This window comes from Streptomyces sp. NPDC054770 (assembly GCF_053611985.1).
The window spans coordinates 1-55,211 of sequence record NZ_JBSHBL010000013.1; the positions used below are offsets into that span (position 1 = coordinate 1).

A 55,211-nucleotide genomic window follows, 5' to 3' on the forward strand; every position below is an offset into this window, starting at 1 on the left:
GCTGGGGTGGGGTGACTTCCCGGGGGGGGGGGGCCGGCGGCGACGCCGCCCCCGCAGCCCGGTCGCTCCGAGGCCGGTCCGGCACTCGGTCGCGGTTCAGGTGCCCTGGGGGACGGGAGCCAGCTTCCGGCTCGGGTCGAAGCCCACGATCCCGGCGAGCGTGCCGCCCAGGATCGCCGCGCGGTCCGTGTCGGGGACGTCCACGAAGTTCTCGGCGACACAGTCGGCGCTGCTGCGGAAGGTGCCCTCCGCGTGCGGGTAGTCGTTGCCCCACATGATCGTCGACAGGCCGGTGATGTGGCGGGCCTTGACCGCTGTGGGGTCGTCGGCGAACTGCACATGGATCTGGCGCCGGACGTACTCACTGGGCTTGAGCGGGTGCGGCCAGCGGCTGTTCACGGCGAACAGCCGTCCCATCGCGGGCTGTTCCTTCGGCGAGCGCGAGTCGTCCCAGAAGCCGAGCCACCAGTCGGGGTCCTGGCCGGTGCCGGTCTTCCAGAGTTTGTCCATGAACCCCATGTAGGAGACCAGCCAGCCGGCGCTGTACTCGATGAGGTTGAAGTGCAGGTCGGGGAAGCGTTCGCAGGCGCCGCCGGCCACCAGGTCGGCGATGATCCCCTGCGGACCGGCCGCACCGCTGCCCCCGGCGCTCATGGTGCGGCTCGCCACCATGGCGTCGGTCAGCTGGCCCTTGCCCATGTTCATGGAGGTCATCAGGCCCCGGACCGTGACCGCGGTATCCGAGACGTTCTCCCTGACCTTGACCCCGCCGGTGGCGACATGGAAGAAGACCGGCATGCCGTTGGCCTGGGCAGCGGCCCACACCGGGTCGTACTCCGGCGACCAGTAGGGCACCGGCGGGATGTCGGGCAGCAGGATCGCGCCGATCCCCAGCCGGGCGCACCGCTCGATCTCGGCGACCGCGTCGGGGATGCGGGTGAGGGGGATCGCCGCCGTGGGGCGCAGGCGGTCCCGGTGCGGGAGGTAGCGCTCGGCGAGGTAGTCGTTCCACACGCGCGCATGGGCCATCGACAGTTCGTGGTCATCCGTGAACAGGACGAACAGCGAGAGGTTGGGGAACATGACCGACGCGTCGACGCCGTCGAGGTCCATGTCGCGGATGATGTGCTCCGGCTCCCCGTCCGGGGTCTCCCCGCCGTGCTGGCGGTACTTGGAGATGGTCCAGCCGTCGAAGCCGATGGTGTGGAGCTTCTTGAACTCCGTGTGGCCGCCCGGAACGATCGGCTCGTCCAGGGTGAACTCCTCTTCCCACAGGGCCCGTTCACGGAGGCGCTTGGGCAACCGGGTCTTGAAGAGATCGACCGGCTCGATGATGTGCGAGTCACCGGACACGACAAATTCCTTGAACACAGGCAGTACCCCTTTTCGAACCGCGTCGTTCGCTGCAGGACTCACCCGGGCTTGCCTACGAAGTTAACTGTACCGATCGGTCGAGTCAATAATTGAGGGTACGGAATGTCGCGTCGGCATCGCGTCAGCGGGTGACGCGCGGCCGCAGCGCGCCGGTGGAGCGGCCCCTCAGGGCCGAGAGCCACACGCCGGCCCCGTAGGCGAGGTCGTCGAGACGGCGGGCGACGGCGTAGCGGAGGGGGTCGAGGGGAACCTTTTCGTGCCGGTACTCGAGTGCCACGTCGGCCAGCGCGGCGACCACCACGGCCCTGCGCACCCGGCGGGAAACCGTGCACCCGGCAGCCGTGAGCGGCCACCAGTGGCGGGTCAGCAGCGCGGAGGCCTGCGACAAGGTGCCGAGGGCACCGTTGGCGGTGAGCCGCGCGGCCAGCCGGTACGGATGCCGGGTGCCGTCCAGCTTGCGGGCGATGCGCACGGTGGCCACCCCGAGGACGGCCCCCGCGGCCGGCACCGACCAACGGCGCTGGGCGAGCAGCGCGGTGACGAACACCAGGCTCCACGGGGCGAACACGGCGGGCGCGATGAAGTCCGGGTGCCGCTCGGCGAGGGGCTGGGCCCCGGTCCCGTACACGGCCTTGCGCAGCAGCCAGTCCCCCACGCGCACCCGGTGCTCGTGGGCGGCCCGGACCACCGGCTCGTAGCGGACCCGCAGGCCCGCATCGACCAGCCGCCAGCACAGGTCGACGTCCTCCCCGACCCGCATGCCGTCGTCGAAGCCCTCCCCCAGCATGTCGACCCGCGCCACCACGCAGGCCGAGGACGCCCAGGACACGGGCGTGCCGGGGCGGACCGGCGCCGGATGTGCGCCGAGGTCGAGGGAGGACCGGCCGTTCTCGTACCGTTCGATCCAGGTCGTGGCGGTGTTGGGCAGGCCGGTGATGCGTGGTATGGCCATGGCGACCCGGGGATCGGCGAAGTGCCGGAGCAGGGTCGGGACCGTGTCGGCGTCGAGCACGATGTCGGAGTCGGCGAAGACCACATACGGGGTGGTGACGAGACGGAGCCCGGCGTTGCGGGCGCCGGCGGGTCCGACGTTCGTGGTCAGGGCGACCAGTCGGGCGCCGTGCCGGGCGGCGACGGCGGCCACGGCCGCCGGGCGACGTGAGGCGTCGTCCACCACGATCACCGGATGGTCCGTGCCGATGCTCCGCAGCAGCCGGTCCAGTTGGCGCGGGCGGTCCCGCACCGGGATCACGACCGTGCAGCGGGGATCCGGGGGTACGGGCAGCGCTGCGGCGACGGGGTGGGCCATGCCACACGCCAGCAGCCGGTCCGCGAGGAACGCGCTCGCCGTGTCCCGTACGGGAATCGTCCGGTCCACGAGGAGCCGCCGGGCCCGCGGTGTCAGCCGCAGCAGCCGGGTCGGGAACCCGCCGAGGAGAGCCCTGCCCCCGTCGACGACCCGGGTGTGCCGGTCCAGTTGGACCACGAAACCGATGGGAAGTGTCATGGACCTGCGGCCTCCGGGCGGGTCGGATCGCCGAGACGGCCCTGCTCGTCGCAGGTCCACGCGCTGATCCGGGCGACGGTTGCGGACACCATCGCTGCCATCGCCCGACGGCCCTCCTCGGCCGAGGCGCCGGCGGGATCGCCGAGCACACCGGAGGAGGAGACCGCACGGACGCCCCGGGCCATCAGCTCCGGCAGGAGGACGGAGAGCGGCCGGGTGTCACCGGCGACGGCCTCGTCGAGGCGTACCCGGTCGGGTGTCAGGTGCAGCAGCAGTGCGGTCTCCGCCCGGCCGGCGTGCGCGTCGCCGCCCAGTACCTCGCAGCAGGTCCAGGCCGCGTCGTGGCCCTCGGCACGCAGCAGACCGACGGCCCTGCCGAGGGCGGCCGTGTTGCCGCCGTGGCCGTTGACGAACACGACGCGGCCCGCCCACAGGAACAGCGAGCGCGCCAGCTCCACGATCACCGCGTGCAGCGCCTCGTGCCCGATCGAGACGGTGCCCGGGAAGTCCGCGTGTTCGCCGCTGGCGCCGTACGCGAGCGGCGGTGCCACCAGCGGTGGGCCGTACGGTCCTGTGGCGAGGGCGTCGGCCGTCCGCCGGGCGACCGCGTGGGCGACCACGGTGTCGGTGTCCAGCGGCAGGTGCGGGCCGTGCTGTTCGGTGGACCCGACCGGAACCAGGACGAGCGCACCGGACGGGACGGCCGGCCAGACGGCGTCCGAGAGGTCTCGCAGGCCGGTGTCCTCCGGCATGCTCAGGTGACCGGTGATTCGAGGTGGGCCAAGACGGCCTCGGCGGGCACCGGGAGGTCCCCGCCGCCCAGGGTCAGCGGGAAGCCCGGCGGTATCACCAGATCCCCGGGCCCCAACTCGTCGACGCGGGAGTGCCCGAGGCCCAGCACGGCCGAGTCGAGCCCGCCGCGCAGGATGTCCAGCACGTTCTCGACGCCGGCCTGTCCGTTGGCCGCGAGGCCCCAGAGGCAGGCGCGGCCGATCAGCACGGCACGGGCGCCGAGGGCGAGTGCCTTCGCCACGTCCCCGCCGCGCCGTACGCCGCCGTCGAGGAGGACCTCCACCTGGTGGCCGACCGCCGCCGCGACGGAGGGCAGGACCCGGATGACGGCCGGGGTGGTGTCCAGGTTGTTCCCGCCGTGGTTGGACACCGACAGTCCCGAAACGCCTGCGTCGACGGCCCGTTTGGCGTCGTCCAGCCGGGTCACGCCCTTCAGGAGGAAGGGCCCGCCCCACTCCTCCCGCAGCCACCTGACGTCCTCCCAGGTCGGCGGCGTGGTCTGCATCCATTCGCCGTAGGCGCCGAAGAACGTGGGGGCGTCGCCGCCGGGTGGCCGCAGGTTGGGCACCGTGAGGTCGGGGACCCGGCCGGACCTCGCGTACCGCCACAGCCAGCCCGGGCGGGGCAGGACGTCGGGGGCGAAGCGCAGCGCGGTTCTCCAGTCGATGCGGTCCGGGATGGCCGGACTCCCCCAGTCCCGTCCGTGCGAGAAGGACCAGTCGAGAGTGACGATCAGCGCCTTGGCGCCCGCCGCCCTGGCCCGGTCCATGCGCTGCACCATCGTGTCCCGGGTACCGCTCCAGTACAGCTGGAAGAAGGTGTTCGGATTGGCGGCGGTGACCTCTTCCACCGGTCTGCTCGCGAACGAGCTCAGGCCCATGATGACGCCCCGTCCGGCCGCTGCGTGGGCCACGGCCACCTCCCCTTCCGGGTCCACCGCCTGGACGCCGGTCGGTGAGATGAGCACGGGAAGGGCCGTCGGTACGCCCAGCACGGTCGTGGACAGATCGCGCTCGGCGTGGTGGCCCACGAGCCGCGGGGCGAAGCCCAGTTCGGCGAAGGCCGCGATGTTGGCGTCGATCGTCCGCCCGCGCTCCGAGCCCGCGACGAGCGCGCCGTAGACCGTGCTCGGCAGTCTCCTCTCGGCCCGTCGCTGTGCCTCGGCGACCGATTCGAACCAGGGGTTCCGGCGTCGCATCTGCCACTCCTCGGAGATTCGGAGATCGGGTCCTCAGGTCAGTCGGAGCCCGGCCAGCGGGTCCTGGGCGCAGTCGCTCACCGGAGGCCGGGCCGGGTCCTCGCGGCGGGTGAGGACGAGGTCCACCGGCCGCGGGCGCCGGGAATGGTCCGCGGACGGGCGTGGCCGGCCGTCCCGGCCCCCCGCGAGCCGCTGCTCGCCGTGTCCCTGCACGCACTCGGGATCCGGGCCGTCCAGCGGAAGGCCGGTGAAGAACTTCGCTGCCATGCATCCGCCCTTGCAGGTGTCGTAGAACGCGCAGGAGGCGCAGGCTCCGCCGTGCTGCGGGGCACGCAGTCGCCGGAACAGCTCGGAGTCCCGCCACACTGCGGCGAAGCCGCCCGTCTCGCGGACGTTGCCGGCGAGGAACTCCTCGTGGATGGCGAACGGGCAGGCGTACACGTCGCCGACCGGGTCGATCAGGCAGACGACCCGCCCGGCACCGCACAGGTTCAGGCCGGGGAGCGCCTGACCGTAGGCGGAGAGGTGGAAGAAGGAGTCCCCGGTCAGCACGTTGTCGCCGTGGGCGAGCAGCCAGTCGTACAGCTCGCGTTGCTGCGCGGCCGTCGGGTGCAGGTCGTCCCAGACGTCCGCGCCGCGTCCGGAGGGGCGCAGCCGGGTCAGGCGCAGTTGGGCTCCGAAGCGGTCGGCAAGTGCCTTGAAGTCGTCTAGCTGGGTGATGTTGTGCCGAGTGCAGACCACGGAGATCTTGAAGTTGCGCATTCCGGCGGAGGCGAGGTGCTCCAGCGCCCGCAGCGCCGTGGCGTACGAACCGGGGCCGCGTACCGCGTCGTTGACGTCGGCGGTCGCGCCGTCGAGCGAGATCTGGACGTCCACGTAGTCGTTGCGGGCGAGCCGCGCGGCGGTTTCGGGAGTGATCCGGACGCCGTTGGTGGAGAACTTCACCCCCACGTGGTGTGCCGTGGCGTAGTCCAGGAGCTCCCAGAAGTCGGGGCGGACGGTGGGTTCGCCGCCACCGATGTTGACGTAGAAGACCTGCATGGCCTCCAGTTCGTCGATGACCGCCTCGGCCTCCGCCGTGCTCAGCTCCCTCGGGTCGCGTCGGCCGGAGCTGGACAGACAGTGGGCGCAGGCCAGGTTGCAGGCGTAGGTCAGCTCCCAGGTGAGGCAGATCGGGGCGTCGAGTCCGTGCTCGAACAGGTCGACCAGCCGTGGTGTCCGGGGCGTGGGCCCGACGGTCGTGGGTGCGGTGGTCATGTGGTCCTTCCGACGAGCATCGACGCGTCGGCGAGTGCGGCCAGGGCCCTGCCGTACCGGGCCAGTTCGCCTTCGGCGACGCCTGCGGCCAGACAGGCGGCCCGGGCCGTCCGGGCGTGGGCGAGGTGCTGTACGACCGCGAGCAGCCGGCGGTCCTTGAGGAAGGTCAGCCTTCGGGTGCCGAAGTGGTAGAGCAGCGCACCGAAGGGTTCGGGACGCACCGAGACCTGCGGATGCAGGTCCCAGGCGCGGTCGAGGTCCAGCCGTGTCATCCGGCGACGCCTAGTAGACGCCGCACATGCCGTCGATGGAGATCTCCTCCAGGAGGTCCTCGGCCTCGATCAGTGGCGGCAGGGCACCGTCCTGGTCGTGCTCGGCGTCGAAGGCCGCCTCTTCGGGCACGGTGGAGCGGAGTTCGTTCATGCGACTCTCCCTCGGATGCGGGGAACCCAATGGCACTCGATGCCAGAACCAGGGCGGTCCGCGCCGCCGACTCGTCTGGCGCACCTGACGCTAGGTCACCGCTACGCCGAGCACCCGAGGCTGTCCCGGTCAGCGGGACAGGTCACCGCGCGCAGGGGTCGGTGCGTCTTCAATCACGTGTCCATGAGGCGGACGGAGCACCGGGCCGACCGGGCAAGCGGCGCGGACGTCATCGTGGTGGGTGCCGGCGGCAGCGGTGCCGCACTCGCGGCACGACTGAGCGAGGACGCCGGCCGCACCGTGCTGGTGCTGGAGGCGGGCCCGGTGCCGCGCAGTTCGTCGGTGTTCGCACCCGAGTTGCTGGACGCACGGCTCGTGCCCGGCGCCCAGCCCGGGCACCCGGCCGTCCTGCCGTACGACGTACACCTCACCCCGACGCGTCCATACACCGTCGTCCGGGGGCGCTGGCTCGGCGGCTCGACCACCGTCAACGGCGGGTACTTCGTCCGCGCCCGCCGGGCCGACTTCGCACGCTGGGCGGACGCGGGCGGCGCGGTCTGGTCGTACGACCGGGTGCTTCCGTTTCTCCGCGCTCTGGAGACCGACCTCGACCACGGTGCCGGCGCACTGCACGGCGGCCACGGGCCGGTACGCGTCCGCCGCACGGAACTCCGCCATCCCGCCGCCGTCGCGTTCCGGGCGGCCGCGCATCGGCTGGGCTTTCCCGAGGAGCCGGACAAGAACGCCCAGGATCCGCCGGGGTTCGGCCCGGTGCCGTCCAACGCCGTGGACGGGGTACGCGTCAACACCGGCATCAGCTACCTGCTCGGCGCCCTGGACCGCCCCAACCTCCGGGTGGAAGGAGACAGTACGGTCCGCAGGGTCGTCGTCGAGCGGAACCACGCCACCGGTGTGGAGGTCGAGCGCCATGGGCGCCGCCGAGTGCTCCGCGGTGGCGAAGTCGTGCTCTGCGCGGGGGCGTTCGGCTCTCCCCAGCTGCTCCACCTGTCGGGCATCGGGCCGCGCCGTGACCTGGAGGCCCTCGGGATCGCCGTCGTCAGGGACGCTCCGGCCGTCGGAGCCCGGTTCGGCGACCATCCCCAGGTGGTCCTGGAGTGGGTGCCCCGGCGCCCACTGGAAATGCCCTCCGGCTCATGGCTCGGCGGGGTCCTGCACCTGAGCTCTTCGGACGGGAGCCATCCGGGCGACCTGGAGGTCCTGCAGTCCCTGGTCCCCATGGCCGGGCTGACCCGCGGGAAGGTGTCCGTCCCCGGCGCGCCTCTGGCGTTCCTCGTCTCCGTCCAGACACCGCGGCTGAGCGGCCGGCTGCGCACCCGTTCCGCAGATCCCGCGACACCTCCGGGCCTCGCCTACGGCTATCTGGCGACCGCGGCGGACCGGCGGCGCCTGCGCGAAGCGGTCCGTGTCACCGCCGAGTTGACCGGCACGAGTGACTTCAGGGAGGTCTGCGGGGGTCTCACGGAGCCGACGGCGGCGGTGCTGGCGGACGACCTCCTGCTCGACCAGTGGATCCTCGGGCATCTCGGTACAGCGCATCACACCTGTGGGACGGTCCCCCTGGGCCCCGCGGACGATCCCCGGGCGGCGGTCGACCCCTACGGAAGGGTGCACGGCGTCGACGGTCTGCGGGTAGCGGACACCTCGATCCTGCCGACGCCCCCGTTGCGGGGACCGGCGGCCACCGCCGTCCTCGTCGGCGAGGTGGTCGCCGACGCCATGCGGCGCGGTATGTCCTGAACGAGGCACGACCCAGACAGGCCAAAAATCCGCAGCAGTGGCCGGCAGGCGTGTCCGGGGCGCTGCTGCGAGTTTTCGCGGTGGCCGGAGTGCAGGTGGCTAAGCTTGCTCTTCAACCTCCAGCGTGAGCTGCTTAGGTTGCCCTCACTCGTGGGGTGAACGGCTCATTCGGCTGTGCGAAAGGTTGTTACGCTGCCGCGGTGACCCTGCCGACGGTCCAAGAGACGCGTGCACTGCACGAGAAGTACGCACCGACGCGTGAGGCTCTCGACCTCGTGTACACGCACTGCGAGATCATCTGCCGCATCGCAGAGCAACTCATGGCTCGCACTGTCCTCCAGCTTGATACTGCCCTTGTGCGTGCAGGCGCACTGCTCCACGACATCGGTGTCTACCGGCTCTACGACCATGCCGGACGTCTCGATCACAGCAACTACATCCGCCACGGAATCGTCGGCCACGAGATCCTCCGCCAGGAGGGCTTCCCAGAGCGCCTCCGCCGCTTCTGCTCCTGCCACACAGGAGTCGGTCTCACCGGGCACGACATCCGTGAACAGCGGCTGGATCTGCCGGTAGCCGACTACTTGGCCGTGACCATGGAAGAGCAAATGGTGATGTACGCGGACAAATTTCACAGCAAGACCACACCCCCGAAATTTCTCACTGCCAGCTCCTACACCGCGTACCTGCAGAGATTTGGAAGCGCCAAAGTCCGCACATTCCACCGACTGCAGGTCCAGTTCGGCGAACCCGACCTCACGGCCATCAGAGATGAGTTCGGTCACCGCCAAGCCTGAGGTCGAGTCGAACGATGCCCCGAACATGATCGTTCGTACGGGGATTCCGGGGGCGTGGAACACGGCCTCCGTCTGATCCTGTGCTCCGACCAAAGAGGCACTTGACCAGTACGAAGGCCGTGGAGGAATGAGCCTGCTGCATCACGATGTCCGGCGTGAAGCGTTCGCGGTGGCATCACACTTCCGGGACGACTTCTTCGACTGCCTGACCGTGCGCGGGGACACGCCGTTCGAGCTGACCGACGCGTTGCTGTGCGCGGACAGGCCCGTGACCACACCGGTGGACCTCACACTGACGGCTGAGCACCGGCGCGGGCACGGCGCGATGTACGACGCACTGAACAGCGGGAATGTCGATGTGTCCCAACCGCGGCAGGTGCTGGCCGGGCTGCCGCAGCCCAAGGCCGCCGACGAACGCCTGGTCCTGGCGGTGGACGTCACCCACTGGCTCCGGCCGGACGCGCCGACCAGTCCGGACCGCTTGTTCTGTCATGTCTACGGCCGCAGCTGACGCTCGTCGGACCAGTTCGTGCCCGGCTGGTCCTACTCGTTCGTCGCCGCGCTCGAATCGGGCCGGACCTCGTGGTGCCAGATCCTGGACGCGCTGCGGCTGGGTGAGGCGCAGGCGCCAGAACACGTCGCGGGCGGCGTCGCGGTCCTGGGCGTCGGCGGGTGTCACCGTGATCATCACCGGCAGACCGGGCGTGTCCACGGTGATATGTCGTTTGCGGCCGTCGATTTTCTTCGCGGCGTCGTAGCCGCGGCTGTTGCGGCCGACGGTGGAGGCACCCTTGACCCGACTGGGAGTCGACGATCAGCGTGACCGGGTGGGGGCAGCGGCCCTTGCTGGTACGGATCCGGCACCGAAGCTGGTCACGGATGTAGGTGACGACCCCGGCCCGGTTCCACCGCCAGATAAACCCGTAGACCGTCTCCCACGGGGTTCTGTGGAATCAGCTTTGTCAGGCAGCGGTCATCATCCGGTGACTGTCATCGTCTGCTGCATTGCCGCTGCTCGGACAGCGGCTTCTTCAATTTGGCGTCGGCCAGTCTGGCTTCGGCTCCAGATGAATGCGCGCCAACGACGCGGTGTCTCGCTGCTCCAGTTCCGGAACTCCTCGACCGCGACATTGTCGGACAGGCGCCACCGGATGGTGGGCCCTGAGGCCTCGGGGACGTCGGTGAGACCGACGAGTTGCTCGGCGAGTGCGGAGCTGTCCACCTCGGCTGTGATGCGGTCCCAGGTCGAGACCGTGTCGGTGAGGGCATGGGATTCGATGAGCGCCGGGAGAGACGGGGCGATTTCGAGGAACGTGCCGCCTCCGTCGTCCACTCCGACTCGTCCGTCCGTGTGCACCAGGTAGCGCACTGGAGAGGAGACACGTTCTCCGAACCAATCGAAGTACCAGCCGTGGGTAGAGCCGGTCGCCATACGCTGGCCCAGGTCGTAGTGCCACTCGCGGAGCGTGTCGTGGCGTTCGCCCTGGATGGTGTAACTGCTCCGCACCTGGTAGCGGAGTCCGCCGTATCTCTGCTCGAATCCTTCCCGGCGGATGACGAGCATCATGGGTGTGGGAATCAACTGGCCAACGCGGTCCCGGAGCCGCAGGAACTCTGTGGAGAGTCGGGGTTCCTGCTGATGATCGCGCCGACCGGTTCGTTCGAGCAGACTCTGGGCACGGGTGGAAAGACCGGCGGGGTCATCCAGGATGTGCATCCTGCACTTCTTTTTCCATGTCAGGGTGTGGATTCGTAGGCCCTCACGGTATCGGGTCGAGTCGCTTCGATCCCCCAGAAGTCTGCACGGTGATGGCGCGGGTCCAGGTGATCGGGGTCAGGTTCTCCGCAGCGACGACGTCGCGGACGTGCCGGATGCCGCGGCCGACCTGCGAGCGGGTCAGGCGGGTGGCGGCCATGAGCTGGTAGGTGTGCAGGCCCGCGGGGCATGCTTCCATCAAGGCGACGCGGACCAGGTCGCCGTAGTGCCCGGCCAGGGGCCGGGCCTCCCGGCGCCGCGGCACGGCTACTCCTCGCCTTTGAGAAGCTGCACGAGCTGCTCGTCCAGGGTGAACTCGCCGTTTTCGAGGGCGCGTTCGAGCCAGTCCGCCGCGGCGCGGACCCGGCCGATCTGCCGGCGCACCGTCTCGCGCTCGTCCTCGGTGAACTCCTGCCCGCGCAGCTGCGGGATCAGGCGGCCGAGCGTGGCCACGAAGCCGTGGCAGGAGCCGACCGAGTCGAGGTACTCGATGGTGTGCTCGATCGCACGGACAGCCGGGGTGCGCTCCCGGATCCGCTCGCGCGTCCCGTTCGAGTTGTCGAACTGCGCACGGTTGACGAGCATCCGGGTGGTGTCGTCCCGCATCCCCGTCGGGCCTGGCTGGTCGCGCAGTTGCCCCGGGCCCCTTCTGGGGCGCTGCCGAACCGCAGCGGAATTCGCCGGACCCGCCTAGCGGGCCGCAGCGAGTTCGGCGAGTACTTCGACGGCGCGGTCGATCTCGGCCTCGGTGTTGTAGTAGTGCGGCGAAAGCCGTACCAGCGGGTGGACGTCCCGGTCCTCGGTGTCGAACTGGGTCTGCACCGGGTCGGTGGTGCTGACGTTGATGCCGTGCCCGGTGAGGGCGGCCGCGACATCGGCCGTGGCCATGTTGTCGACCTTGCAGGTGACGATCGCGCACCGCTGCCGCCCGAGGTCGTAGGTGGTGATGCCGGGCACGGCGTCCAGCCGGTCGCGCAGACGGGCGCCGAGGGCGAGGGTGCGTCGGCCGATCTCGTCCATGCCGAGGTCCAGGGCCTGCTGGACGGCGGCGCTCAGACCCAGGACGTTGGCGTAGGCGACCTCCCATGTCTCGAAACGCTGCGCACCGTCGTGCCAGGTGAAACCGCGCTTGCCGTCCCAGGTGGCCGCGGCGATCTCGGTCACGTGCGGCTCCAGATATGCCAGTGCCTCGGGGCGCACCCACAGGAAGCCCGTGCCGCGCGGGCCGCGCAGGAACTTGCGGCCGGTGGCGGTGAGCATGTCGCAGCCGAGCTCGGTGACGTCCACGGGGAACTGGCCGACGGACTGGGTGGCGTCGAGGAGGAAGGGAACGCCGGCGGCACGGGTGATGCGTCCGATCTCGGCGGCCGGGTTGACCAAACCGCCGCTGGTGGGGACGTGGGCGATGCCCACCAGCTTGGTGCGGTCGTCGATCAGGTTCGCGAGGGCGGCGGTGTCGAGCCGGCCGGACTCGTCGTTGGGGACGACGACGACCTCGGCTCCGGTGCGCTGGGCTGTCTGCAGGTAGGCCAGAACGCTGCTGCCGTACTCGGCCCGGCCGGTGAGGATGCGGTCGCCCGGCTTGAACGTCATGGAGTAGAACGCGGCATTCCAGGCGTGGGTGGAGTTGTCGAACAGCGCGATCTCCTCCGCCTGCCCGCCCACCAGTCGGGCGATGCGCCCGTAGACGGCATCAATGCGGTCCCGTTCCTGGCCCGCGGCCTCGTAGCCGCCGATCGCGGCCTCCAGTTCCAGATGGGACGTCATGGCCCCGAGTGTCTGACGCGACAGCAGGCCTGCGCCCGCGTTGTTGAGGTGAATCCGGTTCGCGGTGCCCGGGGTGTCCTGGCGGAGCGCCTCGATGTCCATGCCCTTTATTTCCCATCCGTACGGTGCTGCTCTGCCTTCACGGTCCCAAAGCACCTCTCTTGAGTAAAGTGAATGTTTCTGGAGTAGACAGGTAAAAGAATCTGATGAATGAGGTGAGGGGCGTGTACAACATGCGTCGCCTGGCGGTGCTGCGGGAGCTGAAGTACCGCGGCACGCTGGCTGCTGTCGCCTCGGCCATGTCCTACAGTCCCTCGGCTGTCTCCCAGCAACTGACGCTGCTGGAGTCCGAAGTCGGCGCTCCGCTGCTGGAGCGGGAAGGCCGGGGGGTCCGGCTGACACCGCAGGCGGAGATCCTCGTCGCCCGCACGGAGAAGGCGCTGCGGGAGCTGGAGCGCGCCGAGGCGGAGATCGCGGCCTCGTTGCGGGAGGTGTCCGGGACGATCAGGGTGGCGGCCTTCCAGACCGCGATGCTCGCACTGATGCCCGTCGCATTGACCTGGCTGCGGGAGAACCATCCCCGGACAAGGGTGGAGGCCACCCAGGCCGAGCCCCACACCTCGCTGCCCGGTCTGCTTGCCCGGGACTTCGACCTCGTGATCGACGAGACGTTTCCCGGGCACGCGCCACCGGCTCGCGCCTCCGAGTTCGAGCACCACCTGCTGTGCGAGGACGCCATGCGGCTGGCAACCCCGGCACCCGTGGTGTCGCTCGCTGATCTGGCCGAGCACCCCTGGGTGATGGAACCCGCCGGCACGCCCGCCCGGGCCTGGGCGGCGGCCGTCTGTCACGCCGCCGGGTTCGAGCCCGACGTCGCTTACGTGTCCGCGGACATGCTGGTCCACGCACGGCTGGTCGAGCAGGGACACGCGGCGGCCTTCCTGCCCGACATGCTGTGGTTCGACCGCACCCCCGGCGTCATCCTCGACGGCTCCGCCGGCCACACGCGCACCGTACTCGCGACCGTACGCGCCGGAGCCGGGGAGCACCCCCTGATCCAGGCCTTCCTCACCGCGATCCGCTACGCGATCGGCGAACCGCCCGCCCGCACCGGCCTTACGCCCGAAGGGCCGACTCCGCGTATCCGGCGGCGAGTTGGCGGATGGCCAGATCCAGCAGACGGCACAGGTCGGCGTCCTCGTCCGTGAGCCACTGCTCGTAGGCGGCGACACACGCGGCCAGGACGGTACTGCCGATCAGCCGGGGCAGCAGGTCGGACACGGGCCGGTTCAGGCGCCGTGCGGCGAACTCGGTGACGAGCGCTCGCCATGACGCGTAGCGCACGGCCGAGTCCGCCTGCAGTGTCGGCACCCGCAGGATGAGCGTCATGCGCTGCCGGTGCCAGGGCACGACCGCCGGGTCGAACCGGTTGAACTCGACGACCGCCTTGCGCAACGCGTCCATCATCGGCACCTCCGGATCAGCGGCCGCGAGCGGGGCCTCAAGCCTGGCCAGTTGCTTTTCGAAGTCGCCCCACACGAGGTCGTTCTTGGAGGCGAAGTAGCGGAAGAAGGTGCGGCGGCCGATACCCGCCGTGTCGGCGATGTCGTCGACCGTCGTGCCGTCGAACCCCTGCCGCGCGAACAGTTCGAAGCCCAGTCGTTCGAGTACGGCGCGCGACGTCGCGCGAGGCCGGCCCGTCCGGATCGTCGCCGTACCGGCCGCCGCGTCGTTCCCGAGCGACTTCATCCGCGGTCCTCTCTTTCGACGCCGGCACCAGCACCGCACACGGTGCACGCGCCGGCGGGCGGCCTGCCGTGCACGCGTTCGCCGGGCGGTTCGACCGGTCGACACAGACAAGCGCCGGTCCTCGTCGGCCTCGGTGGAGCCGGCTACACCCCCGGTCGGGGAGCCCACGTCCTCGTTCGGATCGACGGGCGACGGGATCGTGGAAACCAGCCGCTCATCGCGGTTCACCATGCTCCGCCCGGAAGGAAACCGCCATGACCCCGACGCTCTCGTCGAAGCCGGTGACGGCACGGACAGCGTCGTTCGTGCCGGTGTCGGTGCCGCGCCGGACTCCGGACGCCCCTGGACCGCTGGCTTCGTTCGTCCGGTTCGTGGCGTGTGGCGGAGGTGTCGGTCTCGCCTCCGGCCCAGCCGTGACGCTGCTCGCCCTCTCGATGCCCTGGGCGGTGGCGAACGCGCTGGTGACGGTCGCGACGACCCTCCTGTGCACGGAGCTGCACGCCCGCTTCACCTTCGGGACCGGGCGGCGTGCCGGGTGGCGGCAGCACTGGCAGTCGGCCGGGTCGGCCACCGCCGCCTACGCCCTGACCTCGGCCGCGGTGCTCGTCCTGCACACCGTGCGGCCGTCCAGCGGGGTGATGTGGGAGCAGGTCGTCTACCTCGGCGCTTCCGGGCTCGCGGGCATCGGGCGCTTCGTCGTGCTGCGCCTGTGGGTCTTCGCCGAGCGGAAACGCACCGGCGCGGTGTCGCGGCATCACGAACGCCCGGCGGGGCTGGAGCCACAGCTCCGCAATCCCCGCGCCATCGCGTTGCCCGTCCCCTCCTGACAGGCGCCCGCCCTGCCGTGCGGCCGATCCGGACGAGTGGTGGGCCGGCCGCACAGCCGTCGTACGGGCGGGGCTACTTGAAGGTCGTGACCCGCCTGCGGAACTTCCATACGTCACCCACGCGGACCAGGGTGTCCTCGTAGGTCCCGACGAGTTGGACGGCCCAGCCCTCCTCGCCTCGGACGAAGAACACCAGGTTGCTGCTGGCGGTGACCTCGTCTCCGGGAGGGGAGGTCAGGAGGGTGTTGCCGACGAGGTGCAGCTGCGGAGCCTGCGGTGTGAACGCCGCGTAGGCCTTGCCGATGGCCTCCCGGCCCTCGAAGGTGCCCTGACCGGTGATCTCGGCGACGCCGTCCTCGGTGAACAGGTCGGGGATGGCCTCGGTGCGGCCCGCGTCGATGGCGTGGGCGTAGGCGGCGATGGCGGTCTGTACACCGGCCAGGACTGCTTCGGCGGAAATGGTCATCTGTCTTCTTCTCTCCCAGGGTGAATTCGACGGGCGGGCGGAGTGGGTGGAGGCGGGCAGCTAGGCCTGGTAGGTGGTCCTGCGACGGTGCAACAGCCATGTGCCGTCGATGCGGCGGAAGGTGTCGTCGTAGCGGCCCACGAGCTGCGGGGCCCAGCCCGGCTCCGCGCGCAGGAAGAAGACCACGTCGCTCACCGCCGTGGCCTCGTCCCCGGCGGCGGAGGTGACGACGGTATTGGTCACGACATGCAGCTGCGGCCGTGTCGGGGCCCAGCCCTTGAAGGCCTCCCGGATCCCGTCGTGACCCTCGACGGGATCCATGCCCGGTACTTCGAGAACGCCGTCGGGCGTGTACAACGCGACGACCTCATCGGTACGGCCGGCGTCCTGCGCCTGGGCGTGGGCCCCGATCACGGCCCGCACACCCTCCGCGACCCACGCCTGTGTGGCTTCGCTCATTCTCTCTCCAAGGTCGGACGGGCCTGCGCTCGGCAGCAGCACCCCACCACTTCTTTCGACCACTCAGTCTATTGCTGCGGGAGAGGGAAAAGGGAGAGGTCATTCGCATTAAACTCAACTCATTGACCGATCGGTACAATCTGAATAGCATGCCCACGGCTGTCACCGGGACTGTCGCCGAAGGAGGCGTAATCGTGACGAAGCGTTGGAAGCAGCGTCCGCCGGGCTCGACGTGGGGCGACTGGGGTGACGACGACGAGCTGGGCCGCATCAACCTGCTGACCCCCGAGAAGGTCCTCCAGGGCGTGCGTGAGGTCGAGCACGGAATCAGCTTCAGCCTGAGCCTGCCGCTCGACTATCCCGGCGGCTCGGCCATGAACCAGCGACGCTACCCGCCGATTCTGAGGCCCACCGAGGACCTGGCGCACAAGCAGGACGTCTTCTACAACGTCGTCGCACGCGAACAGATCTCACCCGAGCTCATCGACGTGTGGTCCGACGACGTGGTCACCCTCTGGCTGCAGTACTCGACCCAGTGGGACTCCCTCGCCCACCAGGGTGCCGAGTTCGACACCGACGGCGACGGGGTGGCCGAGCCCGTCTACTACAACGGATACCGCGCGGGCACCGACATCGTCGGACCGCAGGAGGACGTCAAGGGCGACGGCAGCGGGAGCCTCAGCCACGCCCGCCACCTGGGCCTGGAACACATGGCGGAGCACGGCGTGCAGGGCCGGGGGGTCCTGGTCGACCTGGCACACCATCTGGGCACGGGCTACCAGGCGGTGAACTTCAAGACGCTTCAGGACATCATGGCCGCGGACGACGTCGTCGTCGAACCCGGCGACATGCTGCTGCTGCACACCGGTTTCGCCACCCAGATCCTCGCCTGGGGCAAGAACCCCGACCCCGTGGCGATCCATCAGACCGCCGCCTACCTGGACGCCGACGACCCCGCGCTGCTCGACTGGATCACCGAGTCGCAGATCTCGGCGCTGGTGGCGGACAACTACGCCGTCGAAGGCGTGGCCGTCACACAGGCCCAGGGCCCGCACACGCTGCTGCCGATCCACCACCTGTGCCTGTTCAAGCTGGGCGTTCCCCTCGGCGAACTGTGGTACCTGCACGAGCTGGCCGGCTGGCTGCGCGAGCACGGCCGCAGCAGGTTCCTGTTGACGGCTCCCCCGCTGAACCTGCCCGGCACCCAGGGCAGTCCGCTGACACCGGTCGCGACCGTCTGAACCACGGACTCGACCGGGGTCCGCCGTGGGCCCGACCAGTCCTGCCCGAGCGGCCGGGCCCACGGCGGACGCACCAGGGGCGGCCCGGATCCCGGCGGCGGATCTTCCACCCCGTCGACACATGCGGGAAACCGGGGAACTTCGTCGCCCTGTACGGTTCGTGGAGTTCGGACACCCGGTCCTCGAACCGTCGGATGCGTCACCTGCGGCGGTACATTGACGCCAGGTCGTCCACGCGTCCGGAGCCGATGCCGGCGCACTGGAGCGCCGGACCCGTGGGCCCGGCGCGTCGTCGCCATGCCCCGGCAGACGGTGCGGGCTTGAGACGACGGGTTTCCATGGTTTAATGTACCGATTGGTCCAGTAAAAGCAAGCGGCGCCCCGTGATCCGCTTCCCCCGGATATACCGAAAGGCATCCGACGTGGGCGCGGGAGTCGATTCCCATCGACATGTCGCCACATCACGCGGGGAGTGAATCCATGCCACGACCGCCAGGCCATGGACCGGGCTTCGAGGTCAGACGCCAGAAGATCATTGACATCGCGGCGTCCCTGTTCGCTCAGCAAGGATACGCCGCGACCTCCATCAACGACCTGGGGCGCGCGGTCGGGCTGGCCAAGGGAGCCCTGTACTACTACATCGGCTCGAAAGAGAACCTGCTGGTCGAAATCCAGTCGCGGGTCATGGGGCCGTTGCTGTCCCGCGCGCGGCAGATCGCGGACCTCGACATGGACCCGCTGCTGCGCCTGCGTCTGCTGTCGGAGTCGCTTCTGACGATCATCTTTCGCAGGCTCGACCACATCTGGGTCTACGAACACGACTATCGCAGTCTCAGCGGCGACGAGCTCAAGACCCTGCTCGCCCAGCGTTCCGACTTCGAGCAGTTGATCTCCGACCTGCTCTCGCAGGCCATGGAACAGGGCGTGTTCCGCTCCATGTCGCCCCGGTTGGCCACCCTCCAGTTCCTCAACCTGCACAACCACACGTACCAATGGGTGAAGCCGGACGGGCAGTGGGACGCTCAGTTCCTGTCCCACGAGTACTGCGCGACCCTGTTCCGCGGCTTCGGCGCGCCTGATCACGCCCTGCCCAAGGTCGAGAAACAGGCACAGGCGTTCAAGCGCGACCGGCCCGAACTGCCGCTCGACCCCGAGGCCGAGTGGGAGGGCACCGCCGGCCGATGACAGGCGCGGCGCGGCCGACATTCCGAAGTGTCTGTGCCGAGAGTGCCGGTGCGGGACGGCCGGTGCGGACGCGTCGTCCCGCACCGGCCGCAGAGCGCGCCTCCCGCGGCGTCAGTCCTCCCGCAGCGAGGCACACAGGCCGCCGTCGACGACGATGTCGACGCCGTTCACGAAGCTCGCCTCGTCCGACAGCAGAAAGGCCGCGACGGCGGCGACCTCCTCGTACCGGCCGACGCGGCCCAGTGGCGTGCGCTCGATGAGCTCTCGGATCGACGCGTACCGGGCCGCCTCCAGCCGTGTCTCCGGGGTGTCGATCGCGCCCGGCGACAGCGAGCACACGCGGGCGCCCACGGAGCCGAACCGTACGGCCTCCGCGCGGGTCAGGCGGTGCACGCCGTACGTGGCCCACGGGTACGCCCAGGCCGGATCCTCGACCGCGGGACCGGCCACCTCCCGGAAACGGTCGAGGAAGTCCTCCTGCAACGGATCGTCCAGGACGGCCGCCACCGCCGGGGCGGGCTCGAGGTGTGCGATCAGCGGGGACACGGAGGCCAGGTACACGAATGCCGTACCGGCCGTGGCCAGTGGCCGGAGCGTCTCGGTGAGCAGCGCCGCCGCGACGAAGTCGGCCTCGATGATCCGGCGCCAGTCGGTTTCCTCGGGCGGGATGCCGTAGGCGTGCGCGACGGCCCGGAGCGTGCCGGTCTCCCTGACCCGGTCGGCGAGCCGGGCGAGGTCCGCCCGGTCGGTGACATCGACCGCGAACGGCTCGACGAGGGCCCGCTTGCCGTGGCCCGACAGGTCCTTCGCGACCGCGGCCACCGCCGCCTCGTTCCCGTCGGCGAGCAACAGCACATCCACCACGTCGGCGAGGCGCCTGGCGCATGCCTCTCCCGTCCCGCTGGCGGCGCCGGTGGCGATACCTACCGTGGTCATGCGTCACTCCTCATCGAAGACACTTGTCCCTGGGGACGAGTGTCTCGCAGGCGACCGGGTCCGGGGCACCGGTTCACGACGTGCAGACGTCCTTCAGTCGGTCGGCCGCCGCGTCGATCTTGCTGCTGTCCGGGGCGGTGTCGCCGTTCAGAATGGCCTTGTTGTAGTCCGCGACGGCCTTGTTCAGGTCGTCGACCGCATCGCCGACCTTGTTGTCGTCCGTCTTGTCGTCCGTCTTGTCGTTGATCTTGTCGTTGATCTTGTCGAGGTTCTTCTCGATGGTGTCGACGGACTTCTGGGTCCGCGTGGGATCCTCGATCGCGTCCGCGCCCGCTCTGTGGATGGCGGTGACACTGTCGGCGATGGTGTCGGCGCTGGAGACGCAGTCCCGTTGGTCGTCGAACTGGCAGCCGGCGGCGAGCGTCGCGGTCAGCGCGACAGCGGCTGCGGCGGTGGCGACGGCGGTGATGCGATGGTGGCGGCGTGCGGTCATGGGTGGATTCCTTTCACGGCTCCGCCCCCCGGGGGGCAGAGCCGGTGGTCGGATGGACGTGGGTGGCGGTTCGCAGTGCCAGGACCGGGCTCCGGTCCCTAGCTGCCGGTGACGCGGCTCAGCGGGCGCCGACGGGCTCCGCGGAGGGCGACTCGTCGGCCGGCTCTGCGGTCGGGACGGGCACCTTTCGGCTCAGCTTCTCGCCCTCGACGTCGATGTTCGGCAGCAGCCGGGCCAGCCATTTCGGCAGGTACCAGGCCCGGTGGCCGAGCAGGGCGAGGATGGCCGGGACGATCGCCATACGGACGACGAACGCGTCGAAGAGGACCGCGACGGCCAGCCCGAAACCGATCATCTTGATCATCGACTCGTCGGCGCCGATGAAGCCGGAGAACACCGCGATCATGATCAGCGCCGCGGCCACGACCACGCGGGCGCTGTGCCGGAAGCCCGAGACGATCGCGTCCTTGGGCGCCTCGCCGTGCACGTACGCCTCACGCATCCGCGAGACCAGGAAGACCTCGTAGTCCATCGCCAGGCCGAAGACGATGCCCACCAGGAAGATCGGCATCATGCTCATGATCGGGCCGGTGGACTCCACGCCCAGCAGGTCCGCGCCATGGCCCTGCTGGAAGACCGCGACGACCGCGCCGAGGGCCGCGAGGACGGAGAGCAGGAACCCGAAGGCCGCTTTCAGAGGCACCAGCAGGGAGCGGAAGACCAGCAGCAGGAGCACGACGGCGAGCGAGACCACCACCGCGAGATAGGGCACCAGCGAGGCCTGCACCTTCTCGGCGACGTCGATGTCGAGGGCGGTCTTGCCGGTGACCTCGAAGGACACGCCCGCATCCTTCTCGATGCCGGAGCGCTCGTCCCGGATCGTCTTGACGAGGTCCTTGGTCTTCTGGTCGGTCGGGCTGGTGGCGGGCGTGGCGGCGAACACCGCGGTGTCACCGGCCTGGTTGAAGCGGGCGGCCGAGACGGAGACGACGCCCCTGGTGGCGGCGATGTCCTTCGTGATCGTGGCCACGTCCGCCTTCGGGTCGTCGGATCCCTTGGCGTCGACGACGATCGTCAGGGGGCCGTTGAAGCCGGGTCCGAAACCCTCGGCGAGCGCGTCGTAGGCGCGGCGCTCGGTGGTGGAGGTCGGCTTGGCCTCGTCGCCCGGCATGCCGAGCTGAAGGTCCATCACCGGTGCGGCGACCGCGCCCAGGCCCACGACGCCCAGCAGGAGCACCGGTAGGGGCAGGCGGACGACGGCCCTGGCCCAGCGCGAGCCGCCGTTGTCGGTCTTGCGCTGCTTCCTGCGGTACCGCCTGGAGTTCCTGCGAGCGCCGCGCGAGAGCACGGCGTTCGGCCAGCAGCCCAGGACCGCCGGGACCAGGGTCAGGCAGATCAGCACGGCGACGAGGACCGCGCCGGCGGCGGCCAGCCCCATCTTGGTGAGCATCGGGATACCGACGACCCAGAGCCCGGCCAGCGCGATGACGACGGTGAGCCCGGCGAAGACGACCGCGGAGCCGGCCGTGCCGACGGCGAGGCCCGCCGCCTCCCGGGGTGCGTGGCCCTTGGCGCGTTCCTCGCGGTAGCGGGAGACGACGAACAGGGCGTAGTCGATGCCGCAGGCCAGGCCCAGCATGGTGGCGAGGGTGCCGGTGTTCTCCGACAGTCCGAAGGTCTGGGACAGGGCCATGATCCCGGTCATGCCGACGGCCACGCCGATGATCGCGGCCAGCAGCGGCAGACCGGCGGCGGCCAGGGACCCGAACGTGATCAGCAGGACGACGGCGGCTACGGCGATACCGACCACCTCGGCCGGTCCGCCGGCCGCGGGCTGGGTCGCCAGCGCGTCGCCGCCGACCTCCACCCGCAGACCGGCCTGCCGAGCCACGTCGATGGCTGACTCCAGGTGCTTCTTGCTCGCGTCGGTGAGGTCGTCGGCCGTCGCCTTGAAGGAGACGGTCGCGTACGCCGTCGTACCGTCCTTGCTGACGGCCTTGGCCTGGAAGGGGTCGACGGCGGCGGCGACCTGGGAGCCGTCGGCGGCCTCGTCGACGAGCTTCTCGATCGCGGCCCGGTTGCCGGCCGCGGTCACCTTCTCCCCGCTCGGGGCGATGAACACGATGCGCGCGCTCGCCCCGTCGGCCGTGGTCCCCGGGAACCGCTGCTCCATCAGGTCGAACGCCTTCTGGGACTCGATCCCGGGCATCGTGAAGCCTTCGTCGGCGGCTGCGGGCGCCTTGGACGCGGCGAATCCGACGGCGCCGAGCACGGCGACCCACAGGACGACGACGAACCATCGCCAGCGAAAGGCCGCACGGCCCAGGTGATACAGGACAGTTGCCATGACGAGGGAAGCCTCCACATCAGCGGTTCCGGGAATGCGCACGGAGCCGGAACCGCCTCGGCATGGGAAAGTCCGCCCTGTTCACGGTGGGTTCAGGGTGGCGTCCGTCTCCACACCTCACCCTTCCGCGAGGCGCGCGGAGCCACGAGGGAGCGCCCTCCCGTATCCGTGGTGTAGCCCGCTACACCACGGCGCGGTCCTCGCTCCCTGTCGGTATGTCCTGGTCGGCGACGAGTCGGCGTCCAGGGCATTGCCGTATCCACCTCCTCTCCCATACGGTTCAATCAGCTAGCTAATTTCACCAATCTGAATACGTAACCCGATGACGAGAGAAGGGTGTGGCGAGTGCAGGCAGCAGAAAGTCCGTCCCGGTGAGCGGGACGGACGGAGAATCCCCCGTGAAACCCACGACAGCGGCCGAGTTGCGCGGACTCGGTCTGCGAACGATGTCCTCGGTCGTCAACACCCCCCTCGCCGAGGACGCCGACCTGCGTGACGACGGCGTGGGTGCTGACCTCGTGGAGATCGGCCTGGTCAGCGTCTGGGCCGAGCTCTGGGCGCGCGAGGGTCTGGCTCGACGGGACCGGAGCCTGGTCACGCTGGGGATCCTGATCGCGCTGGGCGCCGAGGACGAACTCGGCAGCCACGTCCGGATAGGGCTGAACAACGGGCTGACCGAGGACGAGATCGCCGAAGTCCTGTACCACTCCGCCGGATACGCGGGCTTCCCCCGGGCCGTGGCCGCGCGGAAGGCCGCCCGGAAGGCACTGGGTCAGGCGCCCGGCGCGGCGAGGGGTGACATCCCCGCGGAACCGAAGCAGTAGCACCTACCTGGAGTCCTGAATGACGTCTCTGAACGGAAGAAACGCGGTCGTCACCGGTGGCGGCCGAGGTATCGGACGGGCGATCGCCCTGGTGCTCGCCGCCCAGGGCGCGACGGTCGCCGTGTGGGACCTGGACGGTGCGGGGGCGCACGAGACGGCCGACGCGATCGGCGAGGCGGGCGGCAAGGCGGTGGCGGTCGTCGGTGACGCGGCCGACGCCACGGCCGTCGCCGCCGCTGCGGAGCAGACGCACGCGGCACTCGGTCCGGTCACGATCCTGGTCAACAACGCCGGTATCACCAACTACGTGCCGTTCCCGGACCTCACCGAGGAGACCTGGGACCGGATGATCCGGATCAACCTCAAAGGCCCCTTCCTGGTCACGCGTGCCCTCGTGCCGGACATGCTGACGGCGGGGCACGGACGTATCGTCAACATCTCGTCCTCGTCCGCCCAGACCGGCGGTCCCGCGGTGTCCCACTACGCGGCGTCCAAGGGCGGGGTGATCGGTCTGACCAAGGCGCTCGCCCTCGAGTTCGCCGACACCGGCATCACGGTCAACAACGTGGCGCCGAGCCTCATCGACACGCCCCTGCTCCGCGAGGGATTCGACCCCGACGCACTGGGCGCGACCATGCCGATGAAACGGGCCGGACGCCCCGACGAGATCGCCTACGCGGTCGCCTACCTCGCGTCCGACGAGGCCGGATACGTGACGGGACAGACCCTCAGCGTCAACGGCGGCCGCTACTTCGTCTGAGCGGCCATGACCAAGGCCACGAACAAGGCCCCGAACAACGCCACAGGCAAGGGACGACCATGACAGAGACCGTGACGGACACCGGGCCGACGGAGGAGCTGCCGGACTTCCCGGCGCCCAGGTCGGGCACCTGCCCCTTCGCTCCCCCGCCCGACCTGCTGGGGCTCCGTGCCGCCGGCCGGCCGGTGATGCGCGTGCGCAGCTGGGACGGCACCACCCCGTGGCTGGTCCTCACCCACGCCGCCCAGCGCGCGTCGCATTCCCACGCTGCGGCTGGCGGCCGGTCCGGAGGACCTGGCGTTCAAGGAGGACTCGCAGGCCTACGGCATCCACGAACTGCCCGTCGCCTGGTGACCGCCGGCCCCGCACGGCTCGTACGACAGACCTGAGAGAGGGAGGACCGCCATGACCGACGGCGGCTTTCGTGTGACCCGGCTGTACCACCCCAGCCACCATGTGACCGATCTCCGGGAGGCGGAGGCGTGGTTCGAGCGCGTCTTCGGGCGCCCAAGCCGGCCTATGGCCGAGATGATGCGCAACGCCCCCGTCAGTGAGGGCTATCCGACCGACTACTCGACGTTCACGCCGATCAACGACGTCCTGTTCGACACGATCGACCCGAAGCGCTACGTCCTCCAGGGCGTCCAGCGCTACGCCTCGGTCGACAAGCCGCACCTGAAGGGGTTCGGCTGGTACGTCGACGGCATCGCCGACGCCTACCGCGCGCTCAAGGGGCTCGGCATCGGCATGGTCGGTCAGCTCGACGAGGCCGCCGAGGGCGACGATCCCCCGACCGCGCCCAACTCCCCGATGCCGATCTTCTTCACGGTGCCCGAGGACGCGGGCCTGCGCTACGAGTTCCTGCCGCAGATCCCGTTCCCGCTGGACCACCGGCTGGCCCCGGACTGGGAGTTGCCGCCGGTGTCCGAGGACGATCCGCTCGGCATCGAGCGCTGCTCGCACCACACCGTGCTGACCGATCGCGTCGACCGGGCCCTGCGCGTGGTGGTCGACGGACTGGGCGGGACGGTCATCCACACGGGACGCAACGAGGTGCTGGGCGCGCAGAGCACCTACGTCCACCTGGCCGACGCGGTCTTCGAGTACGCGGTCCCCGACGACGGCACCCCGGCACAGGCCGACTGGGCCACCGGGGCGCCGAACGACACGTACCACTCGATCACCTGGAAGGTAGCCGACCTCGACCGCGTCGCACGCCATCTGGACGCGCAGGGCGTGGGGGTGCGCACCCGCACGAGCGACACGCTCGTCACCGACGCCTCGACCGGACTCGGCATTCCCTGGGGCTTCACCACCAGGCTGACGGCCGGCGATCCGCGCAGGGGGTGAGCGACGTGGCAGTCCCCGCAGGCAACGGGAGCCCAAGCGCCGTCGACACCGATGTCGACCTGCTGGTCATCGGTGCCGGTGTCACCGGGATCCATCAGCTGAAGCGGGCCCTCGACGCGGGACTCTCCGCCCGGCTGCTGGAGGCCGGCCAGGGGGTCGGCGGGGTGTGGCACTGGAACCAGTATCCGGGAGCCCGCCTCGACTCGGAGAGCTACACCTACGGCTATCTGTTCTCGAAGGAGCTGTTCGAGGGCTGGGAGTGGCGCGAGCGGTTCGCCGGGCAGCCGGAGAACGAGCGGTACTTCAACTACGCCGTGGACCGGTTGGGCCTGCGCGGTCACATCCGGTTCGGGGCTCGGGTCAACTCCGCGCTGTTCGACGAGACTTCGGCGACCTGGCTGGTGCGGGCGACCGACGGTACCGAGGTGCGGGCGCGGTTCGTGGTCGCGGCCACCGGCGTGCTGTCGGTGCCGGTCTTTCCCGAGGTGCCCGGTCGGGAGAACTTCGCGGGCGTGGCCCACCACACCGGCCTGTGGCCCGACACCCCCGTCGGCTTCGCGGGCAAACGGGTCGCGGTGGTCGGCACCGGCTCCAGCGGCGTCCAGGTGATCCCCGCCATCCTGGCGGACGTCGCCTCCCTGACGGTCTATCAGCGGTCGCCCAACTGGTGCACCCCGCTGAACAACGAGCCGATCACGGCTGAGCAGCAAGCTCAACTGAACGACGGTTTCGAGCAGTTGCGGGAGACCCTCAACACCTCCGCGAGCGGGTTCCTGCACCAGCCGCGGGACCGTACGGCGTTCGAGGACTCACGCGACGAACGGTGGGAGTTCCACGAACGGATGTGGCAGAGCCCTGGCTTCGCCAAGGTGATCAGCCACTACTCCGACATGCTCACGGACAAGGCCGCCAACGACGACTGGTGCGCCTTCATGGCCGAGAAGGTCCGCAGCATCGTCAAGGACCCGGCGACGGCCGAGCGGCTCATCCCCGACGACCACGGCTGGGCCGGGAAACGCCCGCCCTTCGTCACCGGCTACTTCGAGGCCTACAACGATCCGAAGGTGAGCCTCGTCGACCTGCGGGACAACCCGTTCGTCCGGGTCACGGAGACCGGCATCGAAACGACCGACGGGCTGCGGGAGTTCGACGTCGTCGTCTGGGCGTCGGGGTTCGACTTCGGCACCGGCGCACTGAACCGGATGGGGGTGCGCGGTCGCGGTGGGCTGGCCCTTGAGGACTACTGGTCCGACGGGCCGCGCACGTTCCTGGGACTCATGAGCCACGGCTTCCCGAACTTCTTCTTCCCGGGCGGCCCGCACGGTGCGGCCGGCAACAACCCGAGGTATGCCGAGGACCAGGTGAACTTCATCGCCGACGCGATCGAGTACCTGCGCGAGCACGGCCACCGGGTGATCGAGGTTCCCGCCGACACGGAGGAGAGCTGGAACGCCATGGTCGCGGAACTGGCCGTGTATTCCCCGTTCGGTGAGCGCAGCTATTTCTTCGGTTCCAACATCGCCGGGAAGCCCCGGAGTTTCCTGCTCAATCCCGGTGGGCGCCCGAAGCTGCGCGAGTTCATGGACGAGGTCCTCCAGACGAAATACTCCCGCTTCCTTTCCTGAACCGGAGGACATGGTCATGCGGCAACATCTGTTCGACGATCGCGTCGCGGTGGTCACCGGCGCCGGACGCGGGATCGGGCGGGCCTACGCCCTGCTCCTCGGTGAACTGGGCGCGAAGGTCGTCGTGAACGACCTGGGCGGCTCGATGGAGGGCTTCGGTTCCGACGCCGGTCCCGCCGAGGCCGTCGCCGCGGAGATCAACGACGCCGGCGGTACGGCGATCGCCGACACCAGTGACATCTCCACCGCCGACGGCGGACGGCGGCCCGTCGAAGCCGCCGTCGAGGCCTTCGGGCGGATCGACATCGTCGTCAACAACGCCGGCAACGTACGGTTCGCCGGGCTGCCGGACATCGACGCGGCGAACGTCGAAAGCCACCTGGCGGTACACGTCCTCGGCGCCTTCCACACCACCCGCGCCGCCTGGCCCTACATGCTGGAGCGGAACTACGGCCGGGTCGTGCTCACCGGCTCGATCGGGATGTTCGGGCTCCCGGACAACCTCGGTTACGCCACCGCCAAGGCGGCGATGATCGGGATGGCCCGCAGCATGGCGGTCTCGGCCCGCGGCCACGACATCAAGGTCAACGTGATCGCCCCCAACGCCATGACGCGGATGGGCGGCGGCCCCTCCGAGGGCATGGACGCGTTGCGGGAGCAGGGCCGCTCCGGTGGCACCGCGATGGACCCGGTACTGGTGGCGCCCATGGTGGCGTATCTCGCCCACGAGGTGTGCGCCGTGAGCGGTGAGGTGTTCCTCGCCGGAGGCGGACGGTTCGCGCATCTCTTCGTCGGCGTCACCGAGGGCTGGCTGCCCGCCGACCCGCTCAAGGTCACGGTCGAGGACATCGCCGGGAACCTTGACCGGATCAAGGACCACTCCGGATTCCACGTTCCGGGCGACCTCATGGAATGCGTCAGCCGTTACATGGCCCATCGGCAAGGAGAAGAGGGAGAAGCGTGAGCGCAGAGAAGGTCTGGCCTCATCACGAACTCGGCAAGAAGCTCAACAACTGGGGTCGTTGGGGAGACGACGACGAGATCGGCACCCTGAACTTCGTGACCCCGCAGAAGCGCATCGAGGCCGCGCAACTCGTCCGCACGGGCAAGGCGTTCGACCTGGGCATGGCGTTCGACGGCAACGGGCCCTTCAAGTCCGGGGGTTTCCGCAACAACCCGATCCATGTCATGACGCTGCTGCCGTCCGACACCGGGTTCGCCCAGGACGGTCTGATCTCCGCCGACGACATGATCGTCACCGGTCTGCAGGCCGCCACCCAGTGGGACGGTCTTGCGCACGCGGGCTACGGCGGCACCTTCTACAACAACGTGCCGGCCGCCGCGGTCAACAACTTCCAGGGCGCCAGCCGCAACTCGTTCCACAAGGCCGTCGACCGGCTGATCTCCCGCGGAGTCCTGCTGGACATCGCGCGGCTGAAGGGCGTGGACCGGCTGGCGGACTCGTACGAGATCACCGAGGCCGACCTGCTGGCCGCCGAGGAACGCCAGGGCGTGCGCGTCGGGTCCGGCGACATCGTGCTGCTGCGCACCGGCTCCTACCAGTGGTTCCTGGAGGGGGACCGCGAGCACTTCCTCGGCAACGCTCCCGGGCCCTGCCTCGACACCTGCAACTGGCTGTACGAGCGCGAGGTCGCGGCGCTCGCGATGGACAACCACTCCGGCGAGGTGTGGCCCAGTCCCGTCAAGGGCGCGACCATCCCGTTCCACCAGGTGGTGATCCGGGACATGGGCCTCACGCTCGGCGAGATGTTCAACTTCGAGGAGCTGGCCGCGGACTGCGAGGAGGACGGCGTGTGGGACATGCTGTTCTGCGCCCCGGGGCTGAAGGTGACGGGCTCCGTCGGCTCGCCCATCACGCCGATCGCCATCAAGTAGGCACGGCCGTGCCGGAATTCGCCGAGGTGAGCGCGGGCGTGCGAGCGACGGTCGCCGCGCACGCCCAGGCCCAGGACGAGGGCCGTACCGAGGACATGGTCGCGCTGTACCTGCCGGACGGCGTGGTCGAGATACCCGGCTTCGAGCCCCTGGTGGGTGCCGACGCCATCCGTGAGGCGTTCTCCCGTCCGGGGTGGCGGCCGGATCCGGACCGGCCGCAGTGCCACCTCGTCGGCAACACGCTCCTCACGGAGTGGGACGAGCGCACGGCGAAGGCGACCAGCGACGTGGTGATGCTCGTCCGCGCCGGTTCCGCCTGGTCCGTCGCCGTCGTGGCGCGCTATCACGACACGTTCGAGGAGTCGGCGGGACGCTGGCTGCTGCGCCGCCGGGTGGACGAGTACGTCGGCGACGCGCCCTGACCCCGGTGGCTGGCAAAGGCCGGCGCGACCGCGTTCCCAGCGGCCGCGCCGGCCCCGTCTCCTCGGTGCGCACCGCGACCGTGGTTTGATCCTGGGCGACACGAGTGCCATCCTGTGAGCGTGTCCCTGGTTCGGTCGGCAGGCCTGCAGAAGTTCCGACAGTCCGTCGAGGCTCTGGGTGGAGACGCGGGAGCGTATGCCGGACGGGCGGGTCTGCCCGTCGAAGCGCTCGACAGCGACGAGCTGCTCGTGGAGGACTCCGCCCTGGCGGCGGTGCTGGAGATCGCCGCGGCCGACCTGGGATGCCCTGACCTGGGGCTGCGCGTGGGCGAGGCACAGGACTTCGGCATGCTGGGCCCCTTGGCAGTGGCGATCCAGCACTCCCCCTCGGTCGCCGACGCGCTCGCCTGCACCTCCCGGTACATGTTCGTCCATGCGCGAGACCTCAGCGTCTCGCTGGTGGAGGACCCCGACGGGGCTCGCGGGGTCGTCGGGCTGCGGTACTCCTTCGGCGCGGGCAGGCGGCCGCTGCCGCAGGCCACCGACATGACCACGCTGTTCGTCCATCGCGCGGTGATGTTCCTGGTGGGCGGCGACTACGGACTGCGGTCGGTCGACCTGCCCCACCAGCCGGTAGCGCCGCGGTCGCGGTACGAGGACGCCTTTCGAGCCCGGGTTCGCTTCGGCCGCGACAGCGCGCTGCTGCGGGTGCCGTCGAGCCTGCTGTCGCGGCCGCTCGACGGGGTCGACGAGACCTTGCGCCGGATCGCGCTGGCCTTCCTGTCCGGTCAGTCCCCCGAGACCGGCCCGGTGGTGGCCGCGAAGGTACGCGCGCTCCTGGACCAGTCCCTCGGGACCGGTTCCACCGATCTCGTCGACGTCGCCCGGGTCCTCGCCGTGCACCCACGCACCCTCCAGCGGCAACTCGCCGCGGAGGGTGAGTCGTTCGCCTCGATCCTCGACGGAGTCCGGCGCAGCCGAGCCCGCACCTACCTGACCACGACGGACATGCCGCTCTCCCAGGTCAGCGACCTGATCGGTTTCGCCGAGCAAGCGGTCCTCACCCGCTGCGCCCAGCGGTGGTGGGGACGCACTCCGTCCGCCCTGCGCCGCGAGGCACGGGCGAGGCGCTGAGCCGGCGGGTCCGGGTCACGGCAGGCTCCCTACCTGGGCATCAGCGATGCCGGGGGACATCCGTGCGGCGGCGGAGACGATACGGCGGCACCGCAGTTCGAGCAGGACGACCGCGATACCGAAGAAGCGGAACTGCTTGTTCGTCGTCTGCCCGGCCAGGTACCGCTGGTAGACCTGCTGGGCGATGACGGCGACGCGGAACAGGCCGAAGACCTGGTACCAGGCCCATTCGCGGTTGGTCACGCGGGTGCCGGTGCGCGAGCAGTAGTGGGCCACGACCTCTTCGCGGGTCATCATCCCGGGCAGGTGGGTGGGCTGACGGCGGAAGGCCTGCAGGTGCCTGCCGTCGTCGGCCTGTACCCAGTAACCCAGGCCGTTCGCGAGGTCCATCATCGGGTCGCCGACGGTGGCGAGCTCCCAGTCGAGCAGGCCGACCGGCCGCGTGGGGTTCTCCGGGTCGAGGACGACGTTGTCGAAGCGGAAGTCGTTGTGCACCAGGGTGTGCGGCCGGTCGGCCGGCTGGTGGTCGGCCAGCCACCGCATGACCCGCTCGAAGCTGCCGACGTTCCAGGTGCGCGCCTTGCGGTAGCGCTCCGACCAGCCCTCGACCTGCCGGCGTACGTAGCCGTCGCCCTTGCCGAGGTCGCCGAGTCCCGTGGCCGTGAGGTCGACCGCGTGCAGGTCCACGAGCAGGTCGATGACGTTGCGGCACAGGACGGCGGTCTGCTCGCGGTCGAGCACCATGCCCGGCGGCAGGTTCTTGCGCGGGATCGGGCCGACGAGCCGCTGCATCACGTAGAACGGCGAGCCGATGACCGCCGGGTCCTCGCACAGGGCGACCGTGCGCGGCACGTACGGCAGGAACTGCCCGAGCTGGGTCTGGATGCGGTGCTCGCGGCCCATGTCGTGCGCGCCGTTGCGGTGGGTGCCCTTCGGGGGACGGCGCAGGATGAGGTCGCCGTCCGGGTAGCGCAGCAGGTAGGTCAGGTTCGACACGCCCCCGGAGAACTGCCGTACCTCCGGCACGGCGGACAGGTCGGCCTCGGTGCTGCCCGGGCCGGCGTTCCCGGCGAGCCAGCCGGCCAGGGCAGCGATGTCGAAGGCGTCCTCGTCGCGGACCGGGCGGGCACCGGCGACGCTTTCCTGGTCATACGAGTCTCCGGACGATCTGGAGGGGAAGGATCTTCATGGCGATCCCGAGCGGGACCCACGGCCAGGCGGGCACGTAGGCCTTGGCGCGGCGCTTCTCGACGGCCTTGACCATCGCGCGCACCCCGGTCTCGGTGTCGACCATGAACCGGGTCCGCTGCTCGACGTGGGCGTTCATCTCCGAGCGGATGTAGCCGGGGTGGATGACGGAGACGTCGAGGCCCCGGATGTTCTCCGAGCGCAGGCCCTCGGCGAGGCTGGCGAGTCCGGCCTTGGTCGCCGCGTACGTGGTCATGGATCTGCGCATGCCGCGCAGGGCGGACATGGACGAGATGAGCACGAGGTGGCCGTGGCCCTGCCGGCGGAAAATCTCCAGCGCGGCCTCGGTCTGGGCCAGCGCCCCGACGAAGTTCGTCATCGCTGTCGCGATGTTGGCGTCAGCGCGCCCCGTCCCCAGCGGAGCGCCCTTGCCGATGCCGGCGTTCACGACGATCCGGTCGATCCGTCCGGTCCGCTGCGCGAACTCGTGGAACACCGAGCTGACCGCGGTGCTGTCGGTGACGTCGAGGGCAGCGGTTTCGACCCTGCGGCCAGTGACCGAGCGGATCTCGTCGGCGAGGGCTTCGAGCCGGTCGGTGCGCCGGGCGCACAGGGCCAGGTCGTAACCCAGGGCGGCGAACTGACGGGCCATCTCCTCCCCCAGTCCCGAGCTCGCCCCGGTGATGAGGACGACGCCAGGGTCGCCGGGCCTGCTCATGCCTGTTCCTCTCTGAGCTCGGCACGCCGGATTCTCGCGCCCGCGGCCAGCATCCGACGGTCGTACAGGGGCCGCGCCAGCCGCTTCGTCCAGTAGGCGATCCGTGCGGAGCGGTCGGGGAGGACCAGGAAGCGGCGCGCGTCCACCCCCTTCAGCACCCGCACGGCGACCTCCTCGGCCCCCAGCGGGGCGCGGGAGATCAGCTTGGCCGCCACCTCGTCCATCAGCGGGTCCTCCCCGCCCAGGGAGGCGGCCAGGTTGGTGCGGAAGAACGACGGGCACACCACCGTCACGCCGACGCCCCACGGGCCGAGTTCGTGGCGCAGGCTCTCCGAGAGGGCGACGACGGCCGCCTTGCTCGCGTCGTAGGAGCTCATGGCCGCCGGATGGACCAGCCCTGCCAGGGACGCCACGTTGACGATGTGGCCGTGTCCTTGGGTCTTGAGCAGCGGGGCGAAGGTACGGCAGCCGTTCACGGTGCCGAGCACGTTGACGTCGAGCACCCGCCGCCAGTGCGCGTCGTCTACGCGGTCCAGGCGGCCGCCGGCCGCGATACCGGCATTGTTGATCAGCACGTCGAGCCCGCCGAACTCACGGCGCACGCGCGCCCGCGCCGCGGCCCAGTCCTGTGTCGAGGTGATGTCCAACCGCTGGTAGCAGGCGCCCGCCGGGACCGGCACTTCGGCGGCGAGGTCGGTGACGAGCACGCGGTCCCCCCGCGCTGCGTACCGGGACGCGAGGGCCGCACCGAGGCCGGAGGCGCCGCCGGTGACGAGGACACGGCGGACGCGGCTCATCGGGCGGCCTTGTGCTTGGCGAGCTCGACACGGGCGACGACGTCCTTGTGCACCTCGTCGGGGCCGTCGGCCAGGCGGACGGCCCTCGCGGCGGTCCAGGCGCCGGAGAGCGGGAAGTCGCTGGATAGGCCGGCGCCGCCGTGGATCTGCATGGCGAAGTCGATGACCTGCTGGGCCACGTTCGGCGCCGCGACCTTGATGGCGCTGACCTCTCCGAGCGCACCCCTGGCGCCGACGGTGTCGAGTTTCCAGGCGGCGTCCAGGATGAGCAGGCGGGTGGAGTCGATCGCGATCCGTGCCTCGGCGATGCGTTCGCGGTTGCCGCCGAGGTCCGCCAGCGGCCTGCCGAACGCGGAGCGTGCCAGACCGCGCTCGCAGGCCAGCTGCAGGGCTCGCTCGGCCAGGCCGATCATGCGCATCGCGTGATGCACCCGGCCGGGGCCGAGGCGCCCCTGGGCGATCTCGAAGGCCCGCCCCGGGCCGGCGACAATATGGGAAGCCGGAACACGGACATCGGTGAAGGAGACCTCACCGTGGCCGAAGGGCTCGTCGAAGAAGCCCATCGTGTCCAGCATCCGCTCGACCTTGACCCCCGGGGTGTCCCGCGGGACCAGGACCATCGAGTGCCGGGCGTGCTTGTGGGCGCCCGGGTCGGTGAGCCCCATGACGACGAGGATCTCGCAGTCCGGATGCCCGATGCCGGTGGTCCACCACTTGCGGCCGTCGAGAACGACCTCGTCGCCCTCGATCACCGCTGTGAGCTGCATGTTGGTGGCGTCCGAGGATGCCACGCCCGGCTCGGTCATGGCGAACGCCGAGCGGATCGACCCGTCCAGCAGCGGCTCCAGCCAGCGTTCCTTCTGCTGCCCGGAGCCGTAGCGCAGCAGCACCTCGGCGTTGCCGGAATCCGGCGCGTTGCAGTTGAACACGTACGGCGCCAGGAACGACCACCCGGTGGCCTCGGCGATGGGAGCGTAGTCCAGGTTCGTCAGTCCGGAGCCGCCGCGCGGACCGAACCGCTCCGCGTACGGCCCTTCGTGGCCCGCGGGCAGGAACAGGTTCCACAGGCCCTGCGCCCGCGCCCGGCGCTGGAGTTCCCGCACCTCTTCCGGCACCTGCCACAGGTCCGTCCCGCCGCCGACGCGGTGAGCCTCACCCTGGCGGCGGCGCAACTCGTGCTCGACGGGGGCGATCTCATCCTGAATGAACAGCCGCACGGCCTCGGTGAGCTCGGCCGCACGCGGAGAAGGGCTGAAGTCCATGACCACCACGCTAGGGACAGCCGGACACTCTCTCTTGATCCTGCACGACAGGATCTTGATCGCAGACGACAGCCTGGACCTCGACCCGAGTCCTGGAGCGGGGAGCCCGAGGAAAGCTGGTACTGGTGCGGCAAGCTCATGAGTCGCTCACGCGCCGCCCTGGAGGCGATGGCCACGTTCGAGGAGCACGCAGGGGCCCCACAGCGGCTACCTGGGTCCGGCGCCGCGGCCTGCCGCACCCCGATTGCCGCACCAGTGCAGTCGGATGACAGATGGGCCACAGGACGCGGGCCCCTAGCCTCGGAGGTGCGAAAGAGGCCGGTCATGTGGTCACCGCGGCGCACGCACCACCGGGCGCCGCCTCTCAGCGCGCCGGCCGAGCCTGGCGTCCCGACGGCCGACCCATGCCGCCAGTCAAGAAGGGAAGTGATCACTATACTCGGTTCACCCAACGTACTGTTGTGGCGCGGCATCCTCGCGGTCGGCTTCGGAGTGGTTTCGCTGCTGTGGCCCGGCATTACCGTGGGTACTTTTGTCTACCTGTACGCCTTCTACGCCTTCTTCACCGCGGTGAACGACGCCGTTCGCGCCTTCAGCAGCGGCCGGGCGGGGCCGGTCTTCGGCTGGCTGCTGCTGGCACTGCTGTCTGCCGTCGGCGGGGCCGCCGCGCTGTTGTGGCCGGGCATCACGGCTCTGGCACTCACCCTCTGGGTCGGTGCGTGGGCGCTGGTCACCGGCGCTGTCGAGATCGGCATGGCATCCCAGGTCGGCGAGTCCGCCGGGGAGCGTGCGATGTTCATGCTGACCGGGCTGGTATCCGTCGCGCTGGCGTTCGCGCTCTTCGTACGGCCGGATGTCGGCGCGGTGTCTCTGGCGACCGTGTTCGGCCTGTTCAGCCTGATGTACGGGATCTCCGGCATCGTCCTCTCCTTCCACCTGCGGCAAAGGGCGGCATAGCCGCGGGCGTGGTGCGGGAGCGGTCCGTGCCGCGCGATATCTGAGACCCATCGAATCAACTTCACGAGGCAGGAATCACCATGGACAAGCTTTCGGACCAGCTCAGCCAGTTGGCGGACCGGACGAAGAAGGTCGAGGACACCGCCGCGGCCGCGAAGGCGAAGAACCGCGCGCAGCTGGAGACGGAGAGGACCAACCTCAAGGCGTCCCTGGACGCCGTCGGCGCCAAGACCGACGAGGCCAAGGCCCGGGCGCAGGGTCGGATAAGCGACCTGCACGACTCGGTGCAGAAGCACTTCGCCGACCGCCGCGCGGCGAGCGCCGAGCACAAGGCCGAACGCGACCTCAAGCGGGCCGAACGCCGCGCCGACGACGCCGAGCAGGACGCAGCCGACGCGATCGCCCTGGTGCTCTATGTGCTGGACCAGGCCGAATACGCCGTCGTGGACGCCGCGCTCGCCCGCGCCGACGCCGACGACCTCGCCGCCGAGCTGGGCACCGCCGGGTGATGCCCGGCTCGGCATCACCGCCCATGCCGAGCCGGTCGACCCACCCCTCGCCGCGACGTGACAGGACGTGACATGCCGTCTGTCACGTCGCGGTCGGGGACTTGTCAGAGCTGGACGACGATCGTCTTCGTCGCGGTGCAGCTGTCGAGCGCCTCCACGCCCTTCTCACGGCCGTAGCCGGACTTGCGGAATCCGCCGAACGGGAGTTCCACGCCGCCGCCCGCACCATAGGTGTTCACATAGACCTGGCCGGCCTCCACTTCGGCGGCCACCCGGTGTGCGCGGCTGAGGTCCCTGGTCCAGACGGCGCCGAGCAGGGCGTACTCGGTCCCGTTCGCCAGGGCGACGGCCTCCTCCTCGGTCGCGAACCGCATCGTGGTGAGCACGGGTCCGAAGATCTCCTCCTGTGCGATCGCTGACGCCGGGTCCACGCCGTCGATCAGGGTCGGCGTGAAGTAGGCGCCGTCCGCCATGCCTTCGGGCTCGGCCACCGAACCCCCGAAGACGATCTCGCCGGTGCCGGCGGACCGCACATAGCCGTGGACCCGGTCCTGCTGCTTGCGTGAGACGAGCGGGCCGAGGTCGGGATCGTCGAGGCCCCGGCCGATCGTCACCTCGGCGAAGTGCCCCGCGATGCGCTCCACCAGTTCGGCGTGCACGCTCTCGTGGACGAGCACCCGCGATCCGGCGGAACAGGTCTGCCCGGCGTTCTGGAGGATCGCGCCCGCCGCGACCCGGGCGGCCTTCTCGACGTCGGCGTCGGCGAACACCAAGTGGGCCGACTTGCCGCCGAGTTCGAGGGTCACGGGAGACACCCGCTCGGCGGCGGCCGTGGCGACGAGGGCACCGACCCGGGTGGAGCCGACGAAGCCCAGGTGGTCGATGCCGGGATGGGCCGCCAGCGCGGCACCGGCCTCGGCACCGAGCCCGGTCACGACGTTGAACACCCCCTGCGGCAGCCCGGCCTGTACGGCGAGCCCGGCCACGGCGACCGCGGTGCGCGGTGTCTCGTCGGCGGGCTTCACCACGGCGCAGTTCCCGGTCGCGAGGGCGGGTGCGACACCCCGGGCCAGCAGTTGCAGGGGGTAGTTCCAGGCGAGGATGTGGCCGGTGACGCCGTGGGGTTCGCGTCGCGTGTACACGTGGAGGTCGGGGCGCAGGGGCAGGCTCAAGCCGTAGTACGAGTCGATCGCGCGGCCGTAGAAACGGAAGTAACGGGCGCACACCCGGGCGTCGTTGCGTGCCTGGGTCAGGGGTTTTCCGGAGTCCTCGCTCTCCAGCCGGGCGAGGTCCTCCGACCGGCTCTCGATCAGGTCGGCCAGCCGGCACAGCAGGTCGGCGCGTTGTTCCGGTGTCGTGGTGCGCCACGCCCGCTGTGCCGCGCGCGCCGAGGCGACCGCCCGGTCGATCTGCTCGGAGGTCCCTCTCGACACCTCGCCGAGGGACCGTCCGGTCGAGGGGTCGATGTTCTCGTACACCTCGGGTGCTCCGACCGGGACCCCGTCGATGAAGGACTCGGTGACCTGCCCCAAGTCCGTGGCATCCACATCGAGTTGGCTCATTCGGGGCCTCCCGCCGCCGTGGCCGGACCACCTCGTCCGGCATGTGTGTGGTGGTTCCTGATGTGCCTGTCCGGGTTACGGATACCCGGGCTTCAGATCACGCCCTGCTCGGACAGTTCCCGGCGCCGGTCGGCGTCAATGCCGAGCTGCCCTCCGTAGATCTCGTCGTTGTGTTCGCCGAGTGCCGGGCCCAGATGGCTGATGCCGCCCTGGGTGGCCGAGAACCGGGGCACCGGCGCCTGCACCCGCATCGCCCCGAGCTGGGCGTCCGGAACGGACGGGTAGACGTCCCGGGCCACCATCTGCGGGTCGGCGAGCAGTTGCGCGGCGTCGTAGACCGGGGCGGCGGCGACGCCTGCCGCCTCGAAGACGGCCATCGCGTCGTCCAGGGTGTGGGCCACGATCCAGTCGGCCATGATCGCGTCGATCTCGGCGGCGTTCCGCAGACGTTGCTGGGCCTCGGCGAACCGGGGGTCCTCGGTCAGTTCGGGCCGTCCCACCGCCTGGAGGGCGCGCTTCGCGATCGTGGGAGCGCTGCCGGACATGGCGAGCCAGTGACCGTCCTTGGTGAGGTAGACGTTGCGCGGTGCGCTGATGTCCCAGCGGTTTCCTGTTCTGTTGGGAACGCTGCCCAGTTGGTCGTAGGTCAGCACCGACTGTTCCAGCAGCCGTGCCAGCGGGTCGATCAGGTTGATGTCGACGAGTTGGCCACCGGCTCCGTGTACGTCACGGTGGTAGAGGGCCATCATCACCGCGTAGGTGGCGGTGAGGCCCGCGACGCCGTCGGCGAGCATGAACGACGGGAGGGTCGGGGGGCCGTCCGGGCTGCCGGTGAAGTGGGCGAAGCCGCTCATCGCCTCGCCGAGGGTGCCGAATCCGGGGCGGTCGGACTTCGGCCCACCGGCCCCGTACCCGGTGACGTGCACCATCACCAGGCGGGGGTTCTCCACGGCGAGGCTCGGGTAGTCCAGGCGCCACCTGCGCAGGGTCGAAGGCCGCAGGTTCAGCACCACGACGTCCGCCTCCCGGGCCAGCCGGCGCAGCAGGTCCCGTCCGGTCTCGTGGCGCAGATTGAGCGTGACGCTCTTCTTGTTGCGGCCCACGCTCTTCCACATCAGCCCGACGCCGTCCTTCTGCGCGCCCCACTGCCGCAGCGGGTCACCGCCGTCGGGCTGCTCGATCTTGATCACGTCCGCGCCGTGCTCGCCGAGCCAGGTGGCGATCAGCGGTCCGGCAGCGAGGGTGGCGGCATCGAGGACACGGAGTCCGGCCAGTGGTCCGGAGTTCATGGTGCGTTCCCTGCCTTCCTGTCGGGCGTCGTCCAGTGGTGCTCCGGGCGAGTTCCGCGTGCGGCCTCTCCGGGGTCGGTGCGCGGGAGCCGAGGTGAAGTCACCGGCCGCGGGCCTGAGGTGCCGCGTCGTCGTGCCCATGGGACGGACCGCTCACGCTAACGGGGCTCCGGTACCGTCCCCGGCTTCCATCCCGCTCAGCGGGCACGGGACATCGTTCCCGGGCCGGCACTTCCTATGTTGATCGAGGGGCTTCCCGGCCGTGACGAGCCGCGCCGTCAACCTGCCCTGCGCTTACGCCATTCGACGAGGAGCGAACCATGCGGACCGACCCGGCGCCGATCACCCCGATCGCCGCGACGACCCCGATCACCCCGATCACCCGGCTCGCGGCGAAGCAGGAGATCACGGAGGTCCTGTACCGGTACTGTCGCGGCCTCGACCGCATGGACCGCGCGCTCGCCGACACTGTCTGGCACCCGGACGGCACGGCCGACTACGGCCCTTCCTATCGGGGGTCCGCCGCGGGCTTCCTCGACTTCGTCTGGCCCTATCACGCCCAACTCGCCGCCCATTCACACCTGGTGTCCAACGCGCTCGTCGAGGTCGACGAGGCGGCGGGAACGGCGGCCAGCGAGGCGTACGTGTCGGTGTGGCTGCGCACACGCCCCGCCGACGGTCACGTCACCGACCTGTTCCACCGGGGCCGGTACGTCGACCGCTGGTCGCGGCGTGCGGGCGTCTGGGCCATCGACCACCGGGTCTACGTCGGTGACCTCTACCGCGAGGTCACGCACTCCGCCGAAGCCGCCGAGGCGCCTTCGGGACGCCGGGACGACACCGACCCCTCCTACGAGGTGTTCCGTTCACACACCGCCCGACACGACGCCTGACACGACCCGGCACAGCGCCGCGCCTCGGTTCGCCGTCCCGCACCCACTCCTTCGCCCCACCGGCTCACGAAAGGCCCCGATGACCACGTCACGCGGTGACCAGATGACCCTGGTCGCATTCCTCCAGGCCTCCAACGTGTCGGTGTACTCCGGCTCGTGGCGCTATCCCAGCGCGGCGGCGGACTACCTGGACGTGCGCTACTACCAGCGGATCGCGCGCGTGCTGGAAGAAGGCATGTTCGACCTGATGTTCTTCGACGACCGGCTGGCGATGCCGACGATCTACGGCGACTCGCCGGCCGACGCCGTCCGCTACGGTGCGCGGCCCGTCAAGCTCGACCTGAGCACGGTGCTGGGCGCCGTCGCGGGCGCCACCGAGCACATCGGGCTGGGCGCGACCTACTCGACGACCTACTACCAGCCCTTCCACGTGGCGCGGACGTTCGCCACCCTCGACCACCTCAGCGGCGGGCGGGCCGCCTGGAACGTCGTGACCTCGGTGAACGACGCCGAAGCGCAGAACTTCGGCCTGGACGAGCACCTCGAACACGACAAGCGCTACGACCGGGCCGAGGAGTTCGTCGAGGTCGTATCGAAACTCTGGGATTCGTGGGAGGACGACGCCATCGTCGCCGACCGTACGGCCGGGATCTTCGCCGACCCGGAGAAGGTCCACGAAGTCGCCCACCAGGGCGAGTACTTCACCGTCCGCGGGCCCCTGACCGTGCCGCGTACCCCGCAGGGGCGGCCGGTGATCATCCAGGCCGGGCAGTCGGGCCGGGGCCGGCTGTTCGCGGCCAGGTGGGCCGATCTGATCTTCACCTCCGATCCGAGCCAGGACATCGCGCGCGAGCACTACCAGGAGCAGAAGGACCTCATCACCGAGGCCGGGAGGGACGCGGGCTCCGTACGGCTGCTGCCCATGGTGTACACGATCGCCGGTGAGACGGAGGCGATAGCCCGCGAGAAGGAGGCGCTCTTCCTCGACGAACTCGTGCATCCCATGGCGTCCTTGACCCTGCTGTCCGAGGTCACCAACCACGACTTCGCGGGCCACTCGCTCGACGACGTCGTCACCGACGAGCTCATCGACTCGGTGTCCGGGATCCGCGGCCTGGTCCAGGGGGTGCGGCGGCACCTCGGCGACCGCGAACTGACCCTGCGCATGCTGGCCACCCACCGGGCCACCCTGCTCCAGGGGCCGCGGTTCGTGGGCACCGGCCCGCAGATCGCCGAGCAGATGCGGCAGTGGTTCGAGTCGCGCTCCTGCGACGGCTTCGTCCTGGCCGCCACCCACTTCCCCGGCGCCTTCGAGGACTTCGTCCGGCTGGTGGTGCCCGAGCTCCGCCGCCTGGGGCTCGTCCGGAGCGAGTACACGGGCCGGACCCTGCGGGAGAACCTCTCCCTCGACCGCCCGGCGAACCTGTTCGCACAGGAACCGCACGACACACGCGGCTGACCGTGGACGAGACCTATCCGAGGAGAGACCAGGACACGATGAACACACCTCCCTTGCGACGCTCGGAGTTGGCCACTCCCGCCTCCAACGACCACATGTTCGCCAAGGCGGCCGCCTCGGACGCCGACCTGGTCTTCCTCGACCTGGAGGACGCGGTGGCCCCGGCGCTGCGCGAACAGGCGCGGGGCAAGGCCGTACAGGCGCTCAACGAGTACGACTGGGGCAGCACCGTCCGTGCGGTGCGGATCAACGGGATCGACACCAGGTGGGCCCACGGGGACATCATCGAGGTGGTCGAGGGAGCCGGGGAGAACCTGGACACCATCATCGTCCCGAAGGTCACGGCCGCACGGGACGTCTGGTGGGTCGACGTGCTGCTGAGCCAGTTGGAGGAGCGGCTCGGACTGGGCAGGCGGATCCGGCTGGAGGTCCTCATCGAGGACGTCGCGGGGGTCGCGCACGCCGAGGAGATCGCGACCGCGAGCACTCGTCTGGACGCCGTCATCTTCGGCGCGGGCGACCTGTCGGTGTCCCAGGGCGCCCGGGTGGACACCAACTTCCGTCCGCGTGAGCCGTACCCGGGCGACTTCTGGTACTTCGCGCGGATGCAGGTGCTCACCGCGGCGCGCATCGCGGGCATCGCGGCCATCGACGCCCCCTACCCCGACTTCCGAGACCCGGCCGGTTACGAGGAGGACGCACGATCGGCGGCCTCCCTTGGGTTCAACGGCAAGTGGGCGATCCATCCTTCGCAGATCGGGATCGCGAACCAGGTCTTCCGGGCGACGGACGACGAGGTCCGACGTGCCCGGCGGGTCCTGGAGGCGTATCGGGCCGCCGAGGCGGAGGGACTGGGCGCCACCAGCGTCGACGGCCAGCTGGTGGACGCCGCACATGTGAAGCTCGCGGAAGTCGTCCTCGCCCAGCACTCCGCCGTGACCGACTGACGCCGGTGACGGAGCCCTTGCGGCATCTCCTCGGCAGGAGATGCCGCCCGGTGCCGTGGATCACGACGGGGTGCGTGAGCTCAGCGGTAGAGCGACAGGGGAACCCGGGCGACGATGCCGTCGACGGCGCCGCCTTCGCGCGCGTCCGACCAGGTGACGTAGGCGTACTTGCCGTGGATGAGGATCCGCGACCATTCGTCGCCGCCGCTGCCGAGGAAGGTGTACGGCTCGCTCGTCCGGTTGGCCTTGACCGTTCGGGGGAAGGTCTTTCCGCCGTCGAAGGAGACCGTGGAGTAGGTGTCGACGAGCCCGTCGACCACGTGCCGCCACATGATGCCCAGCGTCCCCCTGGGGCCGAACTCGATCCAGGGCTTCGACGCACCCGGTGCCGCGACCACGGTCGGACCGGTCCAGGTCCGGCCCGCGTTGTCGGTGAGGTACACCTCCAGGTTGTCGCCCCGGGGCAGCAGGACCGCGAACCGGTCGGTCCTGGCGGGGTCGGCGGAGACCCAGGGGATCGGGTCCGACGCGAGGAGCCTGGTGTCGGGCACGAGGTCGCCCGAGGGCGGCGGCACCGGGTTTCCATTGCTGTCGGTGACCGGGAAGGCGGTAAAGGTCTTCCCGTCGTCGCGGCTCACTTCGAACACGGGGTTCACGGGGTCGACCGAGACCCCGCCCACGACCACTTCGGAGGTCGCGGTGGCCAGCACGCCGTTGTGCACGGCGATCTGGTTGCCGAACGGCTGGTCCGGGAGTTCCTCGATCGGGGTCCAGGTCAGGCCATGGTCCTTGCTGACCGTGACGGCCGAAGGTCCGGGCTCCCCGACCGGGCTGGCGCCGACCGCGTAGACGTAGTCGGTGGCCGTGTCCACCCTCAGCCGGGGAGTGGCGGCGCGGACGGCCGGCGTGTCGACGGCGTGCGACCAGGTGCGGCCGCCGTCGGTCGACCGGGCGACACCGAGTGCGTTCGGGACACCATTGCAGGTACCGGTGATCGGTCCGTTCAGGTCGTCGGGGCAACCCAGCTGGTTCCAGGCGAGGTAGAAGATCCCCTTCGAGTCGACGGCCAGGTACGGGTCGCCGCACTGAGGGTTCTCGCCGGCCGGCCAGGCCGTGCGGATCCAGGTCCGGCCGCCGTCGGTCGAGAACGCGGCGTAGCAGTCGACCCGCACGAGTGCGGCGCCGTCGACGATGTGGTCCGTCGACGCGTACACCAGGTTCTGCGGGTTCTTGGGGTTGACCGCGACCACCGGCTGACCGTTCACCCGGTCCGGTGTGTTGGGGGTCGCGTCGACCTCGAAGCGGCTGCCGGCCGGACTTGCCTGCGCGCTGGTCACGAGGAAGGGCACGGCGACCATGGCCGCGAACAGACCGGCGCCGAACACCCTCACACCTCTCCTCACCCGCGCGCGGAACGACTTCCCGGGCGCCGTCACACGACGCGTTGCCCGGGGCCGCTCGGGTAACTGTGGGCCCGTACCCGGTGGTGGGAAGGATCCGTGCGGTGATCTCATGCCTGCTCCTTTGAAGGACGTCATGCTCCACCCTGCGTGGAGCCAACGGTGGTGTGGATCGCGCCGCCCGGCACGAAGCAGACCTCGTCGCCGTCGAGGGCGAGTCGGCCGTGGTGCGGGGCCGGGAAGTGGGCGGGAAAGAGGAACGCGCCTTCGTCCAGCGCCCGTCGCACGAGTGCGCGCCGGGTGGCGACGGCCGTCTCCAGGTCGTCGCAGCCCGGCAGGTGCAGTTCGGGACGGGTCAGCTGAACCGGGTGGTGGAAGGCGTCTCCGGTGAAGTACGCCCGGACGCCCGCGGAGTCGAGCGCCAGCACCGCGTGACCGAGGGTGTGGCCGGGTGCGTGCTCGACGGTGAGGCTCGGCGAGATCTCGTAGGGCAGCGGGACGATCCTGGCCAGACCCGCTTCGGCGACCGGACGTATGCATTCGTCGAACACGTTGGGGCTGAAGTCGTTGGAGTGCGGCGGTCTCGCCGTGTCCCACCGCCGGTATTCGTCCGCCGCGAACACGTAGTCGGCGTTGGGGAAGCTGGGCACCCATCTCCCCTCGCTCCGCCGGGTGTTCCAGCCGCAGTGGTCGTGGTGGAAGTGGGTGCAGAAGACGATGTCGACCGCCTCGGGCGACACCCCTGCCGCCGCCAGCCGGTCCAGATAGGGCACGTCCAGTCCGTCGAAGTAAGGTCCCCTGCCGGTACGGCCGTTACCGGTGCACGGGTCGACCAGTACCGTGCGGCCGTCCACCCGGAGTACCCAACTGTGGTTGGAGAAGGTGAAGTTCATCGTGGCCCGGTCCAGGAACCCGCTGGGCAGCGGGTGCACGCGCCGCGCGATGAAGGCCTCGTCGCCGGTCAGGAAGGTGAGGGAGACCGGCAGGGTGTGCTCCTCGACCCGGTCGACCAGGGCATGGCCCAGGCTGAGTGTCCGCATGTCGTCATGCCTTCGGTGAGTACTTCTCGTGACGGGCGGGTGGTCGGCCGTCAGCCGAGGCGCTCCCGTGCGTCGGCGGGAGACTGCCGCACGGCACCACGCAGAAGGGCGGCGAGCCGGTCCGCGGAGAGCGGGGCACCAGGGCAGTCCAGGAACCACCTCATGACGTCCTCGTCCCCGGCCAGGTCCGGCGGGCGTGCGGGCAGGTACGGCTGGACGTAGACCGCCGTGTTCGGTTCGCTGCGCCAGCTCTCCGACAGGGGACCCACGTCGACGGCGTCGTAACCCAGGACGTCCAGCAGCCTGATCGTCTCCTCCTTGGCGGAACCGTCCCCCGCCACGGGCAGCGCGCTGCGGTCCGCGGCGCCGGTGGGCCGGGCCAGGATCTCCAGCCGACGGAAGTCGATGTTGTTGAACGCCTTCACCACCCGCGCTCCGGAAAGGTGGCGCTGCACCAGCTCGCTGGAGGTCAGCCGCCGGGAGTCGAGCTCCGCCAGGGAGCCGTCGCGCTCGGGGTAGTAGTTCATGGTGTCCACCACCGTCTTCCCCGCGAGGGCATCGGCGGGGAGCCATCGAAGCGCGCCGAGGGGGACGGTGGCCACCACGATGTCGCCCTGGCTCGCCGCTTCGGCCGCCGTGGCGGCCCTGGCGCCCTCCCCCCACTGCGCCACCGTGCCGACGAGCGTCTGCGGGCCGCGCGAGTTGCTGACGACCACGTCCAGTCCGGCGGCGAGTGCCAGCCGGGCCAGCGCCCCGCCGATCCGGCCGGCTCCGATGAGCCCGAGGGTCTTCGTCACTTCGCTGTTCCTACCTTGCCGCCGTTCGGCGAGGGCCGAGCGGTGCCTCGGTACGCGATGGCGACGTGGAGGGCCGACTCGCGGTCGCCCGCCGTCTCGATCGCCTCGATGATCCGGTCGAGGTCGAAGGTGTGGGTGATGATGGAGGCGAGATCGAACCGTCCGCTCTCCATGATCCTCATGACGTCGACGACGTCCTCGGGCCGGTAACCGCCCGGTCCGATGATCTCCTGCTCGCCGTAGGCCAGCCGGACCAGGTCGACGGCGACCGGCTCGGGGTGGACGGCTACCGCGCCGATGCGCGCGCCGGACTTCGCCATGGACTGGATGGTGGCGAACAGTTCGTCGGGCCCCGCCGCCTCGACGTAGATGTCGACGTCGGGGAAGGTCCCCATCAGGGTCTTCACCTCGCCGAACACCTCACCGGCTCGCCTGCGCAGGTCCTCCCGCCCGGAGTTGCAGGTCACGAATCCGAGTCCGGCGGCCTTCGCCAGCCGGAAGTCGGACAGGTCCACCACCATGACCTCCGCGGCACCGAAGCTCTTCAGCGCCACCGCCGCGGCGATCCCGATCGTGCCCGCGCCGAAGACAATCGCCTTCTCCCCCTGCCGCGGACGGCAGCGGCGCACAGCGCGGTGGGCCACCGTGAAAGGCTCGATGAGTCCGGCGACAGGTGTCGGGATCCGGTCGTCGACCTTGAACACCTGCTCACCCACACGGCAGTTCGGGACGAGGATGTACTCGGAGAACCCGCCCAGGCATCCGGCGCGACTCGGGTCGCCCTTCGCCGTCAGCGGGTAGGGGTAGACGCGGTCACCGACGGACAGGCCGGTCACCTCGCTGCCCACCTCGGCGATCTCGGACACGACCTCGTGGCCGAACTGCTCGCCCCTCAGGATCTGGTGCGCCCCGGGACCGTGCCGGTAGACCGACACGTCCGAACCGCAGATGCCGGCGTGCAGGTTGCGTAGCAGCACGTCCCGCGGGCCGCAGGTGGGTGTCTCCAGCTCGGTGAGGGTGATGTCGAACGGTCCGTTGTAGATGGCGGATTTCATCGCGGGGTCCTTCCGGTCCGAGAGGGGGCACCAGGACTCTCCGTGGTGATCACCGCGAAGGTGATCACCACGCCGGGGAGTCACGGCTCGCGAAAAGCTAGGGCGGTGCGGCCTCGCGCCGAGGCCGGCCTCCCGCTGGGCGGACTACTTTCTCCGCGGGCTCCGGGCCGGCACCGGCGCGCTCAGTCGCCGCGCAGTGTCCCGGCCAGGCCTCCGTCGACCAGGATGTCGGTGCCGGAGATGAACGACGCCTGGTCGGAGGCGAGGAAGGCGACCACGCCGGCGATCTCGATCATCGTGCACTCGCGGGCGAGCGGGGTCCTGACATAGAGATCGTGTTTGACCGGACTGTGCGCGAACTCGAACGCGCCCATGGGGGTGGCGATGAGCCCCGGAGAGAGACTGACGATCCGCGCCCCCCGCTGTCCCCACGTCCATGCCTCACGTCGGCACAGCGACAGCAGACCGTGTTTGGAGAGCTGGTACGCCATCGCGGGGGTGCGTTCCTCCTCGCCGAGCGCCTCCTTGAGACGGGTCGGCGTCCGGGCGTCGTGCGGGTCGCGCAGTACGGCCTCGGCAGCGGGGCTCGGTGTGACGGTGTGCGCGGCGAGGGACGCGATGAGGACCGCCGCCGCGCCGGGCTCGGCGCAGGGCAGCAGCGCGCGCGTGACGAGTGCGGCTCCGGTGAGGTTGACCCGCACGATGCTCTCGAAATCCGCGGCCGACGGGGAGAGCCCGGCGACGTGCGCCAGCGCGGCGAACCCTCCTCGCCGCTTCACCTCCTCGGCGAGCTCCAGGACCGACTCCGGCCGCGTGATGTCACAGTGCACCGGCTCGGCGTCGCCGCCCTCGTCGCGCATCCTCTGCGCGACCTCGTCCGCCTTGTCCTTGTCGATGTCCGCGATGAGCAGCCGGTGGTGCTGGCCGAGCCGCCGCGCCACCGCCGCGCCGAGGCCACCGGCCCCGACCACCACCGCCAGACTCCAGTCCGGCCGCTTGCTCGTGCCGAGTTCATGCATGTCCGCGCTCCGCCTTTCCAAGGCCCGGCGTCCGGCGTGCCCGCCGGGGCAGGCTGCCGACGGCCTGTGTGGTCACCGGCGGATCGTCGCCCGTGGGCGTGTCCTGAAGCGGGAAGTGGCACGCCACATACTGGTCCGCGCGCACCTCGCGCACCTGCGGCTCGCTGACGGCGCACTGACCCTGCGCCCTCGGGCACCGGGTACGGAACCGGCAGCCCGACGGGGGTGCCAGGGGTGAGGGGATGTCCCCGTCGAGAGCGGGTCCGGCGAACCCCCGGTCGGAGTCGATCAGCGGAACCGAGTCGAGCAGGGCCCTGGTGTACGGATGGGCCGGCCGCTCGTACACCAGGTCGGCGTCACCGAACTCGCACACCTTGCCCAGATACATCACCATGACGTCGTCGCTGACCGCACGGACGACGCTCAGGTCATGAGCGATGAACACGACGGTCAGCGCGTAGGCGGCCTTGATGTCCTCGATCAGGTTGAGCGTCTGGGCCTGCACGGAGACGTCGAGGGCCGACACCGGCTCGTCGCAGATCAACAGCTTCGGCTTCAGCGCCAGGGCCCTGGCCATGGCGACCCGCTGCGCCTGACCGCCTGACAGCTGACGTGGCATCATCTCGGCGAACCGCGCCTTCGCGAGCCCCACTTGGGCAAGTACGGTGGCCGCGCGCTCGGTTCGCTCGGCTACCGGCACGCCTCCGATCACCAGGCCTTCCTCGACCACGTCCCGGACCCTGCGGCGTGGGTTCAGCGAGGCCACCGGGTCCTGGAAGACCATCTGCATGTCACGTCGGAGCGTACGCATCCGCTGTGGGCGGGCCCGGTCGATGCGCTCGCCGTCGAACTCGATCGTGCCGCCGGTCGCGTGGTCCAGGCGCAGCACGGCCCGGCCCGTGGTGGACTTGCCGCAGCCCGACTCGCCGACGATGCCCAGGGTTTCGCCGGGCAGGACGTCGAAGCTGACACCGGACACCGCCTGCACGACCCCGGCGTCGGTGGCGTACTCGACGACCAGGTCCCGTACGGTCAACAGGGCGCTGTCACCCCGGAGATGGGCGTTCCCGCTACCGGCCATCGTGGTCCCCCGTCACCGGCGGTGTGCCGGACGCGTCGACCGGAACGCAGCACGCGACCCGGTGGTCGTGTCCCGCGGAGGTCATGACGGGCCCCGGCACACCGCACTCGGTCCGTACCGCGGTGCAGCGGGGTCCGAACCGGCAGCCCGTCGGCGGTGCGACGGGATCCGGCAGCGTGCCGGGGATCAGGCGCAGAGGGGTGTGCCGTTCGTGGTCGATCGTGGGAACCGCCTCCAGCAGGGCATGGGTGTACCGGTGGCGCGGTGCCGCGAACACGGTCCGCGTCGCCCCGACCTCGGCGAGGCGGCCCGCGTACATCACGGCCGTACGGTCGGTGCGTCCGGCCACCACGGCGAGATCGTGGCTGATCAGCATGAGGGCCGTGCCCCGGTCCCGCTGGATGCGGCGCAACAGGTCGAGGACCTGCCGCTGGACGGTCACGTCCAACGCCGTCGTCGGCTCGTCCGCGATGACCAGGTCGGGTTCGCACGCCAGCGCGATGGCGATCATCACGCGCTGGCGCATGCCCCCGGACAGTTCGTGCGGGTAGTTGCGCAGTCGACGCTCCGGGTCGGGTACGCCCACCTCGACGAGGAGATCGACGGCCCGCCGCCGCGCCTCGGCTCGCCCGACGCCGAGGTGCCGGCGCATGCCTTCGGTGAGTTGGCGTTCCACCCGTACGACCGGGTTGAGCGACCGCCCCGGGTCCTGGAGCACCATGGCGATCTGCGTGCCCCAGATACTCCGCAGCTCGCCCGGGGACAGGGTGAGCAAGTCCCGTCCACGGAAGAGGATGTGACCGCTGCAGCCCGCGGCCCTCGGCAGCATCCCCATGACCGCCTTCGCGGTCACCGACTTGCCGGACCCCGACTCCCCCACCACGCCCAGCGCCTGTCCGTGCCCGATCGTGAGGGAGACGTCGTCGACGGCCCGTACGACACCCCGCGGCGTCCCGATGTGGACCCGGAGATCGCGGACTTCGAGGATCGGGTCGATCGAGTCGGTCGGGTCAGCCCGGTCGGCCGGGTCGCCTAGTGCTTGATCCACAGGTCCTCCGGCAGCAGCGAGCCGAACCCGTACTGTGTGAGGCCGCCGACGTTCTTGCCCGAGATCGCGCTGCCGGCGGTGCGCCCGATCCAGAGCATGGGGCGCAGTGCCACGAGCCGCCGCTGCACGGTCTCGTAGGCGGCCTTGCGGTCCGCGACGGTGGTCGCCGTGCGCCCCTTCAGCAGGGCCTGGTCGAGCTGTGCGTCGTTGATGCCCGTCATGTTGGTCGGCGAGTCACCCTGGAACGCGGTCCAGAGCCTGGGTTCCGGGTCGTTGAAGGCCGCGGACGACACCACCATGTCGAAGTTGTGCGAGGTCTGCAGGGGCAGGAACTCCGCGTAGTCGACCACCTTGATCTTCATGGTGACGTTCTTGAACGTGCTGAGCTGGGACTGGATCGACTCCGCGGGGCGGTCGTAGGGCGCCAGCGGGAGGACGTCGGCGAACACGGCCGCGAGGACGATCACGGCGAGCCAGGTACAGGCGACGCCGACGAGGATCGACCGTGTGCGGTGCACGGCCGGGACGGAGGGCTCCGTCCCGGCGCCGTCGCCGGTTCCGGCTCCGGTGTCCGGTCCGTTCGTGGCGGTGCGCTGGACGCTCGTCATGCTGCGGCCGCCTTTCTGACCCGCGGATCCAGCCAGTGGTAGCTGAGGTCGACCAGGGTGTTGACGACGACGGTCCCGCCGATCAGCCGGCCGAGGTTGATGCCGGCGAGTGTGATCAGGGAGAACGACGACGGCCGCAGCGCATGGCGGAACATGACGTAGGCCGGGCTCATCCCCTTGGCGCGAGCCGCGGCGATGAAGTCCTCGCGCAGGGTGGCGACGAGATCCGCCCGCAGCGCCCGGTGGAAGGCCGCGATCTCGGTCAGGGCGATCGACACGGCCGGCAGCAGGGCGCCGCGCAGGTTCGCTCCGAGCCCGTCGGTACTGACCCGGGACCATCCGCTGACGGGGAGCCAGCCCAGCTTCAGCGAGAAGAAGTAGATGAGTACGGGCCCCGCGATGAAGGCCGGCACCGACAACAGCACCGACGAGAGGGCCGTGGCCCCACGATCCACCCCGGACCCTTCCCGCGCCGCGGAGACGATGGCCAGCAGCACGGCGACGACCAAGGACAACGTCAGTGCGATGGCCGCGAGTTCCAGCGTCACGGGCAGTCGGGACAGGACCGCGTGCGTGACCGATTCGTTGGTGACCGGCGAGGTGCCGAGATCGCCGGTGACGGCATGCCGGAGCCAGTCGGCGTACTGATGCCAGAGCGGTCGGTCCATGCCGAGTCTGGCGTTCAGTTTCGCGACCGCATCCGGTGTGGCGTTCTCCCCCAGGATGACGGAGGCGGCCGATCCCGGCGCCAGACTCAGCAGTGCCACGGAACCCATCGTGACCAGGATGATCACGACCAGGCTGCGAAGGACCCGTCTCGCGGTGGTGAGCACCATGCGACTCGCTTCCTTGGGAGGCGTAGGTGACGTGTGGTCGTCCGGTGAGGTGCGCGGCTGCTGCCGCCGTGGGTGCGCTCGGTGCGGGCGAAAGTCGTGACCTGGCTCGTTCTCGTACTGCCGCACCGGGGTTGGCGCGATGAGAGCCCAGCATGGGGACCGGCCTGAACCGGTTGGCGGGGCATGTCCGCTCAACGGAACAGATGTCGGCACCGCCGCGTCCGCAGGAGGCTGGAGGAACCGGTACGCCGGCACCGGCACGCTGGTCGGCGACACCACACGGTCAGCCTGGTGTCGTCGCCGAGCTTCACGCCATGGCAACGATCCGCACGCCGGGCTTCGCCATCGACTGGATGGTGGCTTTCAGGGACTCGGGCCCCGTCGCCTCGACGAAGGTGTCGACGTCGGGGGCATCGCCCATGAGCGACCGCACCTCGCCGAACACCTCGGCCGCCTGCAAAGTCCGAGACGTCGACTCCCGATCGTGCCTGCGCCGAACACAAGGGCTTCGTCACCCGGTTGAGGACGGGAGCGGGTGACCGCTCGGTGTGCCACGGTGAACGGCTCGTCGTGATGCGATCACTGATTTCTGAACACCTGCTCGCGGTGGCGGACCGGTAGCGGCCGGCCGACCGCCGTGTTCCAAGTTCACGTTCCACTGAGCGGGCATCTCTCGGCCCAGGCCCGTCATCGCCGATGACACTGCTGGCACGAGCGGAGTCCGGTCGACGTCTGTCGCACCTTGTGCGATGACTGCGGCCACCGCGGACAGCCGGACCGGAGCACACACGCCGTCTGAGCAGAAGGCAGGTCATGGCGAGGAGCCCATCAGACCTGGAAGGAGAAGCGATGCCTGGGAGCCTGGCAGGAAAGGTCGCCTTCATCACCGGAATCGCCCGGGGACAGGGGCGGGCCCACGCCGTGCGGCTGGCTCAAGAAGGGTGCGACATCATCGGCGTGGACATCTGCGCGGACATCCCGACGATGACGTACCCGAACGCCACACCGGACGATCTCACCGAGACGGTCCGGCTGGTCCAGAAGGAGAGACGACGCATCGTCGCGCGGACCTGCGACGTACGCGACTTCCCCGCCCTGCGGACGGCGTTCGAAGAGGGGTTCGCCGAGTTCGGGCGCGTGGACATCATCATCGCCAACGCCGGCATCATCAGACTGGGCGACGAATCCGACGACTTCCTGGCGGACTGGAACGACGTGATCGACGTCAACCTCACCGGCGTGTTCCACACTGTCCGGGCCGCGCTTCCCGCGATGCGCGCCGGCGGGCGCGGTGGCTCGATCGTGATCACGAGCTCATCGGCCGGACTCAAAGGCACACCCTCGCTCAACACCAGCGGAATGGCCTACACCGCCGCCAAGCGCGGCCTCGTCGGACTGATGCAGAACCTGGCGGGCGCCCTCGCCCCCGAGTGGATCCGCGTCAACACCATCCATCCGACGGGAGTGTTGAGCGGCATGAGCCAGAACCCGGCGATGGACGCCCTCATGGCCCAGGCCGCCGCCGGCGAGAACAACCTCATCTCCGGCATGCAGAACGCCCTGCCCATCGACATCCTGCAACCCGAGGACGTGGCGAACGCCGTGGCCTACCTCGTCTCGGAACAGGCGCGATTCATCACGGGCATCCAGTGGCCCCTCGACGCCGGCTTCGCCATCCGCTGAGGCCCCCGGCCCGCTCTGCCCACCACGCCTTCGGCAGAACCGCACAACACCACCCACTGGCCCACGCCACGCGCTCAGGCAACCCGGCGGGCCCCTAGCCTCCCCAAGGAACCTTTTCGGCATGGAGACCCCTCAATACTTCGAAGCCTTCCCCGACTTCGCCTTCGAGCGCACGCAGAACGGAATCCTGACCCTACGGCTGCACAGCGCCGGCGAACCGGCACTGCTCAGCTCCCGCCTGCATCGCGACTTCCCCCGTGTGCTCAGGCAGATCGCCGACGATCGAGCAAACAAGGTGCTCGTCCTGACCGGCACCGGCGATCACTTCATGACCGAGATGGACCTGACCGAAGACCGTCAGGCTTTCAAGCCCCTCAACTGGGACGAGATCTTCTGGGAGGGACGCCAGGCACTACGGGCGTTGGTCGACCTTCCCATGCCCATCGTCGCGGCCGTCAACGGTCCTGCCACCATCCACTCGGAGTGGGTCCTGCTGGGCGACATCACCATCGCCTCGCGGACCACGTACTTCCAGGACCTTCCGCACCTGGGTGGCGAGGTCGTGCCGGGTGACGGGATCCATGTCGTATGGGAGGAGATCCTGGGCATCAACCGGGCCCGCTACGCGGCCCTGACCCAGCAGGTGATCCAGGCCGATGAGGCGCTGCGGCTCGGTATGGTCAACGAGGTCGTTGCGTCGTCCAAAGTGCTCCCCCGAGCCATCGAGCTCGCTGAGGCACTCGCTGCCAGGCCGGCGCTACTGCTACGGCTGACACCGCTGGCCTTGCGGCAGCGACTGGCGAAGCGGCTGGAAGAGGGCGCGACCCTGGGTCTGGCATTGGAAGGCCTGTCCATGGCCGACAAGCCTTACCAGAACTGACGATCAGCTGGACAGCCGCCGGTCGACGGCACCGGGACGTACAGGGCGCCCTTGCGGCTGTCAGGGACCGGCCGTTCCCGCCGGCGTACGGAAGCCGATCGAGTCGGGATACGGCACAGCCACGGCCGTGCCGGTGTCCGTGAGCTGCCCGGATCCCCGATCCACCAGGAACAGGTCGACCGTGCCGCTCGCCTCGTTCGCGACGAACAGCCACCTCCCGCCGGGGTGGAGAGCGATGCTCCAGGGGGTTACACCGGCGCAGGGGATGCGCTGGACCTCGGTGAGCAGGCCTGTCCCGCGGTCCGCAGCGAAGACGACCAAGGTGTTCTCGCCCCGGTTGGAGGCGTAGAGGTAGCGACCGTCACGGCTGATGACCAGTTCGGCGGCGCTGGTCGGGCTCGTGTGGCCGGGCGCGTTGGTTGTCAGGCTCTGGAGCTGGGCCAGCGTGCCATGTCGGGCGTCCCAGCGCAGGGCCTGGAGGTCGGCGGTCAGTTCGTTGAGCAGATAGACGGTACGGCCGTCGGGGTGGAAGGCGAGGCGGCGGGGTCCCGATCCCGCCGCCGTCGCATAGGCGCCGGGGCCGTCAGGCGTGGCGTCGGACAGGGCGCGGGTGGCCTGGTCGTAGCGGTAGACGAAGACGCGGTCGGCGCCGAAGTCGGCGACCAGGGCGAACCGCCGGCTCGGGTCGATGACCACGTGGTGCGGATGCGGGCCCGACTGCCGCGGGCTGGGTCCGGAGCCGGTGTCCTGCACCCGGGACGCGACCGCGCCGAGCCCGCCGTCCGCGCCGATCGGCACGGTGACCGCCGTACCCGCCGCGAAGTCGGCGACCAGCAGGGTCCGCGAGCGGCGGTCCACACCGATGTACGACAGCCCGCCGCTGCCGGTCGGCACGCTCTCCGTCCCGACCTCGCCGATCTGGCGCAGGCCACCCGAGGCGTCGTCGATCTCGAAGACCCGGATGAATCCGCCCTGTTCGCTGCCGGCCACGTACAGGACCGGGCGGGTCGGGTGCACGGTCACCCAGTTCGAGCTGACCTGCGCGACAGGCCCGATGGGTGTCATGGTCCCGTGGACGGGGTCGAAGCGCACCGCGTACACCTGGCTCTGCCCCCAGGTGCCGATGTAGACGAGGTCCGTGGTCCCGGTCGGCGCCGCCTCGGCCGGGGCGGCGGCGAGCAGCGGGACGGCCGCCGTGGTCGCGGAGGCCGCCAGGGCGCCAAGCACGGTTCTGCGGGACGGCGCGTACGGCCGGAGAGGGTGGGATAAGCGCGGGGAGTCGTTCATCGAGAAGGTGGTCCTTTCCTCGCTTGTCGGAGAGGTGGTGGCTCTGGGCCGGCCGGGTGTGCGACGGCGGGCGGCCAGGCCTTGTCTGCCAAGCTGCACGACGACAAGGGCTACGAGTACTACCGCAGACTCGACCGGATGAGACGACTTGTTTGGGCCTGTTTTGGAAGTACCGACGGGCGCGGGCCGACAGTCGGGGCTGCAAGGATGCGGCCATGGAGCAGATACTGAGTCGGCAGGAAGCATCGGAGGCGGTCCAGAACCACGGGTGGCGCTTCTTGCTGGGCACTTTGCGAACGTCGGTCCGGGTCAGGTCGTTGGCTCAGGCGATGGGCGTGGCGGCGGACGCTGTCGCGGTGTGCGGCGACGACGCCGACCGGCACCTTCAGGTCGATGTCCGCCCGGATCGGGTCGTCTTCACTCTGCAGTCGTCGGACCGCGCAGCCGTTACCACCCGGGACGTCGAACTGGCGCGTCAGATCTCCGCCACCGCTGGCAGCTCAGGGCTTCTGGCAGAACCAGAAATCGGAACGGGGGCACCGCGTTCCGTCCA

The 55,211-nt window shown here is 70.1% G+C and carries 56 protein-coding genes and 2 pseudogenes (1 of these 58 running past the window's edge); 23 read left to right on the top strand and 35 right to left on the bottom strand.

Going from position 1 to position 55,211, the window contains the following annotated elements:
• Positions 1-96: 96 nt before the first annotated feature.
• From ACWGKQ_RS14260 to mftA, 7 genes are all read right to left on the bottom strand, one after another.
• Entirely contained in the window at positions 97-1,353 is a 1,257-nt protein-coding gene (locus tag ACWGKQ_RS14260; protein ID WP_453292204.1) for an amidohydrolase family protein, read from the bottom strand.
• Between the two features lie 142 nt (positions 1,354-1,495).
• Complete coding sequence (gene mftF, locus ACWGKQ_RS14265; protein WP_453292205.1) at positions 1,496-2,881, bottom strand: mycofactocin biosynthesis glycosyltransferase MftF; 1,386 nt, start codon at positions 2,879-2,881, stop codon at positions 1,496-1,498.
• The gene (gene mftE / locus ACWGKQ_RS14270) at positions 2,878-3,633 is read right to left on the bottom strand and encodes a mycofactocin biosynthesis peptidyl-dipeptidase MftE (protein WP_453292206.1); all 756 of its coding nucleotides are present in this window, start codon (positions 3,631-3,633) and stop codon (positions 2,878-2,880) included. The genes mftF and mftE overlap by 4 nt, the downstream gene beginning before the upstream one ends.
• Before the next feature lie 2 nt (positions 3,634-3,635).
• Positions 3,636-4,871 (bottom strand): pre-mycofactocin synthase MftD, encoded by a 1,236-nt coding sequence (mftD, locus tag ACWGKQ_RS14275; RefSeq protein ID WP_453292207.1) that lies wholly within the window; start codon positions 4,869-4,871, stop codon positions 3,636-3,638.
• 33 nt (positions 4,872-4,904) lie between these two features.
• Entirely contained in the window at positions 4,905-6,128 is a 1,224-nt protein-coding gene (gene mftC / locus ACWGKQ_RS14280) for a mycofactocin radical SAM maturase (protein ID WP_453292208.1), read from the bottom strand.
• Positions 6,125-6,400: a mycofactocin biosynthesis chaperone MftB gene (mftB, locus tag ACWGKQ_RS14285; protein ID WP_453292209.1), complete on the bottom strand. Its 276-nt coding sequence runs from the start codon at positions 6,398-6,400 to the stop codon at positions 6,125-6,127. The genes mftC and mftB overlap by 4 nt, the downstream gene beginning before the upstream one ends.
• A 10-nt stretch (positions 6,401-6,410) precedes the next feature.
• Entirely contained in the window at positions 6,411-6,551 is a 141-nt protein-coding gene (gene mftA / locus ACWGKQ_RS14290) for a mycofactocin precursor MftA (protein ID WP_453292210.1), read from the bottom strand.
• Between the two features lie 183 nt (positions 6,552-6,734).
• Here mftA and mftG point away from each other — a divergent pair, with 183 nt between their 5' ends.
• From mftG to ACWGKQ_RS14305, 3 genes and pseudogenes are all read left to right on the top strand, one after another.
• Positions 6,735-8,309 (top strand): mycofactocin dehydrogenase MftG, encoded by a 1,575-nt coding sequence (gene mftG / locus ACWGKQ_RS14295; protein ID WP_453292211.1) that lies wholly within the window; start codon positions 6,735-6,737, stop codon positions 8,307-8,309.
• A gap of 200 nt (positions 8,310-8,509) precedes the next feature.
• Entirely contained in the window at positions 8,510-9,106 is a 597-nt protein-coding gene (locus tag ACWGKQ_RS14300; RefSeq protein WP_453292212.1) for an HDIG domain-containing metalloprotein, read from the top strand.
• Between the two features lie 127 nt (positions 9,107-9,233).
• Positions 9,234-9,722 (top strand): annotated as a pseudogene (locus tag ACWGKQ_RS14305) (transposase); the annotation flags it as partial.
• Positions 9,723-9,752: 30 nt separating this feature from the next.
• Here ACWGKQ_RS14305 and ACWGKQ_RS14310 read toward each other — a convergent pair.
• From ACWGKQ_RS14310 to ACWGKQ_RS14330, 5 genes and pseudogenes are all read right to left on the bottom strand, one after another.
• Positions 9,753-9,902, bottom strand: a pseudogene (locus ACWGKQ_RS14310) (transposase); the annotation flags it as partial.
• Positions 9,903-10,082: 180 nt separating this feature from the next.
• Entirely contained in the window at positions 10,083-10,823 is a 741-nt protein-coding gene (locus tag ACWGKQ_RS14315; RefSeq protein WP_453292213.1) for a hypothetical protein, read from the bottom strand.
• A 43-nt stretch (positions 10,824-10,866) separates the two neighbouring features.
• Positions 10,867-11,127, bottom strand: a complete 261-nt coding sequence (locus ACWGKQ_RS14320) for a hypothetical protein (RefSeq protein ID WP_453292214.1) — start codon at positions 11,125-11,127, stop codon at positions 10,867-10,869.
• A gap of 2 nt (positions 11,128-11,129) precedes the next feature.
• Positions 11,130-11,468: a DUF6192 family protein gene (locus tag ACWGKQ_RS14325; RefSeq protein ID WP_453292215.1), complete on the bottom strand. Its 339-nt coding sequence runs from the start codon at positions 11,466-11,468 to the stop codon at positions 11,130-11,132.
• An 84-nt stretch (positions 11,469-11,552) separates the two neighbouring features.
• Positions 11,553-12,731, bottom strand: coding sequence for an aminotransferase class V-fold PLP-dependent enzyme (locus ACWGKQ_RS14330; protein ID WP_453292216.1), 1,179 nt, complete (start codon positions 12,729-12,731; stop codon positions 11,553-11,555).
• Between the two features lie 122 nt (positions 12,732-12,853).
• Between ACWGKQ_RS14330 and ACWGKQ_RS14335 the strand changes: the two genes are divergently transcribed.
• Positions 12,854-13,837: a LysR family transcriptional regulator gene (locus ACWGKQ_RS14335; protein WP_453292217.1), complete on the top strand. Its 984-nt coding sequence runs from the start codon at positions 12,854-12,856 to the stop codon at positions 13,835-13,837.
• Here ACWGKQ_RS14335 and mftR read toward each other — a convergent pair.
• Positions 13,746-14,378 (bottom strand): mycofactocin system transcriptional regulator, encoded by a 633-nt coding sequence (gene mftR, locus ACWGKQ_RS14340; protein WP_453292218.1) that lies wholly within the window; start codon positions 14,376-14,378, stop codon positions 13,746-13,748. The genes ACWGKQ_RS14335 and mftR overlap by 92 nt on opposite strands.
• Before the next feature lie 254 nt (positions 14,379-14,632).
• Between mftR and ACWGKQ_RS14345 the strand changes: the two genes are divergently transcribed.
• Positions 14,633-15,205 (top strand): GtrA family protein, encoded by a 573-nt coding sequence (locus ACWGKQ_RS14345; protein WP_453292219.1) that lies wholly within the window; start codon positions 14,633-14,635, stop codon positions 15,203-15,205.
• 73 nt (positions 15,206-15,278) lie between these two features.
• Here the strand turns inward: ACWGKQ_RS14345 and ACWGKQ_RS14350 are convergent, their stop codons facing one another.
• Together ACWGKQ_RS14350 and ACWGKQ_RS14355 are read right to left on the bottom strand one after the other, a co-directional pair.
• Positions 15,279-15,671: a nuclear transport factor 2 family protein gene (locus ACWGKQ_RS14350; protein WP_453292220.1), complete on the bottom strand. Its 393-nt coding sequence runs from the start codon at positions 15,669-15,671 to the stop codon at positions 15,279-15,281.
• A 60-nt stretch (positions 15,672-15,731) separates the two neighbouring features.
• Complete coding sequence (locus tag ACWGKQ_RS14355) at positions 15,732-16,130, bottom strand: nuclear transport factor 2 family protein (protein ID WP_453292221.1); 399 nt, start codon at positions 16,128-16,130, stop codon at positions 15,732-15,734.
• 194 nt (positions 16,131-16,324) lie between these two features.
• Between ACWGKQ_RS14355 and ACWGKQ_RS14360 the strand changes: the two genes are divergently transcribed.
• Together ACWGKQ_RS14360 and ACWGKQ_RS14365 are read left to right on the top strand one after the other, a co-directional pair.
• Complete coding sequence (locus ACWGKQ_RS14360) at positions 16,325-17,371, top strand: cyclase family protein (RefSeq protein WP_453292222.1); 1,047 nt, start codon at positions 16,325-16,327, stop codon at positions 17,369-17,371.
• 480 nt (positions 17,372-17,851) lie between these two features.
• Positions 17,852-18,556 (top strand): TetR family transcriptional regulator, encoded by a 705-nt coding sequence (locus ACWGKQ_RS14365; protein ID WP_453292223.1) that lies wholly within the window; start codon positions 17,852-17,854, stop codon positions 18,554-18,556.
• Between the two features lie 111 nt (positions 18,557-18,667).
• Here ACWGKQ_RS14365 and ACWGKQ_RS14370 read toward each other — a convergent pair whose 3' ends face one another.
• The 3 genes from ACWGKQ_RS14370 to ACWGKQ_RS14380 all read right to left on the bottom strand — a co-directional run bounded on the left by ACWGKQ_RS14370 (position 18,668) and on the right by ACWGKQ_RS14380 (position 22,332).
• Positions 18,668-19,492, bottom strand: coding sequence for an SDR family oxidoreductase (locus ACWGKQ_RS14370; RefSeq protein WP_453292224.1), 825 nt, complete (start codon positions 19,490-19,492; stop codon positions 18,668-18,670).
• Positions 19,493-19,565: 73 nt separating this feature from the next.
• Complete coding sequence (locus ACWGKQ_RS14375; protein ID WP_453292225.1) at positions 19,566-19,985, bottom strand: hypothetical protein; 420 nt, start codon at positions 19,983-19,985, stop codon at positions 19,566-19,568.
• Between the two features lie 118 nt (positions 19,986-20,103).
• Entirely contained in the window at positions 20,104-22,332 is a 2,229-nt protein-coding gene (locus tag ACWGKQ_RS14380; RefSeq protein WP_453292226.1) for an MMPL family transporter, read from the bottom strand.
• 398 nt (positions 22,333-22,730) lie between these two features.
• Between ACWGKQ_RS14380 and ACWGKQ_RS14385 the strand changes: the two genes are divergently transcribed.
• The 8 genes from ACWGKQ_RS14385 to ACWGKQ_RS14420 all read left to right on the top strand — a co-directional run bounded on the left by ACWGKQ_RS14385 (position 22,731) and on the right by ACWGKQ_RS14420 (position 30,343).
• Entirely contained in the window at positions 22,731-23,156 is a 426-nt protein-coding gene (locus tag ACWGKQ_RS14385) for a carboxymuconolactone decarboxylase family protein (RefSeq protein WP_453292227.1), read from the top strand.
• A 19-nt stretch (positions 23,157-23,175) separates the two neighbouring features.
• Complete coding sequence (locus tag ACWGKQ_RS14390) at positions 23,176-23,916, top strand: SDR family NAD(P)-dependent oxidoreductase (RefSeq protein ID WP_453292228.1); 741 nt, start codon at positions 23,176-23,178, stop codon at positions 23,914-23,916.
• 405 nt (positions 23,917-24,321) lie between these two features.
• Positions 24,322-25,266 carry a hypothetical protein gene (locus ACWGKQ_RS14395; RefSeq protein ID WP_453292229.1) on the top strand — a complete coding sequence of 315 codons (945 nt, stop codon included), beginning with the start codon at positions 24,322-24,324 and terminating at the stop codon, positions 25,264-25,266.
• 5 nt (positions 25,267-25,271) lie between these two features.
• A complete protein-coding gene (locus ACWGKQ_RS14400; RefSeq protein WP_453292230.1) occupies positions 25,272-26,891 on the top strand; it encodes a flavin-containing monooxygenase in 1,620 nt (539 codons plus the stop codon).
• A gap of 16 nt (positions 26,892-26,907) precedes the next feature.
• Positions 26,908-27,855 (top strand): SDR family NAD(P)-dependent oxidoreductase, encoded by a 948-nt coding sequence (locus ACWGKQ_RS14405; protein ID WP_453292231.1) that lies wholly within the window; start codon positions 26,908-26,910, stop codon positions 27,853-27,855.
• On the top strand, positions 27,852-28,787 hold the full coding sequence (locus tag ACWGKQ_RS14410) for a cyclase family protein (protein ID WP_453292232.1): 936 nt from the start codon (positions 27,852-27,854) through the stop codon (positions 28,785-28,787). Before ACWGKQ_RS14405 ends, ACWGKQ_RS14410 begins: the two co-directional genes overlap by 4 nt.
• 8 nt (positions 28,788-28,795) lie before the next feature.
• Positions 28,796-29,209: a nuclear transport factor 2 family protein gene (locus ACWGKQ_RS14415; RefSeq protein ID WP_453292233.1), complete on the top strand. Its 414-nt coding sequence runs from the start codon at positions 28,796-28,798 to the stop codon at positions 29,207-29,209.
• A gap of 120 nt (positions 29,210-29,329) precedes the next feature.
• Positions 29,330-30,343, top strand: coding sequence for an AraC family transcriptional regulator (locus ACWGKQ_RS14420; RefSeq protein ID WP_453292234.1), 1,014 nt, complete (start codon positions 29,330-29,332; stop codon positions 30,341-30,343).
• A gap of 15 nt (positions 30,344-30,358) precedes the next feature.
• On the opposite strand, the gene ACWGKQ_RS14425 is transcribed toward ACWGKQ_RS14420, so the two are convergent.
• The 4 genes from ACWGKQ_RS14425 to ACWGKQ_RS14440 form a co-directional block, all read right to left on the bottom strand.
• Positions 30,359-31,369: a phosphotransferase family protein gene (locus tag ACWGKQ_RS14425; protein ID WP_453292235.1), complete on the bottom strand. Its 1,011-nt coding sequence runs from the start codon at positions 31,367-31,369 to the stop codon at positions 30,359-30,361.
• 121 nt (positions 31,370-31,490) lie between these two features.
• Positions 31,491-32,249, bottom strand: a complete 759-nt coding sequence (locus ACWGKQ_RS14430) for an SDR family oxidoreductase (protein WP_453292236.1) — start codon at positions 32,247-32,249, stop codon at positions 31,491-31,493.
• Positions 32,246-33,046: an SDR family NAD(P)-dependent oxidoreductase gene (locus ACWGKQ_RS14435; RefSeq protein ID WP_453292237.1), complete on the bottom strand. Its 801-nt coding sequence runs from the start codon at positions 33,044-33,046 to the stop codon at positions 32,246-32,248. The genes ACWGKQ_RS14430 and ACWGKQ_RS14435 overlap by 4 nt, the downstream gene beginning before the upstream one ends.
• The gene (locus ACWGKQ_RS14440; protein WP_453292238.1) at positions 33,043-34,308 is read right to left on the bottom strand and encodes an acyl-CoA dehydrogenase family protein; all 1,266 of its coding nucleotides are present in this window, start codon (positions 34,306-34,308) and stop codon (positions 33,043-33,045) included. Before ACWGKQ_RS14440 ends, ACWGKQ_RS14435 begins: the two co-directional genes overlap by 4 nt.
• A 426-nt stretch (positions 34,309-34,734) precedes the next feature.
• Here ACWGKQ_RS14440 and ACWGKQ_RS14445 point away from each other — a divergent pair, with 426 nt between their 5' ends.
• Both ACWGKQ_RS14445 and ACWGKQ_RS14450 read left to right on the top strand, forming a co-directional pair.
• On the top strand, positions 34,735-35,265 hold the full coding sequence (locus ACWGKQ_RS14445) for an HdeD family acid-resistance protein (protein ID WP_453292239.1): 531 nt from the start codon (positions 34,735-34,737) through the stop codon (positions 35,263-35,265).
• An 80-nt stretch (positions 35,266-35,345) separates the two neighbouring features.
• A complete protein-coding gene (locus tag ACWGKQ_RS14450; RefSeq protein ID WP_453292240.1) occupies positions 35,346-35,774 on the top strand; it encodes a hypothetical protein in 429 nt (142 codons plus the stop codon).
• Between the two features lie 104 nt (positions 35,775-35,878).
• Here the strand turns inward: ACWGKQ_RS14450 and ACWGKQ_RS14455 are convergent, their stop codons facing one another.
• Both ACWGKQ_RS14455 and ACWGKQ_RS14460 read right to left on the bottom strand, forming a co-directional pair.
• Entirely contained in the window at positions 35,879-37,336 is a 1,458-nt protein-coding gene (locus tag ACWGKQ_RS14455) for an aldehyde dehydrogenase family protein (protein ID WP_453292241.1), read from the bottom strand.
• A gap of 92 nt (positions 37,337-37,428) precedes the next feature.
• On the bottom strand, positions 37,429-38,625 hold the full coding sequence (locus ACWGKQ_RS14460; RefSeq protein WP_453292242.1) for a CaiB/BaiF CoA transferase family protein: 1,197 nt from the start codon (positions 38,623-38,625) through the stop codon (positions 37,429-37,431).
• A 320-nt stretch (positions 38,626-38,945) separates the two neighbouring features.
• Between ACWGKQ_RS14460 and ACWGKQ_RS14465 the strand changes: the two genes are divergently transcribed.
• From ACWGKQ_RS14465 to ACWGKQ_RS14475, 3 genes are all read left to right on the top strand, one after another.
• A complete protein-coding gene (locus tag ACWGKQ_RS14465; protein ID WP_453292243.1) occupies positions 38,946-39,518 on the top strand; it encodes a nuclear transport factor 2 family protein in 573 nt (190 codons plus the stop codon).
• A gap of 79 nt (positions 39,519-39,597) precedes the next feature.
• A complete protein-coding gene (locus ACWGKQ_RS14470; RefSeq protein ID WP_453292244.1) occupies positions 39,598-40,977 on the top strand; it encodes an LLM class flavin-dependent oxidoreductase in 1,380 nt (459 codons plus the stop codon).
• A gap of 38 nt (positions 40,978-41,015) precedes the next feature.
• On the top strand, positions 41,016-41,924 hold the full coding sequence (locus tag ACWGKQ_RS14475) for an HpcH/HpaI aldolase/citrate lyase family protein (RefSeq protein WP_453292245.1): 909 nt from the start codon (positions 41,016-41,018) through the stop codon (positions 41,922-41,924).
• 80 nt (positions 41,925-42,004) lie between these two features.
• Here the strand turns inward: ACWGKQ_RS14475 and ACWGKQ_RS14480 are convergent, their stop codons facing one another.
• From ACWGKQ_RS14480 to ACWGKQ_RS14525, 10 genes are all read right to left on the bottom strand, one after another.
• Positions 42,005-43,315 (bottom strand): sialidase family protein, encoded by a 1,311-nt coding sequence (locus tag ACWGKQ_RS14480; RefSeq protein ID WP_453292246.1) that lies wholly within the window; start codon positions 43,313-43,315, stop codon positions 42,005-42,007.
• 143 nt (positions 43,316-43,458) lie between these two features.
• Positions 43,459-44,364: an MBL fold metallo-hydrolase gene (locus ACWGKQ_RS14485; protein WP_453292247.1), complete on the bottom strand. Its 906-nt coding sequence runs from the start codon at positions 44,362-44,364 to the stop codon at positions 43,459-43,461.
• A 50-nt stretch (positions 44,365-44,414) separates the two neighbouring features.
• Complete coding sequence (locus ACWGKQ_RS14490) at positions 44,415-45,161, bottom strand: NADPH-dependent F420 reductase (protein ID WP_453292248.1); 747 nt, start codon at positions 45,159-45,161, stop codon at positions 44,415-44,417.
• Complete coding sequence (locus tag ACWGKQ_RS14495; RefSeq protein WP_453292249.1) at positions 45,158-46,216, bottom strand: zinc-dependent alcohol dehydrogenase; 1,059 nt, start codon at positions 46,214-46,216, stop codon at positions 45,158-45,160. The genes ACWGKQ_RS14490 and ACWGKQ_RS14495 overlap by 4 nt, the downstream gene beginning before the upstream one ends.
• Positions 46,217-46,398: 182 nt before the next feature.
• Entirely contained in the window at positions 46,399-47,235 is an 837-nt protein-coding gene (locus ACWGKQ_RS14500) for an SDR family oxidoreductase (protein ID WP_453292250.1), read from the bottom strand.
• A complete protein-coding gene (locus ACWGKQ_RS14505) occupies positions 47,228-48,316 on the bottom strand; it encodes an ABC transporter ATP-binding protein (protein ID WP_453292251.1) in 1,089 nt (362 codons plus the stop codon). Before ACWGKQ_RS14505 ends, ACWGKQ_RS14500 begins: the two co-directional genes overlap by 8 nt.
• Entirely contained in the window at positions 48,306-49,364 is a 1,059-nt protein-coding gene (locus ACWGKQ_RS14510) for an ABC transporter ATP-binding protein (RefSeq protein WP_453292252.1), read from the bottom strand. Before ACWGKQ_RS14510 ends, ACWGKQ_RS14505 begins: the two co-directional genes overlap by 11 nt.
• Complete coding sequence (locus tag ACWGKQ_RS14515; RefSeq protein WP_453292253.1) at positions 49,349-49,972, bottom strand: hypothetical protein; 624 nt, start codon at positions 49,970-49,972, stop codon at positions 49,349-49,351. The genes ACWGKQ_RS14510 and ACWGKQ_RS14515 overlap by 16 nt, the downstream gene beginning before the upstream one ends.
• On the bottom strand, positions 49,969-50,808 hold the full coding sequence (locus tag ACWGKQ_RS14520) for an ABC transporter permease (RefSeq protein ID WP_453292254.1): 840 nt from the start codon (positions 50,806-50,808) through the stop codon (positions 49,969-49,971). The genes ACWGKQ_RS14515 and ACWGKQ_RS14520 overlap by 4 nt, the downstream gene beginning before the upstream one ends.
• 307 nt (positions 50,809-51,115) lie before the next feature.
• A complete protein-coding gene (locus ACWGKQ_RS14525) occupies positions 51,116-51,268 on the bottom strand; it encodes a hypothetical protein (protein WP_453292255.1) in 153 nt (50 codons plus the stop codon).
• 389 nt (positions 51,269-51,657) lie between these two features.
• On the opposite strand from ACWGKQ_RS14525, the gene ACWGKQ_RS14530 reads away from it, so the two are divergent.
• Together ACWGKQ_RS14530 and ACWGKQ_RS14535 are read left to right on the top strand one after the other, a co-directional pair.
• Positions 51,658-52,491: a mycofactocin-coupled SDR family oxidoreductase gene (locus tag ACWGKQ_RS14530; RefSeq protein ID WP_453292256.1), complete on the top strand. Its 834-nt coding sequence runs from the start codon at positions 51,658-51,660 to the stop codon at positions 52,489-52,491.
• Between the two features lie 121 nt (positions 52,492-52,612).
• Positions 52,613-53,371: an enoyl-CoA hydratase/isomerase family protein gene (locus tag ACWGKQ_RS14535; protein ID WP_453292257.1), complete on the top strand. Its 759-nt coding sequence runs from the start codon at positions 52,613-52,615 to the stop codon at positions 53,369-53,371.
• A 60-nt stretch (positions 53,372-53,431) separates the two neighbouring features.
• Here ACWGKQ_RS14535 and ACWGKQ_RS14540 read toward each other — a convergent pair whose 3' ends face one another.
• The gene (locus ACWGKQ_RS14540; protein ID WP_453292258.1) at positions 53,432-54,658 is read right to left on the bottom strand and encodes a lactonase family protein; all 1,227 of its coding nucleotides are present in this window, start codon (positions 54,656-54,658) and stop codon (positions 53,432-53,434) included.
• A gap of 215 nt (positions 54,659-54,873) precedes the next feature.
• Here ACWGKQ_RS14540 and ACWGKQ_RS14545 point away from each other — a divergent pair, with 215 nt between their 5' ends.
• Positions 54,874-55,211, top strand: the start of a protein-coding gene (locus tag ACWGKQ_RS14545) for a VOC family protein (RefSeq protein WP_453292259.1). 355 nt of this gene lie beyond the right edge of the window; the window shows 338 of its 693 coding nt (coding positions 1-338); the start codon lies at positions 54,874-54,876; the stop codon falls past the right edge of the window.

Excerpts from the sequence above, each read along its gene's own strand:
- mftF (WP_453292205.1), bottom strand. The coding sequence starts at position 2,881 with ATGACACTTCCCATCGGTTTCGTGGTCCAACTGGACCGGCACACCCGG.
- mftE (WP_453292206.1), bottom strand. The coding sequence starts at position 3,633 with ATGCCGGAGGACACCGGCCTGCGAGACCTCTCGGACGCCGTCTGGCCG.
- mftD (WP_453292207.1), bottom strand. The coding sequence starts at position 4,871 with ATGCGACGCCGGAACCCCTGGTTCGAATCGGTCGCCGAGGCACAGCGA.
- mftC (WP_453292208.1), bottom strand. The coding sequence starts at position 6,128 with ATGACCACCGCACCCACGACCGTCGGGCCCACGCCCCGGACACCACGG.
- mftB (WP_453292209.1), bottom strand. The coding sequence starts at position 6,400 with ATGACACGGCTGGACCTCGACCGCGCCTGGGACCTGCATCCGCAGGTC.
- mftA (WP_453292210.1), bottom strand. The coding sequence starts at position 6,551 with ATGAACGAACTCCGCTCCACCGTGCCCGAAGAGGCGGCCTTCGACGCC.
- mftG (WP_453292211.1), top strand. The coding sequence starts at position 6,735 with ATGAGGCGGACGGAGCACCGGGCCGACCGGGCAAGCGGCGCGGACGTC.
- ACWGKQ_RS14315 (WP_453292213.1), bottom strand. The coding sequence starts at position 10,823 with ATGCACATCCTGGATGACCCCGCCGGTCTTTCCACCCGTGCCCAGAGT.
- ACWGKQ_RS14325 (WP_453292215.1), bottom strand. The coding sequence starts at position 11,468 with ATGCGGGACGACACCACCCGGATGCTCGTCAACCGTGCGCAGTTCGAC.
- ACWGKQ_RS14330 (WP_453292216.1), bottom strand. The coding sequence starts at position 12,731 with ATGGACATCGAGGCGCTCCGCCAGGACACCCCGGGCACCGCGAACCGG.
- mftR (WP_453292218.1), bottom strand. The coding sequence starts at position 14,378 with ATGAAGTCGCTCGGGAACGACGCGGCGGCCGGTACGGCGACGATCCGG.
- ACWGKQ_RS14345 (WP_453292219.1), top strand. The coding sequence starts at position 14,633 with ATGACCCCGACGCTCTCGTCGAAGCCGGTGACGGCACGGACAGCGTCG.
- ACWGKQ_RS14350 (WP_453292220.1), bottom strand. The coding sequence starts at position 15,671 with ATGACCATTTCCGCCGAAGCAGTCCTGGCCGGTGTACAGACCGCCATC.
- ACWGKQ_RS14355 (WP_453292221.1), bottom strand. The coding sequence starts at position 16,130 with ATGAGCGAAGCCACACAGGCGTGGGTCGCGGAGGGTGTGCGGGCCGTG.
- ACWGKQ_RS14365 (WP_453292223.1), top strand. The coding sequence starts at position 17,852 with ATGCCACGACCGCCAGGCCATGGACCGGGCTTCGAGGTCAGACGCCAG.
- ACWGKQ_RS14370 (WP_453292224.1), bottom strand. The coding sequence starts at position 19,492 with ATGACCACGGTAGGTATCGCCACCGGCGCCGCCAGCGGGACGGGAGAG.
- ACWGKQ_RS14375 (WP_453292225.1), bottom strand. The coding sequence starts at position 19,985 with ATGACCGCACGCCGCCACCATCGCATCACCGCCGTCGCCACCGCCGCA.
- ACWGKQ_RS14380 (WP_453292226.1), bottom strand. The coding sequence starts at position 22,332 with ATGGCAACTGTCCTGTATCACCTGGGCCGTGCGGCCTTTCGCTGGCGA.
- ACWGKQ_RS14390 (WP_453292228.1), top strand. The coding sequence starts at position 23,176 with ATGACGTCTCTGAACGGAAGAAACGCGGTCGTCACCGGTGGCGGCCGA.
- ACWGKQ_RS14395 (WP_453292229.1), top strand. The coding sequence starts at position 24,322 with ATGACCGACGGCGGCTTTCGTGTGACCCGGCTGTACCACCCCAGCCAC.
- ACWGKQ_RS14405 (WP_453292231.1), top strand. The coding sequence starts at position 26,908 with ATGCGGCAACATCTGTTCGACGATCGCGTCGCGGTGGTCACCGGCGCC.
- ACWGKQ_RS14430 (WP_453292236.1), bottom strand. The coding sequence starts at position 32,249 with ATGAGCAGGCCCGGCGACCCTGGCGTCGTCCTCATCACCGGGGCGAGC.
- ACWGKQ_RS14435 (WP_453292237.1), bottom strand. The coding sequence starts at position 33,046 with ATGAGCCGCGTCCGCCGTGTCCTCGTCACCGGCGGCGCCTCCGGCCTC.
- ACWGKQ_RS14440 (WP_453292238.1), bottom strand. The coding sequence starts at position 34,308 with ATGGACTTCAGCCCTTCTCCGCGTGCGGCCGAGCTCACCGAGGCCGTG.
- ACWGKQ_RS14450 (WP_453292240.1), top strand. The coding sequence starts at position 35,346 with ATGGACAAGCTTTCGGACCAGCTCAGCCAGTTGGCGGACCGGACGAAG.
- ACWGKQ_RS14455 (WP_453292241.1), bottom strand. The coding sequence starts at position 37,336 with ATGAGCCAACTCGATGTGGATGCCACGGACTTGGGGCAGGTCACCGAG.
- ACWGKQ_RS14460 (WP_453292242.1), bottom strand. The coding sequence starts at position 38,625 with ATGAACTCCGGACCACTGGCCGGACTCCGTGTCCTCGATGCCGCCACC.
- ACWGKQ_RS14465 (WP_453292243.1), top strand. The coding sequence starts at position 38,946 with ATGCGGACCGACCCGGCGCCGATCACCCCGATCGCCGCGACGACCCCG.
- ACWGKQ_RS14470 (WP_453292244.1), top strand. The coding sequence starts at position 39,598 with ATGACCACGTCACGCGGTGACCAGATGACCCTGGTCGCATTCCTCCAG.
- ACWGKQ_RS14475 (WP_453292245.1), top strand. The coding sequence starts at position 41,016 with ATGAACACACCTCCCTTGCGACGCTCGGAGTTGGCCACTCCCGCCTCC.
- ACWGKQ_RS14485 (WP_453292247.1), bottom strand. The coding sequence starts at position 44,364 with ATGCGGACACTCAGCCTGGGCCATGCCCTGGTCGACCGGGTCGAGGAG.
- ACWGKQ_RS14495 (WP_453292249.1), bottom strand. The coding sequence starts at position 46,216 with ATGAAATCCGCCATCTACAACGGACCGTTCGACATCACCCTCACCGAG.
- ACWGKQ_RS14500 (WP_453292250.1), bottom strand. The coding sequence starts at position 47,235 with ATGCATGAACTCGGCACGAGCAAGCGGCCGGACTGGAGTCTGGCGGTG.
- ACWGKQ_RS14505 (WP_453292251.1), bottom strand. The coding sequence starts at position 48,316 with ATGGCCGGTAGCGGGAACGCCCATCTCCGGGGTGACAGCGCCCTGTTG.
- ACWGKQ_RS14515 (WP_453292253.1), bottom strand. The coding sequence starts at position 49,972 with ATGACGAGCGTCCAGCGCACCGCCACGAACGGACCGGACACCGGAGCC.
- ACWGKQ_RS14520 (WP_453292254.1), bottom strand. The coding sequence starts at position 50,808 with ATGGTGCTCACCACCGCGAGACGGGTCCTTCGCAGCCTGGTCGTGATC.
- ACWGKQ_RS14530 (WP_453292256.1), top strand. The coding sequence starts at position 51,658 with ATGCCTGGGAGCCTGGCAGGAAAGGTCGCCTTCATCACCGGAATCGCC.
- ACWGKQ_RS14535 (WP_453292257.1), top strand. The coding sequence starts at position 52,613 with ATGGAGACCCCTCAATACTTCGAAGCCTTCCCCGACTTCGCCTTCGAG.
- ACWGKQ_RS14540 (WP_453292258.1), bottom strand. The coding sequence starts at position 54,658 with ATGAACGACTCCCCGCGCTTATCCCACCCTCTCCGGCCGTACGCGCCG.